This window comes from Aestuariivivens insulae (assembly GCF_022662195.1).
GTDB lineage: Bacteria > Bacteroidota > Bacteroidia > Flavobacteriales > Flavobacteriaceae > Aestuariivivens > Aestuariivivens insulae.
Map to the genome: position 1 here is coordinate 1 of NZ_JAKMCS010000004.1, position 57,671 is coordinate 57,671.

General features: G+C 36.4%; 56 protein-coding genes (1 of these 56 running past the window's edge). 27 read left to right on the top strand and 29 right to left on the bottom strand.

Going from position 1 to position 57,671, the window contains the following annotated elements:
- Window positions 1–99: 99 nt before the first annotated feature.
- Window positions 100–558, bottom strand: a complete 459-nt coding sequence (locus MR062_RS05950) for a reverse transcriptase domain-containing protein (RefSeq protein WP_242203176.1) — start codon at window positions 556–558, stop codon at window positions 100–102.
- 640 nt (window positions 559–1,198) lie between these two features.
- On the opposite strand from MR062_RS05950, the gene MR062_RS05955 reads away from it, so the two are divergent.
- From MR062_RS05955 to MR062_RS05990, 8 genes are all read left to right on the top strand, one after another.
- Window positions 1,199–1,759, top strand: a complete 561-nt coding sequence (locus tag MR062_RS05955; RefSeq protein WP_242203177.1) for a GNAT family N-acetyltransferase — start codon at window positions 1,199–1,201, stop codon at window positions 1,757–1,759.
- A gap of 124 nt (window positions 1,760–1,883) precedes the next feature.
- Window positions 1,884–2,267 carry a hypothetical protein gene (locus tag MR062_RS05960; RefSeq protein ID WP_242203178.1) on the top strand — a complete coding sequence of 128 codons (384 nt, stop codon included), beginning with the start codon at window positions 1,884–1,886 and terminating at the stop codon, window positions 2,265–2,267.
- A gap of 71 nt (window positions 2,268–2,338) precedes the next feature.
- A complete protein-coding gene (locus MR062_RS05965) occupies window positions 2,339–3,244 on the top strand; it encodes a hypothetical protein (protein ID WP_242203179.1) in 906 nt (301 codons plus the stop codon).
- 281 nt (window positions 3,245–3,525) lie between these two features.
- Entirely contained in the window at window positions 3,526–5,901 is a 2,376-nt protein-coding gene (locus MR062_RS05970; RefSeq protein WP_242203180.1) for an outer membrane beta-barrel family protein, read from the top strand.
- Between the two features lie 68 nt (window positions 5,902–5,969).
- Window positions 5,970–6,536, top strand: coding sequence for a Crp/Fnr family transcriptional regulator (locus MR062_RS05975; RefSeq protein WP_242203181.1), 567 nt, complete (start codon window positions 5,970–5,972; stop codon window positions 6,534–6,536).
- A 64-nt stretch (window positions 6,537–6,600) separates the two neighbouring features.
- Window positions 6,601–7,053 carry a DoxX family protein gene (locus MR062_RS05980; RefSeq protein ID WP_242203182.1) on the top strand — a complete coding sequence of 151 codons (453 nt, stop codon included), beginning with the start codon at window positions 6,601–6,603 and terminating at the stop codon, window positions 7,051–7,053.
- A 103-nt stretch (window positions 7,054–7,156) separates the two neighbouring features.
- Window positions 7,157–7,516 carry a nuclear transport factor 2 family protein gene (locus tag MR062_RS05985; RefSeq protein WP_242203183.1) on the top strand — a complete coding sequence of 120 codons (360 nt, stop codon included), beginning with the start codon at window positions 7,157–7,159 and terminating at the stop codon, window positions 7,514–7,516.
- 176 nt (window positions 7,517–7,692) lie between these two features.
- Entirely contained in the window at window positions 7,693–9,453 is a 1,761-nt protein-coding gene (locus tag MR062_RS05990) for an arylsulfatase (RefSeq protein WP_242203184.1), read from the top strand.
- Window positions 9,454–9,518: 65 nt separating this feature from the next.
- Here MR062_RS05990 and MR062_RS05995 read toward each other — a convergent pair whose 3' ends face one another.
- Entirely contained in the window at window positions 9,519–10,313 is a 795-nt protein-coding gene (locus MR062_RS05995; protein WP_242203185.1) for a universal stress protein, read from the bottom strand.
- A gap of 491 nt (window positions 10,314–10,804) precedes the next feature.
- Here MR062_RS05995 and MR062_RS06000 point away from each other — a divergent pair, with 491 nt between their 5' ends.
- The 3 genes from MR062_RS06000 to MR062_RS06010 are packed head-to-tail and all read left to right on the top strand — an operon-like array spanning window position 10,805 to window position 12,837.
- Window positions 10,805–11,305 (top strand): GNAT family N-acetyltransferase, encoded by a 501-nt coding sequence (locus MR062_RS06000; RefSeq protein ID WP_242203186.1) that lies wholly within the window; start codon window positions 10,805–10,807, stop codon window positions 11,303–11,305.
- Window positions 11,302–12,636, top strand: coding sequence for an MATE family efflux transporter (locus MR062_RS06005; RefSeq protein ID WP_242203187.1), 1,335 nt, complete (start codon window positions 11,302–11,304; stop codon window positions 12,634–12,636). Before MR062_RS06000 ends, MR062_RS06005 begins: the two co-directional genes overlap by 4 nt.
- Window positions 12,637–12,660: 24 nt before the next feature.
- Complete coding sequence (locus tag MR062_RS06010) at window positions 12,661–12,837, top strand: hypothetical protein (RefSeq protein WP_242203188.1); 177 nt, start codon at window positions 12,661–12,663, stop codon at window positions 12,835–12,837.
- A 101-nt stretch (window positions 12,838–12,938) separates the two neighbouring features.
- On the opposite strand, the gene MR062_RS06015 is transcribed toward MR062_RS06010, so the two are convergent.
- Together MR062_RS06015 and MR062_RS06020 are read right to left on the bottom strand one after the other, a co-directional pair.
- Window positions 12,939–13,568: a 2OG-Fe(II) oxygenase gene (locus MR062_RS06015; RefSeq protein WP_242203189.1), complete on the bottom strand. Its 630-nt coding sequence runs from the start codon at window positions 13,566–13,568 to the stop codon at window positions 12,939–12,941.
- A 284-nt stretch (window positions 13,569–13,852) separates the two neighbouring features.
- The gene (locus tag MR062_RS06020; protein ID WP_242203190.1) at window positions 13,853–14,026 is read right to left on the bottom strand and encodes a hypothetical protein; all 174 of its coding nucleotides are present in this window, start codon (window positions 14,024–14,026) and stop codon (window positions 13,853–13,855) included.
- 29 nt (window positions 14,027–14,055) lie between these two features.
- Here MR062_RS06020 and MR062_RS06025 point away from each other — a divergent pair, with 29 nt between their 5' ends.
- Entirely contained in the window at window positions 14,056–14,508 is a 453-nt protein-coding gene (locus MR062_RS06025) for a 6-pyruvoyl trahydropterin synthase family protein (RefSeq protein ID WP_242203191.1), read from the top strand.
- Between the two features lie 200 nt (window positions 14,509–14,708).
- The gene (locus tag MR062_RS06030) at window positions 14,709–15,461 is read left to right on the top strand and encodes a UDP-2,3-diacylglucosamine diphosphatase (protein WP_242203192.1); all 753 of its coding nucleotides are present in this window, start codon (window positions 14,709–14,711) and stop codon (window positions 15,459–15,461) included.
- Here MR062_RS06030 and MR062_RS06035 read toward each other — a convergent pair.
- The 5 genes from MR062_RS06035 to MR062_RS06055 all read right to left on the bottom strand — a co-directional run bounded on the left by MR062_RS06035 (window position 15,458) and on the right by MR062_RS06055 (window position 22,037).
- Entirely contained in the window at window positions 15,458–16,729 is a 1,272-nt protein-coding gene (locus MR062_RS06035; RefSeq protein ID WP_242203193.1) for an MFS transporter, read from the bottom strand. The two genes, MR062_RS06030 and MR062_RS06035, sit on opposite strands and share 4 nt — an antisense overlap.
- A gap of 6 nt (window positions 16,730–16,735) precedes the next feature.
- Window positions 16,736–17,875: a Fic family protein gene (locus tag MR062_RS06040; protein WP_242203194.1), complete on the bottom strand. Its 1,140-nt coding sequence runs from the start codon at window positions 17,873–17,875 to the stop codon at window positions 16,736–16,738.
- Between the two features lie 124 nt (window positions 17,876–17,999).
- Window positions 18,000–19,700, bottom strand: coding sequence for a single-stranded-DNA-specific exonuclease RecJ (recJ, locus tag MR062_RS06045; protein WP_242203195.1), 1,701 nt, complete (start codon window positions 19,698–19,700; stop codon window positions 18,000–18,002).
- A 3-nt stretch (window positions 19,701–19,703) separates the two neighbouring features.
- Window positions 19,704–21,608, bottom strand: coding sequence for a peptide-N-glycosidase F-related protein (locus MR062_RS06050; protein WP_242203196.1), 1,905 nt, complete (start codon window positions 21,606–21,608; stop codon window positions 19,704–19,706).
- A gap of 9 nt (window positions 21,609–21,617) precedes the next feature.
- Window positions 21,618–22,037, bottom strand: a complete 420-nt coding sequence (locus tag MR062_RS06055; RefSeq protein ID WP_242203197.1) for an OsmC family protein — start codon at window positions 22,035–22,037, stop codon at window positions 21,618–21,620.
- A 59-nt stretch (window positions 22,038–22,096) separates the two neighbouring features.
- On the opposite strand from MR062_RS06055, the gene MR062_RS06060 reads away from it, so the two are divergent.
- On the top strand, window positions 22,097–22,687 hold the full coding sequence (locus tag MR062_RS06060) for a carboxymuconolactone decarboxylase family protein (RefSeq protein ID WP_242203198.1): 591 nt from the start codon (window positions 22,097–22,099) through the stop codon (window positions 22,685–22,687).
- Window positions 22,688–22,770: 83 nt separating this feature from the next.
- Here MR062_RS06060 and MR062_RS06065 read toward each other — a convergent pair whose 3' ends face one another.
- From MR062_RS06065 to MR062_RS06100, 8 genes are all read right to left on the bottom strand, one after another.
- Complete coding sequence (locus MR062_RS06065) at window positions 22,771–24,666, bottom strand: serine hydrolase domain-containing protein (protein ID WP_262916821.1); 1,896 nt, start codon at window positions 24,664–24,666, stop codon at window positions 22,771–22,773.
- 104 nt (window positions 24,667–24,770) lie between these two features.
- The gene (locus MR062_RS06070) at window positions 24,771–25,346 is read right to left on the bottom strand and encodes a uracil-DNA glycosylase family protein (RefSeq protein WP_242203200.1); all 576 of its coding nucleotides are present in this window, start codon (window positions 25,344–25,346) and stop codon (window positions 24,771–24,773) included.
- A 57-nt stretch (window positions 25,347–25,403) separates the two neighbouring features.
- Window positions 25,404–26,504, bottom strand: coding sequence for an alkaline phosphatase (locus MR062_RS06075; protein WP_242203201.1), 1,101 nt, complete (start codon window positions 26,502–26,504; stop codon window positions 25,404–25,406).
- A 14-nt stretch (window positions 26,505–26,518) separates the two neighbouring features.
- Window positions 26,519–26,872 carry a HopJ type III effector protein gene (locus MR062_RS06080; protein ID WP_242203202.1) on the bottom strand — a complete coding sequence of 118 codons (354 nt, stop codon included), beginning with the start codon at window positions 26,870–26,872 and terminating at the stop codon, window positions 26,519–26,521.
- Entirely contained in the window at window positions 26,869–27,831 is a 963-nt protein-coding gene (locus MR062_RS06085) for an alpha/beta hydrolase (protein WP_242203203.1), read from the bottom strand. The genes MR062_RS06080 and MR062_RS06085 overlap by 4 nt, the downstream gene beginning before the upstream one ends.
- Window positions 27,831–28,508, bottom strand: coding sequence for a 16S rRNA (cytidine(1402)-2'-O)-methyltransferase (gene rsmI, locus MR062_RS06090; RefSeq protein ID WP_242203204.1), 678 nt, complete (start codon window positions 28,506–28,508; stop codon window positions 27,831–27,833). Before rsmI ends, MR062_RS06085 begins: the two co-directional genes overlap by 1 nt.
- 4 nt (window positions 28,509–28,512) lie before the next feature.
- The gene (locus MR062_RS06095; RefSeq protein ID WP_242203205.1) at window positions 28,513–29,727 is read right to left on the bottom strand and encodes a DUF5009 domain-containing protein; all 1,215 of its coding nucleotides are present in this window, start codon (window positions 29,725–29,727) and stop codon (window positions 28,513–28,515) included.
- The gene (locus tag MR062_RS06100; RefSeq protein ID WP_242203206.1) at window positions 29,720–30,463 is read right to left on the bottom strand and encodes a hypothetical protein; all 744 of its coding nucleotides are present in this window, start codon (window positions 30,461–30,463) and stop codon (window positions 29,720–29,722) included. The genes MR062_RS06095 and MR062_RS06100 overlap by 8 nt, the downstream gene beginning before the upstream one ends.
- Window positions 30,464–30,570: 107 nt before the next feature.
- Here MR062_RS06100 and MR062_RS06105 point away from each other — a divergent pair, with 107 nt between their 5' ends.
- From MR062_RS06105 to MR062_RS06125, 5 genes are all read left to right on the top strand, one after another.
- Entirely contained in the window at window positions 30,571–31,218 is a 648-nt protein-coding gene (locus MR062_RS06105) for a thymidine kinase (protein WP_242203207.1), read from the top strand.
- Window positions 31,211–32,320 carry an alanine racemase gene (alr, locus tag MR062_RS06110; RefSeq protein WP_242203208.1) on the top strand — a complete coding sequence of 370 codons (1,110 nt, stop codon included), beginning with the start codon at window positions 31,211–31,213 and terminating at the stop codon, window positions 32,318–32,320. Before MR062_RS06105 ends, alr begins: the two co-directional genes overlap by 8 nt.
- Window positions 32,321–32,611: 291 nt before the next feature.
- Entirely contained in the window at window positions 32,612–33,016 is a 405-nt protein-coding gene (mscL, locus tag MR062_RS06115) for a large-conductance mechanosensitive channel protein MscL (RefSeq protein ID WP_242203209.1), read from the top strand.
- A gap of 132 nt (window positions 33,017–33,148) precedes the next feature.
- Window positions 33,149–34,138 (top strand): aspartate-semialdehyde dehydrogenase, encoded by a 990-nt coding sequence (locus MR062_RS06120; protein ID WP_242203210.1) that lies wholly within the window; start codon window positions 33,149–33,151, stop codon window positions 34,136–34,138.
- Between the two features lie 160 nt (window positions 34,139–34,298).
- Window positions 34,299–36,665: a TonB-dependent receptor plug domain-containing protein gene (locus tag MR062_RS06125; protein ID WP_242203211.1), complete on the top strand. Its 2,367-nt coding sequence runs from the start codon at window positions 34,299–34,301 to the stop codon at window positions 36,663–36,665.
- Between the two features lie 7 nt (window positions 36,666–36,672).
- On the opposite strand, the gene MR062_RS06130 is transcribed toward MR062_RS06125, so the two are convergent.
- Window positions 36,673–37,629: a M28 family metallopeptidase gene (locus tag MR062_RS06130; RefSeq protein ID WP_242203212.1), complete on the bottom strand. Its 957-nt coding sequence runs from the start codon at window positions 37,627–37,629 to the stop codon at window positions 36,673–36,675.
- Between the two features lie 156 nt (window positions 37,630–37,785).
- Here MR062_RS06130 and MR062_RS06135 point away from each other — a divergent pair, with 156 nt between their 5' ends.
- The 3 genes from MR062_RS06135 to MR062_RS06145 are packed head-to-tail and all read left to right on the top strand — an operon-like array spanning window position 37,786 to window position 41,345.
- Window positions 37,786–39,942 (top strand): prolyl oligopeptidase family serine peptidase, encoded by a 2,157-nt coding sequence (locus MR062_RS06135; RefSeq protein WP_242203213.1) that lies wholly within the window; start codon window positions 37,786–37,788, stop codon window positions 39,940–39,942.
- 46 nt (window positions 39,943–39,988) lie between these two features.
- Window positions 39,989–40,390: a DoxX family protein gene (locus tag MR062_RS06140; protein WP_242203214.1), complete on the top strand. Its 402-nt coding sequence runs from the start codon at window positions 39,989–39,991 to the stop codon at window positions 40,388–40,390.
- Window positions 40,391–40,418: 28 nt separating this feature from the next.
- The gene (locus tag MR062_RS06145) at window positions 40,419–41,345 is read left to right on the top strand and encodes an ABC transporter ATP-binding protein (RefSeq protein ID WP_242203215.1); all 927 of its coding nucleotides are present in this window, start codon (window positions 40,419–40,421) and stop codon (window positions 41,343–41,345) included.
- Here MR062_RS06145 and MR062_RS06150 read toward each other — a convergent pair.
- The 9 genes from MR062_RS06150 to pdxA form a co-directional block, all read right to left on the bottom strand.
- Entirely contained in the window at window positions 41,335–41,802 is a 468-nt protein-coding gene (locus MR062_RS06150) for a GreA/GreB family elongation factor (protein ID WP_242203216.1), read from the bottom strand. The genes MR062_RS06145 and MR062_RS06150 overlap by 11 nt on opposite strands.
- Window positions 41,789–42,475, bottom strand: coding sequence for a monofunctional biosynthetic peptidoglycan transglycosylase (mtgA, locus tag MR062_RS06155; RefSeq protein WP_242203217.1), 687 nt, complete (start codon window positions 42,473–42,475; stop codon window positions 41,789–41,791). Before mtgA ends, MR062_RS06150 begins: the two co-directional genes overlap by 14 nt.
- Window position 42,476: 1 nt before the next feature.
- Window positions 42,477–43,592, bottom strand: a complete 1,116-nt coding sequence (locus MR062_RS06160; protein ID WP_242203218.1) for an NAD(P)/FAD-dependent oxidoreductase — start codon at window positions 43,590–43,592, stop codon at window positions 42,477–42,479.
- Between the two features lie 210 nt (window positions 43,593–43,802).
- Complete coding sequence (gene accC / locus MR062_RS06165; protein ID WP_242203219.1) at window positions 43,803–45,155, bottom strand: acetyl-CoA carboxylase biotin carboxylase subunit; 1,353 nt, start codon at window positions 45,153–45,155, stop codon at window positions 43,803–43,805.
- Between the two features lie 91 nt (window positions 45,156–45,246).
- Window positions 45,247–45,738 carry an acetyl-CoA carboxylase biotin carboxyl carrier protein gene (gene accB, locus MR062_RS06170; RefSeq protein WP_242203220.1) on the bottom strand — a complete coding sequence of 164 codons (492 nt, stop codon included), beginning with the start codon at window positions 45,736–45,738 and terminating at the stop codon, window positions 45,247–45,249.
- A 30-nt stretch (window positions 45,739–45,768) separates the two neighbouring features.
- A complete protein-coding gene (locus tag MR062_RS06175) occupies window positions 45,769–46,761 on the bottom strand; it encodes a beta-ketoacyl-ACP synthase III (protein WP_242203221.1) in 993 nt (330 codons plus the stop codon).
- A 181-nt stretch (window positions 46,762–46,942) separates the two neighbouring features.
- Window positions 46,943–47,146 carry a 50S ribosomal protein L32 gene (rpmF, locus tag MR062_RS06180; RefSeq protein ID WP_103050696.1) on the bottom strand — a complete coding sequence of 68 codons (204 nt, stop codon included), beginning with the start codon at window positions 47,144–47,146 and terminating at the stop codon, window positions 46,943–46,945.
- A gap of 8 nt (window positions 47,147–47,154) precedes the next feature.
- Window positions 47,155–47,694: a YceD family protein gene (locus MR062_RS06185; RefSeq protein ID WP_242203222.1), complete on the bottom strand. Its 540-nt coding sequence runs from the start codon at window positions 47,692–47,694 to the stop codon at window positions 47,155–47,157.
- A 73-nt stretch (window positions 47,695–47,767) separates the two neighbouring features.
- Complete coding sequence (gene pdxA, locus MR062_RS06190; protein ID WP_242203223.1) at window positions 47,768–48,814, bottom strand: 4-hydroxythreonine-4-phosphate dehydrogenase PdxA; 1,047 nt, start codon at window positions 48,812–48,814, stop codon at window positions 47,768–47,770.
- Between the two features lie 182 nt (window positions 48,815–48,996).
- Here pdxA and MR062_RS06195 point away from each other — a divergent pair, with 182 nt between their 5' ends.
- The 3 genes from MR062_RS06195 to MR062_RS06205 all read left to right on the top strand — a co-directional run bounded on the left by MR062_RS06195 (window position 48,997) and on the right by MR062_RS06205 (window position 50,342).
- Complete coding sequence (locus MR062_RS06195; protein WP_242203224.1) at window positions 48,997–49,590, top strand: riboflavin synthase; 594 nt, start codon at window positions 48,997–48,999, stop codon at window positions 49,588–49,590.
- A 76-nt stretch (window positions 49,591–49,666) separates the two neighbouring features.
- On the top strand, window positions 49,667–49,810 hold the full coding sequence (locus MR062_RS06200) for a hypothetical protein (RefSeq protein WP_242203225.1): 144 nt from the start codon (window positions 49,667–49,669) through the stop codon (window positions 49,808–49,810).
- A 202-nt stretch (window positions 49,811–50,012) separates the two neighbouring features.
- The gene (locus MR062_RS06205) at window positions 50,013–50,342 is read left to right on the top strand and encodes a PD-(D/E)XK nuclease domain-containing protein (protein WP_242203226.1); all 330 of its coding nucleotides are present in this window, start codon (window positions 50,013–50,015) and stop codon (window positions 50,340–50,342) included.
- 797 nt (window positions 50,343–51,139) lie between these two features.
- Here the strand turns inward: MR062_RS06205 and MR062_RS06210 are convergent.
- Window positions 51,140–53,698 carry a DUF7619 domain-containing protein gene (locus MR062_RS06210; protein ID WP_242203227.1) on the bottom strand — a complete coding sequence of 853 codons (2,559 nt, stop codon included), beginning with the start codon at window positions 53,696–53,698 and terminating at the stop codon, window positions 51,140–51,142.
- A gap of 232 nt (window positions 53,699–53,930) precedes the next feature.
- On the opposite strand from MR062_RS06210, the gene MR062_RS06215 reads away from it, so the two are divergent.
- A complete protein-coding gene (locus MR062_RS06215) occupies window positions 53,931–54,743 on the top strand; it encodes a hypothetical protein (protein WP_242203228.1) in 813 nt (270 codons plus the stop codon).
- A gap of 810 nt (window positions 54,744–55,553) precedes the next feature.
- On the top strand, window positions 55,554–57,311 hold the full coding sequence (locus MR062_RS06220; protein WP_242203229.1) for a trypsin-like peptidase domain-containing protein: 1,758 nt from the start codon (window positions 55,554–55,556) through the stop codon (window positions 57,309–57,311).
- Window positions 57,312–57,377: 66 nt separating this feature from the next.
- Here the strand turns inward: MR062_RS06220 and MR062_RS06225 are convergent, their stop codons facing one another.
- On the bottom strand, window positions 57,378–57,671 hold the 3' portion of the coding sequence (locus MR062_RS06225) for a hypothetical protein (RefSeq protein WP_242203230.1). Its footprint extends 273 nt past the window's final position; 294 of the gene's 567 nt are visible here — the last part of the coding sequence; the start codon falls outside the window, past its right edge; it ends in the stop codon at window positions 57,378–57,380.

Sequence of the window (57,671 nt, forward strand, 5' to 3'; positions counted from 1 at the left end):
CTCAACTCCACTGCCTTTTGTTTAAATTCTAAAGTGTAATGTTTGGGTTTACTTCTCATAATTGCTAAGTTAATAACTAGCAAGCATATTCTCTCATCTTTATGTCCAGTCTAATATAGGAAGTCCAACATTGTCGAAAAACGATTCTAGGTCGATATCTACAATGTACTGATACCCTTGATTGATATTGGTTAAGGATTGACGCATGGCTTGGTGGGCATTGCGCTTAGGACGAAAACCGTAACTGTGTGCTTGGAAATCTTGTTCGAATATGGGCTGCAGTACTTGCTGTATCGCTTGTTGAAATACCCTGTCTACAACTGTGGGAACACCCAGAAGACGTGTCTTTCCGTTGGATTTAGGTATTTCAATGCCCAGTATGGGAGCGGGCTGGTAATTTCCTTCTCGGATACCTTGAATGTACGCCTTTTGGTGCTTCTGTAAGTCTGGCAGTAAATCGTTTACCATTTTACCATCAACCCCTGATGCGCCTTTGTTGGCGTATACCCGTCGGTACGCTTGTTGTAGGTTTTCGTTCTTTAATACGTTTTCTATCATACTAATTTGTTAACTGTTCCGCTTGTGCTATGGCTACACAATGTCTAGGTGACTACCTTTAACAACACCTTGCTCCATAGCGCATTAAGAACCATTTTCGTTTGGCCCTTCGTACTGTTCCAGCAAATAGTACTACTATGACCGCTGCTGACTTCTCCACTATGCCAACCCGTGGCTGCGGAGACCTCCCCAGGTAAGAGCATCCTCTTTCTTCCGATTCCTGCCATATCTACTACTTCGGTGCTTATCTATAAAAGATATTTTGGACTTTGCAGTTATGTGCCTACTCATCCGACCTCATAGCCTCGGTATATGGTTCGTGTTCCTCAGTACCGAAATTTGCAGTCTCGCTTCCTTCTGTCCCAGTCTCACAACTGGCAACCTTGCGACTTGCTAATGGTTCAAGGCGTTACCCCTGCCCATAAGGGACTTGCACCCTCTAGAAAAATTCGTACATTAGCACGAATGAATGCCCATGCTGGGCACACACAACGTATAAAATTAATTGCTAGTACAAGCCTATTTACGAAAATCCTCGCGGATTTTCTATTCGGTCTGTATTTGCTAAATTAGGTGCTTAAACCACGCAACTAATCTTATACAAACACGTTGCCACACATTTGAGAAAATTACGCTGAAATTGAAAAAAGAATACATTTTTAAATCTGAAAGACTTGGATTTCGCAATTGGGACGAAACTGATTTGACCGAATTTGCGATAATAAATGCGGATTTGGAAGTGATGGAACATTTCCCAAAACCATTAACAGAAAAGGAAACAGTGGAATTTATCGACCGACTTAAAAAACACTATACAAAAAATGGATTCAATTACTTCGCAACGGAAATTTTAGAAAGCGGAGAATTAATCGGATTTATTGGTTTGGCATTTCAAGAATATAAAACTGACTTTACACCTGCTGTTGACATTGGTTGGCGATTAAAAAAAAGTGCTTGGGGAAAAGGGTATGCAACCGAAGGCGCAAAAAAATGTCTTGAATTTGCATTTAACGAACTGAATTTAGATAAAATCATTTCCACGTGTACAGAGAAAAATTCTAAATCGGAAAACGTGATGAAAAAAATCGGAATGGAAAAAATCGGAGAATTTAAACATCCGAAATTGAAAGAATATCCCGAATACGAAAAATGTATTTGTTACGAAATAAATAAAAACGTGTGGCAACAACGTGTCCTATAATTAATGGCTAGTAATCTCCTACTTACGAAAATCCTCGCGGATTTTCTATTCGGTTTGTATTTGCTAAATTAGGTGCTTAAACACGCCACTAATCATACACCAACCGTTGTGGTGCATTTAAGAAATGGAGAACTTAATAGAAAAATCTGTTGAACAAATAAAAGACCGAATTGAATTTTGGTTCTTAAAATATTTCAATAAAACCAAAACGGATTTTAATGGAAGTGAGATTTTTACACTATTCGAACTTCTAAATGCGGAATTACGAGCCGAACTTAAAAAACGACTGAATTTATACCCAAATGAAATTCCTGTTTTAGTTTTAAAAATTTCAAAATCGGAGTTTATAATTAATACAACCAAAAAGTTTGTCCGAATTAACTCAGATTCGACTGAAATAATTGATTACGCAGAGTTTGAATGGCATAATGGATATAAATCATTTGTTGTTGACAAGGAGAAAAAGATAATTACTAAACACGATGGACATTTTGCGGAATTTGTGTAGCCTATCCCATTTTTAGGGAAGGCTACAGTAAGACCAAACAAGCATAACCTATAATCATTATTTTAAACTAAATGAACCAGAGCAACACCCATACCATCATTTTAATAGCATTATTGCTTATCCAAACTCTGCCCATGTTTGCCCACCCAACAGGAAACATGATAACGGTTGGAGATCATGTTCTTTGGTCGTATATAAACCCCATAGACGACCCAAACCATAAGGCTTGTATAATGATTTGGGACAAGGGTTCGAAACCCAAAGTATTTATCCAGTCTACATATTCGGCAAGCGATTTCATGCTATACAACAACCAAAACGAAATCTATATTGTAGAAAGAAGGTACTTGCAAGCAACACAAAGTTTTGAAGTTCGGGTTTTAAAAACAACGGTCGACACAACACCTAAAGTAATCTGGAATTGGTTTAAGGATGAATGGCGAATTGGTGAGGGTGGATTTTTTATGCTTTCCGACAATCAAATGGTCTTTGGCAAGTACCCCGACATATATACCCTAAAAAAAGGCGAAAAGCCGATAACATATTTTGAATTCGACCATCCCATTAAAAGAATAAGGCCTGTCCAAAACAATCAAATCCTTCTATTGGGCGACAATGGCTGTTATTTAGTCCAACAAAATGGAACCCTTTTAAAACAATGGCCCAAGTTGATAGATACTAATGTGAAAAATGCACCCTTAAACAGAAACCAAATATTCGATGCCGATTATAAAAACGGCAAATTACTTTTTGCCTATTGGGGCAAGGGTTCTTTCGAACTTGTGGATGAAAATGGAAACCACCAAACTGTATTAAAGCAAGAAAAGCCTCTTACTCCACATTGGGTTGCTTTTCTAGATAATGACATGCTATTGTTCTCGTCTAAACTGGTTTTTAACGGAAGCACTCCAAAACCTTATTTGGTCTTACTAAACACGAAAAATCATAAAAAGATATTGTGGAGCACACCTTTGTAGCCTTCCCTAAAAGCATGTCCGACTAAACAACTAAAATTTATCGAGAGTCTAATAATGGCTTACTGAAGCAGACAAAACTGTTAATTAAAAGGCCGAAACCGCATAAAACAATAAACTCAATTAAAACAAACACTACTTTTAACCAAATTTTAGGACGAGACATTTTGACAAAACAAAAGTTGTCCTTATTATTCGTTTTTTAATCCTATTAATTACTTGCACCTTTTATATAAAGGTTAGACAGCACTAACAAGAGACGGTATACCACGCTTAAAACGTATATGAAAACATATTTGCAACATCCATTTTTTGTCTTATTCTTAATAGCAACAACCCATATTGCCGTTGCGCAAGTACAAAACATTGAAATTATTGGTACTTTGGAAGAAGAAGAAACCGCCCAACCCATCCCTTATGCCACTGTTGCCGTCTATAACACAACCACCAAAGAGCTCATTACAGGAAATACTACAGGCGATCGCGGTAAGTTTAGAATAACAATAGCCAAAGCAGATTTCTACCTGGAAATTAGTTTTATGGGCTATAAAACAAAAACCATTACCAAGTATTCGGTCTTCAATGGCAAGGTAGATTTAGGCTCAATACAGCTCTCTCCAGACCGCCAGGCCCTTGACGAAGTGGTTGTAACTGGCGAGGTTTCCAAAACCGTTTTTAAGCTGGATAAGCGCGTATTTAATGTAGGCACAGATATAAGCAGTACAGGCGTAAGTGCCCTTGAAGTCCTAAACAATGTGCCATCGGTAAATGTTAGTATAGAAGGAGATATAACTTTACGCGGCAGTGGGGGTGTGCAAATCCTTATCAATGGGAAACCTTCGGTACTGGCAGACCAATCGGGTAATGCCCTGGGTACCATTACCGCCGATATGATAGAAAGCATAGAAGTTATCACCAATCCCTCAGCCAAATATGAAGCATCCGGTACATCGGGCATTCTGAATATTATTTTAAAGAAAGAAGAAAAAGAAGGTTGGAACGGTTCTATTTCCATTAACACCGGAACGCCAGACAACCATAGCATTGGTGGTAGCTTAAACCGTAGGACCGAACATTTTAACCTGTTCACACAGTTTGGTGCAGGATACCGTTCATTGCCAAGGGATACCAAGGCCATTAACCGAAACCTAACCAATGATGAAACTGTTTTTAGCAATGGTGAGGAGTTTAGAAACGAAGCTTTTTTTAACATTACCCTTGGAACAGACTACCACTTAAACCAATACAATGTGTTTACGCTGTCGGGGAACTTTGCCTATGAGATCGAAGATCAACCCTCTAAAACCAATTTCAGTTTTTTTAATGGCAACGATTTGGTTTCCCGCTGGGTAAGGAATGAAACCACCGATGCCTACAATCCTAAATGGCAATATGAATTTAATTGGAAAAAAACCTTTCAGAATAATGAAGACCACACCTTTCAACTAAGTGCTTTGGGAAGCTTTTTCGGAAAGGATCAATCCTCCTTATTCACCGACACCACACTAGAAGGTGATAATGTAGATAGCAATCAGCGTACCGCCACAAATTTTCAACAGGCCGATTATACCTTTAAAGCCGATTACGTCAATCCGCTTACCAAAGAATACACTATCGAAACAGGAGCTCAATACGTTATTAACGATGTTGGTAACGATTTTGAAGTCCGGGATTTTATAAATGGCGATTATGTTACCAATGAAGACTTAACCAACAATTTTGAGTGGAACCAAAAAGTATTGGGCCTCTATGCTACAGGAGCTTACGAGAATGATATCTGGGGCGTAAAACTGGGGCTGCGCATAGAAAACACAGACCTTAGCACACTGTTAACGAATACCAACGAAGCAAACTCACAAAATTTCACCAATTTATTTCCCACGTTACACACATCGTATAAAGTGAGTGAAAACGTTTCGTTTCAAGCAGGTTATTCAAAGCGTATTTTTAGACCACGCCTGTGGGACTTAAACCCCTTCTTTAATATTAGGAACAATTTTAACGTTAGGGTTGGCAACCCCGATTTACAACCAGAATTTACAGACTCTTATGAGCTAACAAGCATTTATAAAATTGGCAAGGCCTCCATGAGCTCTAGCCTATACCATCGCTACACCACCGATGTTGTTGAGCGCGTCTCCTCTTTTGAAAATAACGTCACCCTAACCACACCCCAAAATATTGGCACCAGTGCATCCTTAGGCTTTGAGACCAATGGCAAATACAATCCTACCAAATGGCTTACGCTAACAGGTGATTTTAACTTCAACTATTTTGACCGCAAAGGAACTTTCGAAAACCAAACTTTTGACTTTACCGGTAGCCGATGGTCTTCCCGCTTAGGCTCAAAAATTGGATTGCCCGCCGATATCGATCTGGAATTAACAGGAAACTACAGTTCAGGGTTTGAAACCATACAGGGCGAACAACGTGGTTTTACCTCTTTGGATTTCGGGATTAGAAAAAAAATATTAAAAGGAAAAATAGTGGCCAATCTAGGCATTAGGGATGTCTTTGCCTCAAGAAAGCAAGAACGTTTTGTAAACCAACCTACTTTTGAAACTTACGATTATGGGCTTCGCGGACGCTTCGTTACTTTTGGTATAAGCTATGGGTTTGGTAAAGGTGAAGCCATGACCTATTCCGGAAGAAGGCGATAATATTATATTAAAGGCTATTAAAAACCAAATAAACTTCTAGCATGTTGAAGCTATAAAACACTGTTCTAATGAACGAACTAAGAAAGTTTATTGAAACCATTGCGCCAATGGACGATTCCGATTGGCAATTTTTTGCTTCAAAACTTCAGAAGGTAACACTTAAAAAACACGACATCCTGTTAAAAGTTGGAGAAACAGAAAACCACTTGTCCTTTATATCGAAAGGCATTGTTAGGTTCTATATTCCAAAAGTTGAAAACGATCTAACCTTTGGGTTTCTGTTCGAAAATGAATTCGTTACAGCTTACGATTCGTTTATAACGCGAATGCCTTCAGCATATCAAATTGAAGCCCTAACAGAAACCACCTTATGGAAAATTTCGCATGCAGACTTACAACAAGTCTATAAAAAAACAACCAGTGGTAATATTATAGGCCGAAAAATGGCCGAAAAGATGTTTTTAATTAAATCGGAAAGAGAACTTTCCCTATTAAGCAAAACAGCCGAAGAACGCTATTTGGATTTATTCGCTAACAGGCCCAAACTGCTACAACACATTCCACTAAAATATATAGCCTCTTATATTGGTGTAACACCACAGGCCTTAAGTAGAATAAGAAAGCGCATTAGTTAACCTGGGTTCATTGTTTTTATTTTGGTGTTTTCTAACCTTTGTATTTCAGTAATTAGAAAGCCACATGAAACCATTAATTGTTCTTTTATTAAGCTTCACATGTTCCATTTTTATAATTAAACAGGTAAAGAAAGCATACGATTTTGCCCTATCGGCAAGAATAGCCATGGCCATAATGTTAGTGTTTACAGCAATAGGCCATTTTGCTTTTACCAAAGGCATGGCCATGATGGTTCCTAAAGGCATTCCTTTTAAAGAACCTATTGTATACCTAACGGGATTATTTGAAATCTTACTGGCCATTGGACTTCTTATACCCCGATTAAAAGTAATAACAGGATCGGCACTCATTATATTTCTATTGCTCATGCTACCCGCTAATATTTATGCGACCATAAACCATGTGAATTATCAAAAAGGTACTTTTAACGGCCCTGGAATTGCCTATTTATGGTTTAGAATCCCATTACAAATATTTTTTATTATTTGGGCTTATCTCTGTACTTTCCGAGTTTAACCGCATACCTCATTATTTCCTTAAGCACACCCGCCAATTATAAGGAGCAAGAAAAGGCGAAATATTTGTATATTATTCCATAAAAATTATACAGCAACTAAATATGAGCAGTAAACAATTAGTGGAGCAGTGGTTTGAAAAATGGCGCCAAGGGGATTATCTTAATTTACCTATTTCTAAAAGTTTTAAGCACATCAGTCCGTTTGGAACTATTAATGGCAAAAAGGCTTATCTAGATTTGGTTGAACAAAATCAAGACAAATTTTTAGGCTACGTTTTCGTGATTCATGATGGCTTGTACAGCACCAATAAAGCCTGCGTAAGGTATACAGCCAAACAGGGTGAAAATTTTAACTTGGATGTAAGCGAATGGTATTATATTAAGAACCATTTAATTGAGGAGATTTACGCTTATTACCATATAGGCGACATTCAAGAAGAACGAAAACTGTTAAAAAAATAAAAAACCGCTGTGCCTTTTCGATGAAACAAGGCCCCAAATGTCAGTTCGAGTGTCCGTCTTTGGCGGGACGTATCGAGAACTATTTCAATCGTAAAATCAACTCGAACCGACGGAGTTTTATCAAAGTGAACAATAGATAAAAAAAGCATACACTATTAATAACCTAGCTTAATAAAATGAAACTTAAATCCATTCCCTTTATAATTTATTGTTGCTTATCATTATCGGCCATAACTAGTTTGGCACAAGACAAACAGCACCCAAACGTTATAGTAATTATAACCGACGACCAAGGGTATGGAGATCTGGGCGCAACAGGAAACCCTCACGTAAAAACGCCTGTAATAGATCGGTTTTCCCGCGAAAATATTCGTTTTAATAATTTTTATGTCTCCCCAGTTTGTGCCCCTACCCGTTCAAGTCTCATGACCGGTCGATATTCCTTGCGAACAGGAATACGAGACACATACAATGGTGGAGCAATAATGGCTTCGAACGAGGTTACCATTGCCGAAATGTTAAAGCAAGTGAACTATAAAACCGGAGTTTTTGGCAAGTGGCATTTGGGCGATAATTACCCCAGCAGGCCAAGCGACCAAGGCTTTGATGAATCACTGATTCACCTTTCGGGAGGCATGGGGCAAGTTGGTGATATTACAACCTATTTTAAGGGAAACACAAGTTATTTCGATCCCGTCCTTTGGCACAATAACGAAAAAAAACAATTTAAAGGCTATTGTTCCGATATCTTTGCAGATCAAGCCATTCAGTTTATTGAAAGTAACAAAGACGCTCCCTTTTTCTGCTACCTCGCCTTTAACGCGCCACATACGCCTTTACAGGTTCCTGAAACTTACTACCAACAATATAAAGACATTAATCCAGAATCTGGTTTTGATAATGATAACAAGCCCTTTCCAAAAATGACGGAAAAAGATAAAGAAGGTGCTAGAAAAGTATATGCTATGGTAAGCAACATTGACGATAATATTGGCAAGCTTCTAAAAAAATTGGACGCCCTAGCTATTGCCGATAATACCCTTATTATTTTTATGACCGACAACGGCCCCCAACAAACCAGATACGTTGGTGGTATGAGGGGGCTTAAAGGCAATGTTTATCAAGGGGGTGTTCGCGTACCATTTTATATTAAACTCCCTGACACACTCAATAGAAATAAAGATATTGAAACCACTTCGGCCCACATAGACATTATGCCCACAATTGCCGAGTTATGCCATGTTGAATTGCCCAAAAACAAAAAAATTGATGGCAAAAGCCTGCTTCCACTTATGTTGGACGAAAACGTGGATTGGGCTAACAGATCCTTGTTTTTTTATTGGACAAGGCGGTACCCAGAATTATACAACAACATAGCCCTGTTAAAAGGACACCACAAGCTAGTGGGGCATACAAATTATAATGCCTCGGTATTTGACTTTGAATTGTTCGATCTTAAAAAAGATCCTTACGAACAAAACAATATTGTTTTGGACCATAAAATTATTGCTACCAACCTCAAAAAGGAAATCGACAAAACCTATAACGAATTAATAACTTCTGAAAACCTTATAAACCAACCCCGTATTATCGTTGGAAGCAAAAGCGAAAACCCCGTTTACCTAAATAGAAATGATGCCGGAGGACAACGCGGTATTTGGGCCCAGGAAGACATCTATGGCAAATGGAAAGTCACCATTAAAAAAGGACATTACAACATTAAGTTTAAATTCATTAAGCCCGTTAAACCAAATGGAAAAATGTATTTAGAAACAAACACATTAGTAAAACAAATGCTTAACGTAAAGGAAGAAACCGATGTTATTGAAATGAAAAATGTTTTTTTGCCCGATATGGATTGCGATCTGATTCCGTTCTATGCCCATGGCTCAAAAAACAGCTTACCCTTTTGGGTTGAAATGAAAAAAATGGATTAGCCCCTACTTGGAATTAAGTCAATCCAATTATCACCTTAAACAAAGCCACTAAAAGCTATCTGTTTTTATTTCAGACCACTTAGTACCAGTACAGGAATACTACTATGGAAATCCCTTTTTAAAATGGTGTTTTTTTCCCATTTCTTAACAAAAAAGCCCCTTTTTCGTCTTACCACACAAAGCATATCTGGGTTGTGGGACTGAAAATGCTCCAATACCCCTTGAAAGGTTGTGGCATTTTCGGTTTTGGTAACCTTACTAATAACAGTATTCAAATCTTTGGACACATCAAAATCGCCATCATTATAATAAGGCGTCTTTACCAATAACAAATCTACCGTAGCATTAAACCGCGCTTTAATAGCTTCTAAAGGATTAAGCACATTGTCCTTTCTTATGATTGCCGATTTAATGGCCATTAAAATGTTAGAAGGTTTAGAGAATTTGTATCCTTCGGGCACAATAAGGGCAGGCACATCCATTTGTTTGATGATTTTTCCTGACGTTTTGCCCAAATACACCTCATCCTTAATAGAATTGGTTCGTGGCTCAATTAAAACCAAATCAACATCGGCTGCCTTACAGGCCAATTCCAATGTGTCGATTAATTTTCCTTTTAAGGTTTTAACCACAACATCAACCCCTTTGATATCGATTTGAGATACCAAATCATTCAAAAACTCCAAACTTTCACGCTCAATAATATGGTCCACCTTAATCATGGTACCAGCCTTGGTATAAACATTATAGACTTGTACGACAAAAAGTTTGGCCCCAAATGCTTCGGCAAAATCTACAGCATATTGCAAATGGCTTAATGCGTTTTTAGAAGACCCTACAGGAACTAAAATGTTTTTCATGAGCTTTAATTTAGTGTTTTTGGACATTTCGCCATAAATCATTTAAAACGCCATATTTACCGAAATGCAATACAAAAGTACATGAAATTTTTCATTCGGCTTCTGTGAATTTTTAAATCGAAAAATTATATGGACTAACAAGGAAGTTACTTAACATCCCAAAACAAACCCTTCCCTTGTATAGAGAAGGTGGGTTTAATTTCGTTAGGAAGATCAAAGACGGAAGGTTAAAAACCAAAACTTGTCATTAACTAAAATATTGTTTTCTAAAGTACAATAATAACAAACCATAATGTGCCTTAATAAACCTCCTCGTCTTCATCCCATTAAATTGTGATGAATCCACTCCTCCTTAAAAAGGAGGAGAATTATTATTGGAAAACCATTCCTTCCCTTAGCTAATGAGCATTGGAAATACGATTACTGTAGATAAAACTAAATTTTGTAATTTTTAATTCAAAAATTTAGTTCTTTACAGTAAATAAATTAAAATGATTCGCAAGGGAACAGCTCAAGATATCGATAACATCCTATTGCTCACAAAAGCCTGCGCAAAGGACATGATGTCGAAAAACATTTTTCAGTGGAATGACGTATATCCAAACAAATGGGCTTTTCTAAAAGATGTAGAACGTAACGAACTATTCGTTTTGGAAACCGAAGAAAGTATCGTTGGATGCATTACCATTTCAACTTATATGGATGAAGAATACAACCCGATCTCTTGGTTAACACCCAATAAAAATAATATTTACATACACCGCCTAGCTGTTCACCCCAACCATCAAGGCAATGGCTATGCACAGCAACTTATGGATTATGCCGAAGCCCATGCCATAAAAAATAACTATAGCTCTATAAGATTAGACACGTTTTCACAAAACCCTAGAAACCTAAAATTTTACGAACTTCGCGGCTATAAAAAATTAGGGGAAATTTACTTTCCTAGGCAAAGTGAATACCCCTTTTATTGTTACGAATTAATCCTGTGAGCACGACCATAAGTTTTAAACATATCAATAAACTGGCCATACCCGCTTTAATTTCTGGGGTGTCGGAACCCATTTTATCATTAACCGATGCCGCCATTGTGGGAAACATTAGCGTTAATGCCACAGAATCGCTTGCAGCTGTTGGTATTGTAACAACATTTATCTCTATGCTTATATGGGTGCTCGGACAAACACGAAGTGCCATTTCATCCATTGTCTCACAATATGTAGGAGCCAATAAACTGGAAGAGATTAAAAATCTACCGGCCCAAGCAATCTTTATTATCACTTCCTTGAGCTTCATTTTAATTGCCACGACCTACCCAATGGCAAGGACTATTTTTAAGCTGTATAATGCCTCTAACCTTATTCTGGACTATTCGGTTGTATATTATAAAATTCGTGTGCTTGGGTTTCCATTTACCCTATTCACCATTGCCATTTTTGGAGCTTTCCGTGGGCTGCAAAACACCTATTACCCTATGCTCATTGCCCTTATTGGCACCATAACCAATATTATATTGGATATCATTCTGGTCTATGGTATAGAAGGATACATCCCTGCCATGCAAATACAGGGCGCTGCATATGCCAGTGTTATTGCCCAAATTGCAATGGCTGTTTTCTCAGCTTACTATTTGTTGAAAAAAACAGATATTCCTTTAAAACCCAGTTTTCCGTTTAATAAAGAAATAAAACGTTTTATGCTTATGATTCTTAACCTATTTGTTAGGACCATAGCATTAAATGTAACACTTTACTATGCCAGTGCCTTTGCTACCAGTTATGGGGCTGCATATATAGCGGCTTACACCATAGCCATAAACCTATGGTTTTTAGGTGCTTTTATTGTTGATGGTTATGCTAGTGCCGGCAACATCTTATCGGGTAAATTATTGGGCGCAAAGCAATACCATTTACTTATCCAATTAAGCAACAAGCTCATTAAGTATGGCATTATTATAGGCCTATTGCTGGGGTTTTTAGGTGCTTTGCTCTATTATCCTATTGGAAAAATATTCACTAAAGAACCCGAAGTATTATCCACCTTTTACAATGTTTTCTGGATCGTGTTGCTTATGCAACCCTTCTGTACATTGGCCTTTATTTTTGATGGTATTTTTAAAGGCCTGGGCAAAATGAAGTATTTACGTAACGTGTTACTGTTTTCTACCTTTGTGGTGTTTGTGCCCATTTTGTTTTGGCTGGATAGTTTAGACTATAAATTATATGCCATTTTTATTGCCATAACCTTATGGATAATTGCTAGGGGCGTTCCCCTAATCATAAAATTTAGAAAAACCTTTATCCCGCTATTGCAAAACGGTTAACTTTGTACCATCAAACAAAATGTTATGGGTACCCTATTTACTTTACTTCAACAGGTGAATATTGAAGAAAAAATTAAAAACGCTCCCAACAAGGGTTACGAAATAGGTGTATTTATAGGCTCTATGCTTCCTTTTGTGGTATTGGTAGTCTTGGCCTATGTATTGTACAGATATAACAAAAAGAAAATTAATAAAGAATAATTATGGATATCCTATCTTTTTTTAGCGGTAACGGCCTGTTTCTTTTATTGGCTTTGGTCTTAATCATTATTTATATCGTAAACCGAAATAGGCGCCGGTAATTACCTCGTTTTTAACCATCCCGTAATACTTAACCGTTTTTTGTTAACTGGTTTTACTTCGTGTTCAATAACCTGGCTTTCAAAAATAACCACCCTGCCAGGCAATGGGTAAATACGTTTTTCGCCTTCGTTTAAATACAACACCAACTCGCCACCATATGCTGGTTCCCAGCCTTCTTCATTTAAATAACACACAAAGGATAGTTTACGCCTGTCGTCGTTTTGAAACGTATCTATGTGTTTTTTATAAAATGTCCCTTTAGGGTAAATGGCGTAATGAAACTCTTTGTGGAGAATACCCAAAAAACAGGTCTTGTTCAAATAGGCAATAAAGTCGTTTATCTTATTAAAAAATAAGGCTTCGTCATCAGTGGCTTTGGCTTCATCCATCCAAAAAATAATATCGCCCCGTATAGACCGCTCAAGAGTTTCATTTAATCTGTTGCCTATAGCGGCCTTTTTAAAGGCTTCTTTTTCAAAAGCTTTCAATAGGCCTTCCCTTAACAGGTGCACTTCTTCATTTGTAAAAAAATGGTCAACAATACAATATTGCTGGTTGGCTATATCCGAAATAATCCTTTCATATAACGGATTCTCCTCAAAGTCAATAGACTCAAATAAATGATCCATATAAACACCCCCATAGATCCTTTACGGGGAAAAGTGAGCAAATGTAATCTAAAAACACATCCGTTAAACAAAATCAATGCTTTTCTTCCATAAGAATTTCTCCCTTAACGTTATGGGGTTGAAAAAGCAAACTGGAGGTTGGTGGCTGGAGGCTGGAGGTTAGAGGTTAGAGGTTAGAGGTTAGAGGTTAGAGGTTAGAGGTTAGAGGTTAGTACAAAAATAGAAGATTGATAATTAACAATCCATTATAGGTGTTTGTTTTGTCCTGCATATCCCTACAACGACTAAACTACCGCAAAAGCGATTGGAGCGGCAGCTTTTTTAAAATTTTTGAATTTTAAAAAACTATAGCGTAAAGCGCGGTGGCTTGCCATTTGCCCTAAAAAAACCTCTGCAAAAGCTAATGCTTGTCGTATCCCTAATCTTTGCGGCACCACCTTACAAATGAAAAAATTCATGTACTTTTGTGGTACTAATTTAACAACCAATGAGTGCTATTCGCATTACCAAACAATTCTCTTTCGAAACCGGACACGCCCTTTATGGCTACGATGGTAAATGTAAAAATGTTCATGGGCACAGTTATAAGCTCTCTGTAACCGTTATAGGCAAACCCATTACCGATAGTACCCATGTAAAATATGGTATGGTTATCGATTTTGGGGATTTAAAAAAAATCGTAAAAGAGGAAATTGTAACTATTTTTGATCATGCCACCGTATTCAACAAAAACACGCCCCACGTTGAACTGGCAAAAGAATTGGAAGTTCGCGGCCATAATATTCTATTGGTAGATTACCAGCCCACAAGCGAAATGATGGTGATCGATTTTGCGAAAAAAATAAAACGTCGCTTACCAAGCCATATCAAGCTACATTCTTTAAAGCTTCAGGAAACCGAAAGTTCTTATGCCGAGTGGTTTGATTACGATAATATTTAGGGCGTTACCCTGCCGATAGCCGTCAGGGTCGGGCTTTCCGCGCTACACGGTAGCTTGCTCCAATCCCTAACGCAGACAGTTAAAACCCAAAAACTTTAGTCGGCCACAGTTAAACCAGGCTTTTCTGCTGTTTACTAAGACAATGGCTGTTTGTTTTTTTCAAACTTCGTACTTCTAACTTCTTTACTTATATTTACCGCATGCAAATTCCAGAAGGAAAAAAAATATACTTTGCTTCCGATAACCATTTGGGAGCACCTACCAGAGCGGCTTCCTTGCCACGTGAAAAAAAATTTGTAGCTTGGTTAGATACCGTTAAAAAAGATGCTGCAGCTATTTTTCTTCTTGGCGATTTGTTCGATTTTTGGATGGAATACAAAAAAGTAGTCCCCAAAGGGTTTACCAGAACACTTGGCAAACTGGCAGAAATTAGCGATTCTGGAATCCCCATTTACTATTTTGTGGGCAATCACGACCTGTGGATGAATGGCTATTTCGAGGAAGAATTAAACATTCCCGTTTACCATAAACCCAAAGAATTTACCTTTAACGACAAAACCTTTTTTATTGGCCATGGCGACGGCCTAGGCCCTGGCGACAAAGGTTACAAACGCATGAAAAAAGTGTTTACCAATCCGTTTTGCAAATGGCTTTTCCGTTGGTTGCACCCCGATTTAGGCGTACGTATGGCACAGTACCTTTCGGTAAAAAACAAATTGATTTCGGGCGAAGAAGACGTTACCTTTCTAGGGGAAGAAAACGAATGGCTTGTACAGTATTGCAAACGCAAACTAGAGGACAAACACCGCGATTATTTTGTGTTTGGGCATAGACATTTACCCCTAAATATAGACCTCAACCCTAACTCCAAATACATAAACCTAGGCGACTGGATTAGCTACTACACCTATGGTGTTTTTGATGGAAAAACCCTTGAACTCAAAGAATTTTAGACCTCTTCTTTTTCGTGTTCTTCTATATCTTTTCTTAAATCTAAATGTCTAAGCGTTGGATTTTTTATTCCAATGGTAACTACGGTAACCAAGGTCATAACCCCTCCAAAAACCACAGCGGTTACGGGACCTAATAGTTTAGCGGCCAAACCACTTTCAAAGGCACCCAATTCATTTGAAGAGCCCACAAACATCGAGTTTACAGACGATACGCGTCCGCGCATCTCATCGGGGGTTTTTAACTGTAAAATCGTTTGCCTAATCACCATAGAAATGCCATCGGCAGCACCGCTTAAAAACAATGCCAGAACACTTACCCAAAATATGGATGATAGTCCAAACCCAATAATACAAAGCCCGAAAACAAAAATGGCCACCAACAGTTTAATGCCTGTATTTTTACTAACGGGAATATAAGTTGTTAAAAACATGGTTAGAATACTGCCCAAAGAAATAGAAGCATTTAAAATACCGAAGCCTTTAGAACCCACATGCAATATATCTTGTGCAAAAACCGAAAGCAGGGCTACGGTTCCACCAAATAAAACGGCAATCATATCTAAGGACAGGGCGCCTAAAATAGCTTTGTTACTAAACACAAACTTAACACCAGCTTTTAAACTTTCTTTTACGGACTCTTCTGTTTTTGTATTTAAAATAGGTTTTTTCTTAATTCTAAAAGTCAAAACAAAAGACATACAAACAAGGGCAAACACCAATCCCAAGGTTTTATCGACTCCCATCCAATGGATTGAAAAACCTCCAAACAAAGCTCCCAAAACCGCTGCCGTTTTCCAAGTACTCGTACTCCATGTAGCGGCATTAGGGTATATTTTTTTGGGCACAATCAATGCGACCAAAGAAAATATAGTTGGTCCAAAAAAGGAACGCAAAAATCCTCCAAAAAACACCAAAGCATAAATGCCCAACAGAATACTTTTGGTAGACCAATTGGCTACGACCTTATCCCATGTAAGCAAAAACAACCCAAGACTAATTAATGAAAAGGCGGCGATGCATAAGGCCAAAAGGTTCCGCTTTTCATTTCTATCTACAATATGCCCTGCAAACAATGCCATGGAAAAAGCGGGAATAATTTCCATTAAACCTATTAAACCGAGGCTTAACGGATCTTTGGTTAAGCTATACACTTCCCATTCTATAACAATAAATTGCATAGACCAACCAAATACCAATAGTAAACGCATGAACAAAAAAATGTTGAATTCTTTTATTCTCAACGCTGCATACGGATCGTTTTTTGCCATAACAAACTATAGGTTTGGTTCATTTTTCGTAAATAAATTTAAATAGTCGGTAAATGCATAAAGCCTCCCTCGTTCAAAACCTGTAACCTCTTCTATTATCTTCAAATGTTCCAAATCCCTTAATAATTTATATACAGAAGCAGGTGATTTATCAATAACTTCAGTAACTGAAGCCGCATTTATAATCGGTTTAGTGTATAAATAATCTATAAGTAACTTAGCACTAGCACTTCTTCCTTTTAATGTTTTGATCTTTTCATCTATAGCTTTTTGTAATTGCAAAATGCCATCAAATGTTTTAACACCTTTTTGCGCAGTCTCTATAATGCCTGTTAAAAAAAACTTTAACCATTGTGATAAATCGTTATGCGTTCTTACCCGCATTAAATTGTCATAATAAAGCATTCTGTTTCTTTCAAAAAAATCTGATAAATATAAAATGGGTTGTTTTAAAATACCTTTACTTACTAAATATAGCATTATTAATAATCTTCCAACTCTACCGTTTCCGTCCAAAAAAGGATGAATCGTTTCAAATTGATAGTGTATTATGGCTATTTTAAGTAAATCGGGCAATTGGTTTAACTCATCATTCGCAAATTTTTCAATATCAGACATTAAATCATTTATTGCATTATGATTTGGAGGAATAAATACGGCATCATTTATCGATGCTCCTCCAATCCAATTTTGACTTGTTCTATAAGCTCCGGGTAATTTATGTTCACCCCTTACTCCCTGTAAAAGAATTTTATGTGTTTGTTTGATAAGCCTTGATGAAAAAGGTAAAGTATGTAGCATTTTTACGGCTTGATTCATTGCAGCTATGTAATTTTGTACTTCTTCCCAATCATCCCTTTTTTCGTATGCCACATCTTCTTTGCTTAAAAAAGCATCTTCCATATTGGTTTGTGTACCTTCAATTTTAGACGATTGTGTTGCTTCTTTAGCTATATGCATACTTACATATAGGTCTAAATTCACATACTCCGAATACATATCCAATCTTCCCAAATGCCTATCCGCCTTACTTAATAATGCAAAAACCTGCATATCTGTAATATGCCAATCTCTATTAATTAAATTGGGCTGAAAGCTTTTATAATACCCTTGGTTTATAATTTTACCAGCTTCAAAACTATTCATAAAACTAAAAATGAATGGAGTTATATTTTACAAAAATAGAAAAAACTAAAATAAGAATGCTTTTTATTTTAGTTTTTTGTTAAAAACTAAAATAACCTAAAAATTATTTTAGTTTTTAAGGATTCTATTTGATATCCCTTAATTTCAATTGTAAGCTTACATTACCCTGCCATTCGTTCTCATCGATGGAATAGACTGCACTAAAAGTCTTTCTATTGGAAACCAAGTCTAATTTATCTCCCATACCAAAGCCTATGGCTGTAAGCTTTTGACCTCTCGACTGCGTTCGGGGCGACTGTACCGTAATTCTTAAATGGGTCTGGTCCTCACCAACACATTTGCCATAACCTGTATCAACCAAGCCATCTGTCATAAAAATGGGCGTCATATTACCCGGCCCAAAAGGAGCAAACTGCTTGATAATACGCCAAAGCCTAAAATCGATTTGCTCTAAATCGATCTTAGCATCCACTTTAATTTCGGGCGTTAAAAGATTTCTGTCTATGGTTTTGGACACCTCATCTTCAAAAGCCTGCTTAAAAGCTTCATAATTTTCTTCCTTCAAGGTTAAACCAGCAGCATATTTATGTCCGCCAAACTGTTCAATATGGTCGCTACAGGCTTCAAGAGCGTTATATACATCGAATCCCGACACCGATCGTGCCGATGCGGCCAGCTTCTCACCACTTTTGGTAAAGACCAGCGTGGGCCTGTAATAGGTTTCTGTTAATCGAGAAGCCACAATACCAATAACGCCTTTATGCCAAGTTTCATCATAAACAACAGTAGTAAACCTTTCTTGTTCGCTTTTGGTTTCAATTTGAGCCAAAGCTTCTTCCGTAATTCGCTTATCGGCATCACGTCTATCGGTATTAAAAATTTCTATTTCTGCAGCATACTGTTCCGCTAAAGCTTCATCTGTTTCCGTTAATAAGGTTACAGCATGATTGCCATGTTTCATACGTCCTGCGGCATTAATTCGTGGCGCTATAATAAACACCACATCGGTTATAGTAAGTTCATTTTTCTTGACTTGCGCTATAAGTGCCTGTATGCCTATTCTTGGTGAACTATTAATAACCTGAAGCCCAAAATAAGCCAAAACCCTATTTTCGCCAGTAATGGGCACTATATCTGCTCCAATGGCGATTGCTACTAAATCTAAATATGCCGTTAAATCCTCAATGGTTTTACCTTCTTGCACAGCTAAAGCCTGCACCAATTTAAACCCTACCCCACAGCCACAAAGTTCTTTATACGGATAATTACAATCCACTTGTTTGGGATCCAGCACTGCAATGGCCTCTGGAACATAATCTCCCGGTCTATGGTGGTCGCAAATAATAAAATCTATCCCCTTTTCTTTAGCATAAGCTACTTTCTCTACTGCTTTGATACCACAGTCTAAGGCAATAATTAATGAAAAATCGTTATCGTGGGCAAAATCGATGCCTTGAAATGAAACGCCATAACCTTCTTCATATCGGTCTGGTATATAGGTCGCCACGGCATTTGTTCTGGTCTTTAAATAAGAAGCCATGAGAGCCACCGAAGTTGTTCCGTCGACATCGTAATCGCCATAAACCAAAATGTTCTCGTTGTTCGCTATAGCTTGCTCTACCCGGGCCACAGCCTTATCCATATCCTTCATTAAGAAAGGATCGTGTAAATCGTCTAAACCAGGCCTAAAAAACTTTTTGGCTTGGTCGTAGGTTTCAATCCCTCTTTGAACCAATAGTTTGGCAACTATGGCATCAACTTGAAGCGCTTTTTGTAAGGCTTCTACCTTCTGGGATTCGGGTTTGGGTTTAAGCGTCCAACGCATGTATTATTTTTTTAGTCTAATTCTATTTTTATAGACTTCTTTCCCTTCCACATAAACCTTTATATAGTAACGTTGTTTAGGAAGATAGGATAAGTTATAGTCTAAGGGGCCTTTTCTAAAATTATGATAGGTATGTTCTTCTAAAACTTTAGATTCATCCTCTTGATCAACAATAAGGACTTTCACATTGACCGATGTATTGGAAAAATAATCCAAGGTTATTGGGCCATTGGTTCTTGCTGGAAAAACCCCAATAGAGGGTTGGTTATCCAGTTCGTAAGGCATATCGGTGCGCACTGCAAAATTGTAATTGATGTGGCTGCCAAAATCTGATTTAAATTGTTTTATGGCCCTTCCTAACGAATCTAATAATTTCACTTCGCCGCGGCCATCCTTAGCTTTAAACCAAAACTCCAAACCATCGCCTTCTCTATCACTAAATTTAAAATTATAATTTCCTGGTTTGAGTTTTAAGGTGTCTTGATACACTGTACTCGGTTTCATGTTAATACTATCTTTTTCAAAAGCAATATCTCCAAAACTGTTTTGGATGCGATAGGTATTTTGACCAGGTTTATTATTGGTCTTATAATATACAATAATGGTCTCTGGCAACACATCCGGTCGTTCGTAAGTAGATTGTAATGCATTATCTGCATTAAAAGCATCCTTTTTTCCATTAGGTCGCTTTAAAACCACATGAAATGTAGCCGTTTCTTTTTTGCTGAAAACTTCGGTTGGCAAGGCTATCAATGCCTCTTCGCCAAAAGCAATATGGCCTGTCCATTGGTGTTTTTGAGGTTTTTCACCCTCTAAAAAATAGGCAATAGTCATTTTCTTTAAGGGAGCACTGCCATTATTCTTCACACGAATTACCGGCAAACCTCCAAAGGGATTTTTTCTACTGTTTGTAATACGTGTTGACGGTTGGACGATATCCACCAAGGTTACATCGTGTTGTGCATTTGGTTTTTCATACTCTATAACAAAAGCACTTATAAGCTCATTGGCACTGGGTTTTTCGGTCTCATACGGTTCCATGTTCATCTCTACCGTAAAAGGCTTTCCAGAAACCGTATTAAGCATCACCTCATCGGGCTGTACCAAATAGCCAGGACACCAATTGGCACGATCGAAAATCCAAGTGCCTGCTTGCGGAAACAAAGGGTTGTCCCCACATTCCATCCACAAATCCTTATGGTCTACAATTTCCCCATTAAAAACAATATCGCGGTATTTGCTACAAAACTCCCCACAGCCATTGGCATCCATGCCATGCCCTGTTTGGTGGATCTTAATTTTTGAAAAATTGGTTTTGGGACTCGCATCGATGGTTACCGGAACCAAGTGATTTTCAATAGGGTCGTCTTTATAACCATATTTATAACTACCATCGTAAATTTTGTGCACGGCCACCGGATTTGCCACAGGCGCACCATAAGTGATTTCAAAATCCACGGTCACTTTCCAACCTCGTGTTTTATTGTCCTCGTAACCCGTATGGATATAATCAATTTCGACTTCATCCCTTAAAATAAGACTGAAATCGGTAACATCGACCCGCCATTCGAAACCCCAATCCTTTTGAAAAAAACCACCATAAGGCGTTAGCATACGGGCAATCTCATAAATAGTCGAATCGTTTTTTTGGCGTGCCTTTATATGATCGACATAATCCCAATCGGCACAACGCATGCTATCGGGGCATTGAAATTTTAGGTTTAAAATAATGCTGCGAATATCTTTGGGTTTTTGAGGAAAAACAGCCCAACGTTTATAACTATTACTTCCTTTTGAGGGATCGGTTACGATGGTTTCCCCATCATGTGAAATCACATGGATTTTTTCTTGTGAGTATCCAAATCCAGTAATGAATATGCAAAAAAATAAGAGGCTAAGTTGCTTCATTCTAAACTACTATTTATTAAAAAAGGTGTTAACTTTAACATCAGCAAATTGACGGAACATTTCCATAACGCCACAATATTTTTCAACCGAAAGATCAACCGCTTTTTGAAGTTTTTTTTCGTTTAATGCTGGCCCAAAAAAATGAAAGTCCATCGTGACCTTGTGATAATATTTAGGATGTTCTTCGGTAAGTTCGGCATCAATTTCAATAGTAAAATCGTCTACTTCAAGTTTCATCTTTTTTATAAGTCCACCAACATCTATACCCGAACAACCTGCCAATGCCGATAGCATTAATGCCTTGGGGCGATAGCCCTCGCCATTACCGCCACCTGCTTCTCCTGCATCGATAAACAGATTATGCCCAGACGGATTATTACTTTCAAACTTCGTGTTACCCAACCACTTTGTTGTTATGTGATTTGTCATTTTTTCTGAATTATTTTTTGTTACTTGTCTGTTCAAAAATACTACTAAAAAATATAATTATGCCTTTAGTATCACCTTTATCTGCCGACCATGATATAGAAACCAAAGCACTTGCAAAATTCTTTAACGAAACTTTAGGATTTTGCCCAAATTCGGTGCTTACCATGCAACATCGCCCCGCCATAAGTAAGGCGTTTATTAATTTAAATAAAGCGGTGATGGTCAATGAAGGCCGCGTAACCTCTGCTTTAAAGCGCATGATCGCATGGGTTAGCAGTAACGCCACGGGCTGCAGATATTGCCAAGCACATGCCATTCGTGCTGCGGAGCGCTATGGAGCAGAGCAGGAACAGTTGGACCATATTTGGGACTACCGTACACACTCTGCTTTTTCTGAAGCTGAACGTGCTGCGCTAGACTTTAGTTTAGCGGCCTCACAAATACCCAATGCGGTTGATGAGAATATCAAACGCCGTTTATATGAACACTGGAACGAAGGTGAAATTGTGGAAATGCTAGGGGTGATTTCTCTGTTTGGTTACCTCAACCGTTGGAACGACAGCATGGCTACCTCTATTGAAGATGGGGCCGTTGAAAGTGGTGAAAAGTATTTAGGGAAACATGGCTGGAGCCAAGGGAAACATGTTTAGGCCGCTTTGTTTTTAGATTTTTAAAGATTTAGCTTTTAAATTGCTTTATTGATTAGAGCTTATATGGTTAATCCTTTCTGAGGCTAGTAATTCCAAAACTGCAATCCTACAAAACCATTCTGTATCATAAAAACACTTAGATAGACCATTGCATATGCTGTAATAAAATAGAAACTTTTTGAAACAATTGAACGTGTTCTTAACACTCTTTTCATTCCAAAAAACAAAAAGAAAGCAGTAGCTAAGGGGAAAGTCAAACTGGCTAAATAAAAACTAATGGTTCTTAGGTTTTTATCTCCCATTGCAATTTGGTCTATCGGGTTTAAAGATATTCCAGTCCAAAGCATTACCATGACACCTATTGAAGCTATTAAAATAAAAACATTGGGTATGCTTACTTTTAGTTTGCGTCGAAAGAGTTTAATTATGGCATTTATAACAATAATTAAAAGACCAATGACCAAAACAAAAAAGCTTGCAAAAAAAGAAACTTTTTTAAAATAATATAAAAACTTAGAAGTCTTTTTAAAATAAACCATAGAGGTTCCAGAATCCCATACAACCATGGGTTCATTATCAACATCGTACATTAGCCCTGCAGATGCAAAATTCATCTGTCTTTCAAATTCCTTATCAACTCTCTTTAATGGTATAACGTGCTCCTTTATCTTTTTAAAGGCTTTATATTTTCTCATTTTTAGCCCGCCATCAAAAAAAACAGTGTCGTTATCTATTTTTAAGCTTCCTGCAAATCTAATCTTGTCAAAGAAGAGCAACAACCCATTTCTTGAATTTTGAGCCACGTAAAATCCTTCAAAAGGTTTAGCTATTTTGGCTTCTGTACATTTTCTAACTTCTTTAACACTATAATCCTGAAGAAGAAATGCATTTAATAGCTTTCTAATTCGGGGAATGGCATAACTGCAATTTGTTGCCACATAATAACCAATTCCTTCGTCTCTATTATACATAAAAAAAGAACTGTTCCAAGCTATACCATTATGACCAAAAAGCCTTACTTCTCTCAAACCAGGTTTATTGCCTAAACCATATCTGCCTTCTAACTGTAGTTGAGATTCATAGCTAGTCACACCATTTTCCATGCGGTCTATAGATTCTTTTTTCACTATTGGATATTCCTTTTTGTTTACCGATAAATAAAAATCCAGATACTTTAGCATATCATTGGATGAGGTTATAACAAAGGATGCCGGTCGTTGCAAAAAATTCTTGCCAATACCTCCATTTGGGAAAAGAGGTATGCTTTTCTGTTTTTCAAAATCATATGTATAGGGAACTGTTATGTTAGGATATTTTGTGGTAAACCCTCGTAATTTAGTTTGTGTCATTTCCATGGGATCCAATATGCTTTGTTTGATATAGTCCTCAAAAGGCATTCCTGTAATTTTTTCAATGATATAGCCGGCAACTGTGTAATTGATGTTTGAATATGAAAACATGGTACCTGGCCTCCATCTGCTTTGAAGTGCATTAGGGTATTTGTTTAATAGCTCCTTTAGTGTGTAATGGTCATTTTCATCTCCTATAAAGTTATTATATCGCGTTTCATCAAATCCTGTAGTATGTTCAAGCACCATTTCTAATGTAATAGGGGACTCATCACTCCACTCATTTTTGAATTTAATTTCTGGAATTACTTCTTTTATAGGGGTCGTTAACCTTATCTTATTGTCTTCAACTAGTTTCAAAATACCCAGTGCAATAAAGTTCTTACTTGTAGAAGCAATAAACATAATTGAGTTTTTAGTTAATGGTGTACTATTTTCAATATCAGAAAAACCCAATCCGCCTGCCCAATAAAGCGAATCCTTTTTATTAATAACAGCAAGGGAAATTCCAGGAATATCTTCCTCTTGCATAATTGTGTTTATAGAGTCTCTTACTTGGTTAAATGATAATTTTTGACCAAATAAAGTTGAACAAACAAATGTGAAAACCACAAAAAAACTAAACTTCATAACTAAGTAATAAGAATTATACTTTCACTATGACTATTTAATTTGATTAAAGGTTACAAATACAGATAAATGATTTTGAATATTTTAAGTTGGTGAAGTGTCATTTAAACATATGCTATATTAGCAACAAGTCTTCTTAACTCCGGCAATACCTCTGTTTCAAACCAAGGGTTTTTGCTTAGCCAAAACCTATTTCGGGGCGAGGGGTGTGGTAAGGGCAAATACTTGGGCAAATACTCTTTGTAGTTTTTTACGGTTTCGGTTAGTGTTTTCTTGGCCTCTGATTTCAAGTAATAATTTTGGGCATACGTCCCTATTAAAAGCACCAATTCTACTTGCTTTAAGTTCTCCAATAAAGGTTCATGCCATTGTGGTGCACATTCTGGGCGAGGTGGCAAATCGCCCGATGTTCCCCTTCCGGGATAGCAAAACCCCATAGGAATGATGGCAAATTTTGTGGCATCGTAAAAATCTTCATCTGTAACCCCTAGCCATTTCCGCAACTGCTTGCCACTAGGGTCATCCCACGGCACACCTGATGCGTGCACTTTGGTTCCTGGCGCCTGCCCAATAATAACAATTTTAGATTCAGGATGTGCCGACATAACGGGTCGTGGTCCCAATGGCAAATGATCTTTGCAAATGGTACATTGTCTTATTTCTTCTAGTAAAGCATCCATTAAAGCCAAAATTTTCCTTTTAAGACTTTCCTCATTAAGTCCAACCCATAAGCTTAGCTACTTACCCCATTGGGTCAAATCAATAATTTTATGATAAATGGCATTATTTTCATAGATCCCTTGAAAGCTTTCAGCTCCTGGGCCATAAGCAAATACCGGAATTAAAGTCGCTGAATGTCCTCCTGTTGAAAAGCTCCCTTTAATTTTATTATAGTCTCCATTCTCTGAAGCAAGCGTAAACCCTCCCGTTTCATGATCGGCCGTCACAACAACCAGTGTGTTTCCTTCCTTCTCAGCATAATCAAGAGCTTCTCCAATAACTTTACTAAAATCCTTTACTTCTTCAACAATATAGTTAGAATCATTGGCATGGCCTCCCCAATCTATTTGGGAACCTTCTACCATTAGAAAAAAACCGGCCTTGTTTTTAGAGAGGTAATTAACTCCCAAGCGAGTTGCCTCACTTAAAAAGTCACCACGGCCTTCACTCATTTTAGGCATACTCTTTGGGGCCAATAAAAACCCATATTTTTTATTGACATCTAAGCTTTGGGAAGTGTTAAGCGCAACCGTATCGACAACAAATCCATTCTTAGTAAAAGCAATGCTCAAATCGACACTATCCTTACGGTTAAAAAAGAAATCCTTACCCGCCCCCGCAAAGAAATCTATGGGCGACTCAGGTAATTGTGCTGCAATGGCTTCTTCCATGCTTCTACGCTTAACATGGGCGAAAAAAGACGCTGGTGTAGCATGTGTAACCGAAGAGGTGCTAATCACTCCCGTTGCCACTTTATTTTCTGAAGCCTTATCGGTTATTAGCGGTACCGCCAATGTGTCCTGATCCATCCCAATAGCGCCATTATAGGTTTTTATACCCGCTGAAAAAGCTGTCGCTCCTGCTGCCGAATCGGTAATCAAATCACTTTGGGAAGATGTTTTTATAAATCCTATTTGCTTGAATCGCTCAAAACTGGAAGTTTCATTCCCAAAATAAAAGCTACTTGAGACCTGCGAGACCCCCATTCCGTCTCCTATTAATAGAATGACATTTTTAGGCTTTTTTGGAGTCTCCTCTTTTGTTGCTTCTTTAGATTTACATGCCGATATTAAAACAAAGGCACTGAGTAGTATTGGTGATAATTTACAGGATATCATGGTATTCTTTATTTTTAATTAGATATTTTTTTTGTTAATGGGTCACCTTTAAAAAGCAAGCCTTCGAAACCGGTTTTCATAAAGTTTCTAATATTTTGGTGTCCTGTACCATTAGGGTCTTTCAATACGTCTTCATAATAGTAGGTCCCAAAACACGCCAAGGTTTCTTCCTTAGTAAATTCTTGCAGTTTTGCAAAAGCAAACAGTTTGCAAGAGCCTGAGTTTTCCCCAGCTTCATTCTGTAAAGTCCCATTTTTAAAAGCCGTAGGTGTAAACTCGTAAATAGCATCAATTAGCTGTATGGTTTCCGAAAAGGCTATTGCTTCTGGTGACTGTTTAAGCTTATTTTTAAATGTATCTAAAGTCATTTTGTTTCTATTTTGTTATCCATATTTAAAATCCAGTCATATAATAAGCTTATCCATGTACGGAGGTGTTGGTCCTCTAAAGACATACCAAAGCCATGACCTCCTGTTTCGTATATTTGTATTTCTGCAGGAACACCTGCTTTTTTCAATTGCTTATAAAACACCTGGCTATTTTCTATAGGGACTCCTTTGTCATCTTGGGCATGTGCCAAAAATGTGGGCGGAGTTGAACTATCAATATGTAATTCATTGGAATAATAATCCAAGAGCCCCTGTTTTGGGTCTTTTCCCAACAGATTATTTACAGATCCCTTATGGGCATAGGCTGCATTCATATTGATAACAGGATACAATAAAGCCATAAAATCGGGTCTTGCGCTTAATGAATCTTCTGGAGCCGATGGCAAATAAGTTTCTTCATCGTAATGCACCCCTAATGTCGATGCCAAATGGCCACCGGCAGAAAACCCCAGCACTCCAATATCGGTTGTGGATATCCCCCATTGTGCCGCATTTTGACGCACCAACCTTATCGCTTTTTGGGCATCTTGAAGCGGGGCCTTATGGGGTACAATCAATGAGTTTGATGTCGGTAAACGATATTTCAAGACAAAAGCTGCAATGCCTCTTTTTTGAAACCACTCTGCTACGCTTGTCCCTTCCTTTTCATAGGCTAGAATACTATAACCTCCTCCTGGACATATAATTACGGCTTTGTGGGTGTTAACCGAATTGGAAGGCAAATAACAAGCTAAGGTTGGGTTTTGAACGTTTCCAATGCGTAATATATCTGTTCTTATGGCTTCCTCTTTTTCTAAGCTAACTCTCTGATTGGGAACACCGTCTCCCCACAAGGGAAGGATGCAATTTTGAGCCTGACACATATTAACTGCAATTATGGCTTTAATACTTAAAAAAAACGAAAAATGGCATTTTACAATGCTTCTAACAATATTCATTAAGGTTTACTTTTTCCTCCTACCACAATAACAATTTCTCCCTTGGGAGGCTTTTGGGTATAGTGTTCTAAAACTTCTTTAGCCGTTCCCCTAACGGTTTCCTCATATAGCTTAGTAAGTTCCCGCGACACGGAAACAGGCCTATCTTCACCAAAATACTCACAAAAGTGCGTTAAGGTTTTAAGTAGTTTATGTGGTGACTCATAAAAAATCATGGTTCGGGTTTCCTCGGCCAACATGAGCAGTCTGGTTTGCCTTCCTTTTTTAACTGGTAAAAAGCCTTCAAACACAAATTTGTCGTTAGGCAGGCCAGAGTTAACCAAGGCAGGCACAAAAGCAGTAGCTCCTGGCAAACACTCTACTTCAATCCCATGTTCTATGGCTGCCCTCGTGAGCAAAAACCCAGGGTCTGAAATGGCCGGCGTACCAGCATCGCTTATCAAAGCAATGGATTGTCCCGATTTTAATTTTTGCAAAACACTTTCAACCGTTTTGTGCTCGTTGTGCATATGGTGGGATTGCATATGCGTTGTAATCTCGAAATGTTTTAAGAGTTTTCCAGATGTACGGGTATCTTCGGCTAAAATTAAATCGACTTGTTTTAAGACGTCTATAGCTCTAAACGTCATATCCCTTAAATTGCCAATAGGTGTTGGTACCAAGTAAAGTTTACTCACTAAATTATATTTTTAGTTTAATTTTTATTTTATTCAACATAGCTACAATGGCAATTATTGCAAACGAAAACAATAACGATTTTAAGAGCCCCACGTTACCATCTGAAAGTCCTTCAAATAAACTAAAACCTCCGGTCATTACCAAAATTGGATAGACAAAATAAGGCATCACATAACAGGTAAGGGTATTAGTCCCCGCAATTTTAAAAGGACGTGCCCATAAGCTAAACTTTAACTTATCAACAATAATGTATATCATCAAAAAACTCATGGCGCTTATACCTATGCAGACCGAAGTCCAAGAAGGCGTTGCCCTAATTTTTGAAAACCCGCCCCAATACGGTCTCATTAAGAATCCATAAATAAGGGATGCTGCCGCCAAAATAAGCAAGGCCATTATAAAAACAGGTTCTTTGTTCAATCTTTGATACTTTAAAAGCAAGCTTCCTGCAACCATACCCGCACAAACCGAAGCATGCATAGAAGCACTAACAACCAGTTTGAAGGTTGGGATTTGGGTAAATGACGTAAATTCTTGAATATTCAATAATTGAAAGATTATAAAAGCCATAATGAGAAAAACAATCCGTTTCCCCAGGTAAATATAAATAACTGTATTAAACAAATAAGCCCAACCTATTAAGCCCAAGATACCCCACCAATGGGTTTTCATCCATTCCATATGACCTGTTGAACCGCCTTTGTAAATCGCAGCCAAAAAAACAAACAATGCCACTCCTATGGTTTGCAGTAGCAAAATTTTATGCTTTCCTGTATGCTCAAACGGCCTGTAATACAACCAAACCAAAAAGATAGCGATAACCATAATGATTTCCCATAGATGCTTGCTTATGATTAATGCTTGAGCATTGATATTTTCAAAATTAACCATAAAAATACCCATGACAATCAATGCCAATGTCCTTTTAAAAACATGTTTTAAAATTGTTGTATTGTTTTGTTGCTTGTCTCTTCTGGATTTAATGGCATAAGGAATAGATAAACCAACAATAAAAAGAAATGCAGGGAAAATAACATCTGAAAAACCAATCCCATCTACATTGGCCGCTTTATGCCCTAACCATTCCGGAACATTGGTCAAGGTCCAAAAGTCGTTCACAAATATCATTAAAAACATAGTTATGGCTCTAAAAACATCAACCGAAGCGATTCTTTTAGAGCCAAAGGGCGTTGTATTTGCGATGTTGCTTTTACTCAAATTTACTTTCAATAATTTCCATAAATCGAGTTTCAAACTCCTCTTTGTCGTTCCAATTATTATAGTCTGGCTTCACCATATCCTCTATAAACCGTTTGGCTTCATCAAAAGAGGCTTTAGTGTTTAACTGCGAAACGACACGATCGTAATCTTCATTCTTACCATCGAACAGGTGTTTAGTAAAGGCTATTTTATCGTTAAGGCCAATGTTTAGCCTACCCGTCTTTATTTTATCGTTTAGTGATTTTTTATCTTTAGATACGCCATTTTGATTTTTTAACACGGGCTCAAAAATAGGGGTATCTTCAAAACCGGCCGTGATATCCTCTAAGTTACCCTTATGGGGCTTTTTTTCGGGTATGGCTTCTTCAAAAACGGTATCAATCTCTTGAACCTCATCTGGCATCTGGGAGACCATATCCTTAATCTTGTTCATTACCGGCTCCATAATATCATCCTCTTCAACTTCATCAAGGTTGATGTATATTTTATCTTCAACTTCAATATTATCGCTTACTTTATTATTGAAGGCAGTATCAAGCATGCCAAAAAATGAGGAGTCACTACCTATGGTTGGCATGTCACCCTCAAAATTTTCATGGGCAAACTTTAACACCGATAGTTTTTCATACAACGCAGTAACCTCGGCATGCATCTTAATAACATCTTCTTTCCCTCTTAGCTTTAAAATGCGATGCGCTATGCTTACTAACTCAGACTCAAGCTTCTTCTTCATTATTTTTTATTTTAAAATTAATGCCTTTTAGGCTTTTGATTTTTAATAAATTTACGCCACCTTTATACAAACGAAAAACGGCTAGGTTTTAGTGTTAAATTTACAAAATGTTTCTTGAAAATACGGTAAATCATAAAGAACAATTTGGTTGGATAGAAGTCATCTGTGGTTCTATGTTTTCTGGAAAAACAGAAGAACTTATCCGAAGGCTTAAGCGTGCCCAAATTGCAAGGCAGAAAGTGGAGATTTTTAAACCTGTCCTCGATGTGCGTTATGATGAAGAGAAGGTGGTCTCGCACGACGCCAACGAAATTCGCTCGACACCCGTTCCTGCAGCAGCAAACATTCCTATTTTGGCCGATGGCTGTGATGTGGTAGGCATAGACGAAGCCCAATTTTTCGATGACGAAATAGTTCGTGTGTGTAACGATCTGGCCAACAAAGGTATTCGTGTTATCGTAGCCGGATTGGATATGGATTTTAAGGGAAACCCCTTTGGCCCCATGCCCAACCTAATGGCGACTGCCGAGTATGTTACAAAGGTACATGCCGTTTGTACCAGAACGGGCAATTTGGCACAATACAGCTACCGAAAAGCCAAAAGCGATAACCTTGTTCTCCTTGGTGAGGTTGAAGAATACGAACCTTTAAGCCGAGCTGCTTACCATAAGGCTACCATGCGCGATAAGGTTCGTAATATGAAAGTGAACGATGCCGAAGAAATTACCCCTAAAACTAAAGAACCCGATGCCTAAAGCGCAAGAAACCCTACTGGAAATAGATTTAAATGCGCTCAAACACAATTTTGAACACCTTAAATCGAAACTATTAAAAAACACTAAGTTTTTAGCTGTCGTCAAGGCCTTTGCCTATGGCAACGATGCTTGTGAAATTGCAAAGTATTTACAGGACCTTCAGGCAGACTATTTTGCAGTGGCCTATGCAAATGAAGGTGCCGCCTTAAGAAATGCAGGTATAACAACACCTATTTTAGTTTTGCATCCCCAAATTACAAACTTTAAAACCATAATTGCACATCAATTAGAGCCGAGTTTGTACAGCGCTAAAATTTTAAATGAATTTATTGCTTTAGCTTCGGCAGAAAACCTAAAGGACTATCCCGTCCATATAAAATTCAATACCGGTTTAAATCGTTTGGGCTTTTGGGAAAATGAAGTGGATGATATCATCTCCAAATTAAAAGAAACGCCTTCGGTTCATGTCGCTTCACTGTTTTCACATTTAGCGGCCAGCGAAGATGAAAAAGAAAAAGCGTTTAACCTACAACAAATAAATACATTTAAAAATATTGCCCAAAGGTTCATTCAAAAGATAGGCTATAAACCTATGCTGCATCTCTGCAATACTTCAGGCATTTTAAATTATCCCGAAGCACATCTGGATATGGTTAGAAGTGGTATAGGGCTATATGGCTTTGGAAACGCTAAAACCGAAAGCGCCCTTTTAAAGCCCATAGCTACTTTAAAGACAATCATTTCACAAATTCATACCATAGAGCAAGGTGAAAGTGTTGGGTATAATAGAGCGTTTAAGTCGGAGACCATTACAAGAACCGCCACCTTACCCATTGGGCATGCCGATGGTATCTCAAGAATTTATGGTAAGAACAAGGGCTATGTTACCATAAATGGACAAAAAGCGCCAATTATAGGCAACGTGTGTATGGACATGATTATGGTAAACATTACAAACATCGATTGTCAAGAGGGCGATGAAGTTATTGTTTTTGGTGCACATTCTACTTCTGCCGAGGACTTAGCCGAAGCCGCCAACACCATTTCATACGAATTAATAACTGGTATATCCCAACGGGTTAAACGTGTCTTAATTAGGTAACCCTTCTTAACCAACAAAAAGGGCACACAACACATATTGCCTCTATAGTTTTTTTAGGGCAAATGGCAAGCCACCGTGCTATACGCTATAGTTTTTTAAAATTTTTGGATTTTAAAAAAGCTGCCGCTCCTATCACTTTTGCAGTATGTTAAGCATTTGAAGTTAGGGGCTAATAAAAAATAATTTTCCATGCGCAGGTTCTTGGTTCTTAATCTAACTTCCAACATCCAGCATAGATATTTTGCTTTTTTTTCCTACTTTAGTAATTCACTAACATAAATTTAATTAATCATGCTAAAAGAATTTAAAGAGTTTGCAATAAAGGGCAACCTTGTAGACATTGCAATAGGTTTCGTTATGGGTGCCGCTTTTAAACAAGTAGTAACCTCATTTACAGGAGGTATTGTCTCACCACTAATTGGGTTGATCTTTAAAGCAGACTTTAAAGATTTAAAGCTAGAACTAAAAGAAGCCGTTGTAGATGCAACAGGCCAAGTAACTACAGATGCCGTGTTTTTGGAGTACGGTACATTTTTAACCCATGTGATAGACTTTTTAATTGTAGCATTTGTTATGTTTATGGTGGTTAAGGGCGTGAATAAAATGAAGAAAAAAGAAGAACCTGCCCCAGAAGCTCCAAAAGGACCAAGCCAAGAAGAGTTACTTGCAGAAATAAGAGATTTATTGAAAAAATAACAATGTGTTAAATAAATAACTTTGTGTTATTTGTTGTTAAAAAGCCTTAGTTCTCAGAAAACAAAGGCTTTTTTTGTGCGCTACATTTTAAATATTATATAATTTTGTGACTCAAATTTTAAATGAAAGCACATGAAAGTAGCTGTTGTTGGCGCCACAGGTATGGTTGGCGAAGTGATGTTAAAAGTATTAGAGGAACGAAATTTTCCTATTACAGAGTTAATCCCTGTAGCTTCAGAGCGTTCTGTTGGTAAAACCATTACGTATAAAGGAACCGATTATAAGGTAGTTGGGTTAGAAACGGCTGTTTCTATGCGCCCAGATATTGCTTTATTTTCGGCAGGAGGTGGCACCTCATTAGAATGGGCGCCCAAATTTGCAGAAGTTGGAACAACCGTAGTCGATAATTCTTCGGCATGGCGAATGGATCCTACCAAAAAATTGGTGGTTCCAGAAATAAATGCAAACGTATTGACCAAAGCCGATAAAATTATTGCTAATCCAAACTGCTCAACCATTCAAATGGTAATGGCTTTGGCTCCGCTTCATAATGCCTATAAAATGAAACGTGTTGTAGTTTCTACCTATCAATCGGTTTCAGGAACAGGTGTTAAAGCTGTAAGACAATTGGAAAACGAAATTGCTGGTATTGAAGGCGAAATGGCCTACCCTTACCCAATTGGTAGAAATGCCCTTCCTCATTGCGATGTATTTGAGGAGAATGGTTATACAAAAGAAGAAATGAAGTTGGCTAAAGAGCCTCAAAAAATAATGGACGACAACACCTTTTCTGTATCGGCTACTGCAGTTAGAATACCAACTGCTGGCGGACACAGCGAATCGGTTAACGTGGAGTTTGAAAATGATTTCAACCTAGCGGACGTCCGTAAGTTGTTAAGTGAAACCCCAGGTGTCGTGGTTCAGGATAACACAGACACCAACACGTACCCTATGCCTATTTATGCGCACGATAAAGACGAAGTGTTTGTGGGTAGAATTAGACGCGATGAAACACAACCCAATACGTTAAATATGTGGATTGTTGCAGATAATTTACGTAAAGGTGCTGCGACAAACACCATTCAAATTGCAGAGTACTTAGTTGAAAATAATTTAGTGTAGTATAAGCTTTTTTACGGCTTATTTAAAAACTCCTAGTGTTTGCTAGGAGTTTTTTTGTGAAATCATTATTCTAATTATAGAAAAATTGCTCTTGAATATAAAAAAGGCTAAAAAGGTATAGTTTTTGTGATATAAATACCACAACCAAAAATGTCTTTAAATGAAACCGACCTCTACTAATTTGTTTTCAGCATTAATCCTTTTTGTTTTTATTTTCTTACCACACCCCTTAATTTCAAACAACTCCTCACCCCTAGAGAAGAAAACAGGCTCTAAAGAGAAAATATATATTCATTTTGATAAATCTTTTTATAGTTCGGGTGAAAACATATGGTATAAAGTCTATCTGGTCGATGCTATAAATCATAAACCTAACACTTTAAGCTCTGTTGTTTATATTGATTTAATTGATCCAAACAATACTATAATCGATAGCAAAACTATTAAGATCAATAACGGTTCGGGAAATGGTGACTTTAATTTACCTTTCAATTTATTAAAAGGTGAGTACACCGTAAGAGCTTATACTAATTTTATGAGGAACTTTGATTCGGCTTGCTTTTTTAGAAAAACAATCCCCATCAATTATATCGCTCGCAAAGAAATTGCTAACACAAAAAATGACTTGAGCCTTAGTTTTTTCCCTGAAGGTGGAAATCTAGTAAATGGGTTTGTAAATAGCATAGGGTTTAAAGCAATAAACGAAGAAGGCAAGGGCGTAAATGTTTCAGGTTCAATTTTAGATGAAACAGGCAAAACTATACGAACTTTTAAATCTTCAAAGTTTGGACTAGGAATGTTTCAATTTGTTCCTCGAAAAGGGAAACACTATAAGGCGACTATTTTATATAAAGACCAGAATTTAACTTATAAATTACCCTCAATTACAGATCAGGGTATTTTAATGCGAGTATTCGATTCCAATGATTCTTTTAGGGTAATTATTTATTCCTCTTTACCCAATAATGAGAATAACCTAAAATTAATTGGTCTTCAAAAAGGAGAAATTGTTTGCCAAACTGAATTTAATGGAAACAAATCTGAAGTGGCTATTAAAGTTCCAAAATCAAATTTAAAACTGGGTATTATAGAGTTTAGACTTTTAGACAAAAATGATACTGTTTTAAGTAAAGAATTAGCCTTTTCAGGTTCAAATAGCTTAATGCTAAATGCTACTATTGAAACCTCTAAACATATTTACAAGATGAACGAGGTGGTTGAAGTTGATATTAACTTGACCGAGTTAATACAAAAAAACGAAACAGTTAACATGTCCATTTCAGTCACTGAAATACCTCCATTAAAAACAGCTACTTACGCTTCAGGCATAAAATCATATCTGTTTTTGAACTCTGAAGTAAAAGAAGACATTGAACAATCTGGTTACTACTTTAATTCAAACGATTTGCAAAAGAAAAATGAGTTAACCCTATTATTAAGATCTCTAAATGTAAATCATGATCTATTCAAAGATATCCCCAAGAACACTCCCCTAGAATTTTCACCTGAATCCAACTTTAGTTTAAAAGGAACAATTAAAGAAAAAAACAATGAAAAGCCAGTAAAAGCAAACGTAACGATTTTTTATAAAAACAATAAAGAACTTGGATATGACAAAACGATAACCGATAGCTTAGGACGCTTTCTTTTCAAGGATCTTTATTTTGATGAAAGAACTCATGTCTCTATAAAAGCAAACCCCTTAAAAGCCAGATATGACAATAGAACTCTTACTATTGCATTAGACACCTTTATTCCTCCCTTGATAAACTCAAAACTTGCTGATAATCATCTGGACAAAACTAATACACTTTTGCCCCCTAAAGTAAGATATCATAGAAATATTGATTTTGCTCCCCAAGAAGGTGAGATTAAATTAGATGAAGTAAAACTCAATGCCACTAAAAAGGCCTTAGATAGATATAATGAAAAAAGAAAATTAGCATTATATAGAGAACCTTCACATTCCTTAGATTTCAAAAATATACGCTTAGCGCCTCCAATGAATCCTTTATTAGCTTTGCAAGGTAAATTTGCAGGAGTAACGGTGTATGGAGAAACAATAAATATTAGGGGGTCTGTATATTTATACGAGGGTGGAGGCGAACCATTATTTTTAATTGATGGCATTACTGTTAGTAAAGAAGATTTTATAACCACCCCAATCTCAGATATTGATTTCATAGACATTCTTAAAGGCTCTCGAGCAGCTATATATGGAATGAGGGCGGGCAATGGTGTTGTGGCTCTTTACACCTTAACTGGTAGAGAAAAAATTGAAGAACAAAATAATTTAGGTGTTATTAAGTTTTATCACTCTGGGTTTTATAAGACAAAAGTATTTGATCAAACAAAAAATAATTCATCAGTACTTTATTGGAACCCTGATATAAAATTACATCAATCTAATAAGGCAAAAATATCATTTAACACGGTTAACAAATCTGCAACCTATAAGATTCTATTAGAAGGTATTACATCCAATGGAATTCCTTTTAAATCTGAAGTATATTTCGATGTTAAATAATCTAATTTTAATCCTGATAAATAAAGTACATAGCCTCCTCTGAGGTTGCTTTCTTTAATATCACCTGGCTTATATACTCGCAAACCTGTTGTTGTCCGTCGAAATTTATTAAATCTATAGTATCCTCTGGCGTATGGTACTGTGGGTGTCCACCGGTATGCATCCCTAAAACCGAAATGTTCTTTTTATAAAACGACACATGGTCTGATCCGCCAACACCTCCTGCATGAACAATAGGCGTTAAACCAATAGACTTGCCTAATTTTTTCATAAAATCAACACCGTCTGGAAAGGTTCCTGCCCCACCCATATACACATGCTTCTCGGCATTCATCCGGCCTACCATGTCCATATTGATCATCAACTTAATTTTAGATAAACGGACCGGTGCATGGTTTACAAAATATTTACTCCCTAACAGGCCTTGCTCTTCGGCTCCAAAAGCTACAAAAATAACACTTCGTTTGAGCTTATCTTTTTGTGATACGATGTATTCTGCTATTTCCAATAGAGCCGATGTCCCACTGGCATTATCATCGGCACCATGATAAACCACGCCGCGTTTATCCGATTTTGATGATGGACCACCTAAGCCCAAATGGTCATAATGGGCGCCCAATACAATAAATTCCTTTTTTAACACGGGATCTTTCCCTTCTACAAAACCAATAACATTCCAGGTCTTAGCCTCCTTTTCAGACACCCCTTCGTCTACCCTTAATGACGCCATGAATTTTTGTTTATACCCTTTTTTAAAATCCTTAAGCCCCAAAGCTTTAAATTCATTTTTAATATACCGTACCACCTGCCTGTTAGCCCTCCCCCCTGGAGCACGTCCCACATTATCCGGCGAAGTTAAAAAAGCAATATGGGCTTTGAGTTCTTCAACAGTAACTTCAGATTGGGAAAATAGGTTAAGACACAGCACGTGTGCCAATACCACTAACAACATTTTTTTTGCCATTTTCAATAGATATCAATTCTTCCCAAAGATATAGAATATGTCCTTTTAATTTTACTTTAAGTTTTTATTATAAATTCTTCAAAATCATTTGTGTATTTTTGAAGCTATTTTAAACCAGTTTTTCAAAACTTTTTTGTTTGAACAAAAAGAAACTAGATGAAAAAATTAATCATGGGTCTTTTGGTGTTAGGCACCTTAGTGTCTTGCAAAAAGGACCAAACAGAAAAAACAGCAATGGTTGTGAGCTACCCTGAAACTAAACCGGTAGATACCGTAGACACCTATTTTGGGATTGATGTAAAAGACCCTTACCGTTGGTTAGAGGACGATAGAAGTGCAGAAACAGAAGCTTGGGTTAAAACTCAAAACAAAGTAACGCATAGCTATTTAGAAACCATTCCATTTCGGAAAGAATTAAAGGAACGCCTATCGAGTTTATGGAATTACGAAAAAGTAGGAGCCCCTTTTACCGAAGGTGACTACACCTACTTCTCTAAAAATGATGGCTTACAAAACCAAAGTGTTTATTATAGAAAAAAAGGAGAAGAGGGTGAAATGGAGCTATTTTTAGACCCCAATACATTTTCTGAAGATGGCACCACATCGCTTGGTGGCATGAGCTTTTCAAAAAACGGAAAAATACTGGCTTATTCCATATCTGAAGGCGGGAGCGATTGGCGAAAAATTTTGGTCATGGATGTGGAAACCAAAACACTCGTTGAAGATACACTTGTTGATGTGAAATTTACACAACTATCATGGTATAAAAACGAAGGGTTTTACTATTCCAGTTACGACAAGCCCAAAGGCAGTGAGCTATCGGCAAAAACAGACCAGCATAAAGTGTACTACCACAAACTAGGCACACCACAAAGCCAAGACCAATTAATTTTTGGTGGCACCCCAGAAGAAAAACACCGTTATATCTATGCAACAGTTACCGAAGATGATAAATACCTCGTTATTACGCCACGTATTTCTACCTCTGGAAATAAACTGTTCATAAAGGATCTCTCCGTTCCCAACAGTAAATTTGTTACTATTTTAAATCATACCGATAGTGACACTTATTTATTGGACAATCAAGGCAACACTTTGTTTTTAGTGACCAATTTAAATGCCCCCAATAAAAGAATAGTTACTGTAGACGCTTCAAACCCTACCCCCGAAAATTGGGTAGATCTAATACCAGAAACCGATAATGTACTAACACCTTCAATAGGGGGTGGTTATATTTTTGCCCATTATATGGTCGATGCCATTTCACAGGTTAAACAATACAACTATAATGGCACATTGGTAAGGGATATTGAACTTCCAGGGCTTGGAACTGCTAGTGGTTTTGGTGGTAAAAAAGATGAAAAAACAGATTACTTCTACTTTACCAACTATAAAACGCCTGCTAGTATTTTCCAATTAGATGTTGAAACTGGAGCAATAGCACTCTATTGGAAACCCTCTATCGCCTTTAACAGTGATGATTACGAGAGCAAACAGGTATTTTACACCTCTAAGGACGGCACCAAAGTCCCTATGATGATTACCCATAAAAAAGGACTGGAGCTAAACGGAAAAAACCCAACTATACTTTATGGTTATGGCGGATTTAACATTAGCCTTACCCCGTCATTTAGTATTGGTAATGCCGTATGGATGGAACAAGGTGGTATTTACGCCGTACCTAACCTACGCGGTGGTGGCGAATATGGTAAAGCTTGGCACATTGCCGGAACAAAAATGCAAAAACAAAATGTATTTGATGATTTTATTGCTGCTGGAGAATATCTAATCGCCAATAACTATACCTCATCAGAGTATTTGGCCTTAAGAGGTGGGTCTAATGGCGGTTTACTGGTTGGCGCTGTTATGACCCAACGCCCGGATTTAGCTAAAGTAGCCTTGCCTGCTGTAGGCGTACTGGATATGTTGCGCTATCACACCTTTACTGCAGGAGCGGGATGGGCGTATGACTATGGTACGGCAGAAGACAGTAAAGATATGTTTGAATACCTTAAAGGCTATTCGCCCGTGCATAATGTAAAAGAAGGTGTGCAATATCCCGCAACCCTGGTTACCACTGGCGATCATGACGACAGGGTGGTTCCTGCCCATAGCTTTAAATTTGCTGCCGAATTACAAAGTAAGCAATCGGGAAATAACCCTACCTTAATTCGTATTGAAACCGATGCAGGCCATGGTGCCGGAACCCCAGTAAGTAAAACCATAGAGCAGTATGCCGATATTTTTGGCTTCACTCTATACAATATGGGCTTTAGGGTGTTACCAAGTAAAACAGAACATTTTAAAGGTTAGTATAGTTATAGCGCCTACTAAAGAATGAACTTATTAAACAAAAAATATGAATCAGCTATCTATTAAGCTCTTTTTACGATTAGCAATTTCTTTCGGATTTCTATCTGCTGTAGCAGACAGATTCGGGATTTGGGGCAAAGAAGTATCTGCCTGGGGAAATTGGGACAGTTTCTTAAACTATACGCAATTAATAAATCCGTGGATTCCAGATGCCTTAATCCCTACAGTTGGCATTATAGCAACAGCTGCCGAAATTGTTTTTGCTGTTTTCTTGTTAATTGGGTTTAAAACGGAACTGTTCGCAAAAATGAGCGGATTTCTATTACTTATATTTGCTTTAGCAATGACCTTTTCAACCGGCATAAAAGGAGCATTCGATTATTCTGTTTTTACCGCTTCAGCCGCAGCCTTTGCTTTAAGTCTTATGAAAGGAAACAAACAGCTTTAATGTGCTGAATGTGAATTGTACATAACCTATGCTAACTGTAACCAATCTTTCTTTCTCCTATAAAAAAGCAGATGTTTTAAAGGACATTTCGTTTCAATTAAAACCAGGTGAAAACCTTGCCGTTATTGGTGAAAGTGGTTCTGGAAAAAGCACCTTGCTTAAATTATTATATGGTGAATACGACCTAGACACAGGCCAAATTACTTGGAAAGATCATGAAATTCTAGGTCCAAAATTCAATCTGGTTACAGGGCCAGGTTTTATGAAATACGTTGCCCAGGAATTCGATTTAATGCCCTACACATCGGTTTCTGAAAACATAGGCACCTTCCTTTCTAATTTTTATCCTGAAGCAAAGCAACAGCGTATCACAGAATTACTGGAAGTGGTTGAGCTTACCGAATTGGCCCATACCAAGGTAAAACTGTTGAGTGGCGGACAAAAACAACGTGTGGCGCTAGCCAGGGCCCTAGCAAAACAGCCCGAAATATTATTGTTGGACGAACCCTTTAGCCATATCGATAATTTTAAAAAACAATCCCTTCGCCGAAGCCTGTTCCGGTATTTAAAAGAGAAAAACATTACCTGTATTGTGGCAACACACGATAAAGACGATGTGATCTCCTATGCCAATACCATGATTGTATTACATGAGGCTAAAATAGTGGCCAACGATACTCCAGAGGCTCTGTACACTAAACCCAACAATAAATTGATTGCCTCTTTTTTTGGAGAGTATAACGATATTGATGGTGAATTGGTTTATGCCAACCAACTTAAAGTTGTAGAAAGGTCAAACTTAAAAGCCACTGTTAAACAATCGTACTACAACGGGAAGCATTATTTAATTGAAGCCGAATTAAACGGAAAAACAATTTTTTTTGAATACAGCAATAAAATTAAACCTCAAACAGAACTACATCTTTCTATTGAAAGGAAACACGCTACACTATAGTTGTGATTCGTAGCTGTTGCTCCCTAAAAACAACGACATCACCAACCGTCTTCCCGAGTAGTGATTGCCCAATAGGTGACAGGGGAGAAATAGCATAAAACATGGTATCATCAACCTTAACTTCTCCAACACTAATGGCTATAAAATAATTGGCCTTATTGGTATAAACTACACTCCCCAATCCAATAATATTGCCTGTCTTTTCAATATCTATTTTAGCTAAAACGGCATTGGTCTTTTGAACTTCAGCGAGTTGTTGCCCTACTTTTTCCCGTTCCAACTGTAGCATGGCACGCCCTGTTTCATGCTTGTCCCCTGCTGTACTTTTAGTTTCTGAATTCAAGGCTTGTTGCAACTCGGCTATGGTAGTCTTAATCGTGTTTAACTTAGCATCAACAAACGCTTGGCATTTACTAAAAAGCTCCTGTTTAATAGACATGGTTTTATTCTTCATCATTGTAACTTAAATGACCGTAATTCACTATTTGTTTTATAATCCAGGTTTTTCTGCTTTGTATATAACTTGAAGGCGGGCTGGCTTTATACTTTCTAGGATTGGGTAAAATAGCAGCTATTGCCGTGGCTTCATGCTGTGTTAACCTAGACGCTGGTTTCTTAAACCAATATTGAGACGCCGCTTCAATACCGTAAACACCATTACCCATTTCAATACTATTAAGGTAGACTTCCATAATACGCCTTTTGGACCAGCATAATTCTATTAAAGCCGTAAAATAGGTTTCCAATCCTTTTCGTAACCAACTACGCTGTGGCCATAAAAATACATTTTTGGCGGTTTGCTGACTTATGGTACTGGCCCCTCTAATGCGTTTTCCTGCTTTATTTTCATCTATTGCTTTCTCAATTGCTTTAATATCGAAACCATGATGGTTTACAAAGTTTTGGTCTTCGCTGCAAATTACAGCTAATTGTATGTGTTTAGACATGTTTTCAAGTGCAACCCAATCATGTTTCCATAGTGTTTGGGTTTCTTGCTTTTCAAAATAACGAATGGCCATAAGTGGCGTTATGGGTACTGGCACCCATTTATACAATAGCACCCAGAACACAGAAAGGATGACAAACCATATAACACCTTTAAACAAAAATCTAAACAGTCTTCTAAACATATTAATCTACTAAATCGGCCAATTCCTTTCCTGCCAAACTACCAATGGCTACACCCATCCCGCCAAGCCGCACACCACAGTACACATTGTTGCTTAATTGTTTTACAATTGTTTTTTTCTGTGCTCCAACTCCCATAATACCGCTCCAACGGTGCTCAATTTCAAAAGGTATTTCTGGTAGAACAGTGATTTTTAAAAGTTTTTCCAATTCATTTTGAATACGATCGGTTTGTTTCAATTCGGTGGTTTCTTCACCTTTAAAATCCAAGTGCCGTCCGCCTCCAAACAAAATCCTATCATCAATATTTCTAAAGTAATAGTATCCTCTATCTAAATGAAACGTGCCTTTAATATGAAGGTTTTTTATAGGTCTGGTTATTAAGACTTGGGCTCTAGCTGGTTTAACCCCTTTAATGTTCAAGGCCGAAGCAAAACCATTTGTGGCTATTAATAATTTTGAAGATGAAAACTCAAATGCATCGGTCTTAATCTTCACAGCATTAATATTTTCTAAAAAACTGGTTACCAACACATTATTCAAAACCTTAATCCCCTTGGATTGTGCCTTTCGCAATAAAGCCTCCATCATGCTTCCGGTATCGAGCTGCCCTTCAAAAGCATTAAAAATATATTGATAATTAATATTTTCAAAATGAAATACATTGGATTTTAAACTGAATACATCTTTCTTAAAAATGGGCTTCAGCAATGTATTAACCTCATCTTTTCTTGACATGCAGGTGTCGAACAACGCTCTATCTGTCTTGGAAAACAGTTCATAACCACCAAACTCCTGATAATTGATAGCTTTATCGCCTAAATTTTGTCGCAATAGCCCTAAGCCTTCAATACGCTTATTAACCAGCTCCAACACCTCTTGTTCGGTATGGGTTTTCAAGTCCTCTAAAATCTCACTTAAACTACCAAAACAAGCAAACCCAGCATTTTTAGTACTTGCTCCTTGAGGCAACATCCCTTTTTCCAATACAAGAATATTAGCCTTGGGAAACCTTTCTTTTAATGACAAAGCACAATTTAACCCCACAATACCACTACCTACAATGGTAAAATGGACGTTAGTTAGCCATGATTTAATTTCCCAATACGATAGATTCAAAATGCATATTTTAGCTAGAAGTAAAAGTAGTAAATTCCTTTGTTAAAGCTACCCTATCGAGTTGGACGGTGTGAAAGAAAACCCTTTTATTGATAACAATATTGGCGTATAAGAGAGTGTTCGATAAGCGCTGTGTATCACCTCAGACACCATATAAGAAAACCTCAAAAAAAAACTCCGAAAAAAAATTCCGGAGTTTAAATTGTATTCTTAGTCTTCCTCTTCTTTTTGCATAACGAAGTCTTCCATAAACTTGGTGGTATAATTTCCCGCCAAATAATCTGGATGTTCCATTAACTGCCTATGGAAAGGTATGGTCGTTTTTATTCCTTCTATAACAAACTCATCTAAAGCTCTCTTCATCTTACTTATGGCTTCTTCACGTGTTTGGGCCGTTGTGATTAGCTTGGCTATCATGGAATCGTAATTAGGCGGAATAGTATAGCCTGCATAAACATGGGTATCCAAACGTACACCGTGTCCTCCTGGCGCATGCAAGGTTGTTATCTTACCTGGCGAAGGCCTAAACCCATTATATGGGTCTTCGGCATTGATTCTACATTCTATAGAATGCAAATTAGGCGTATAGTTTTTACCAGAAATTGGCACGCCAGCAGCTACTAATATTTGTTCTCGAATTAAATCGAAATCTATAACTTGTTCTGTAATGGGATGCTCTACTTGAATACGGGTGTTCATTTCCATAAAGTAGAAATTTCTGTGCTTGTCCACTAAGAACTCTACTGTTCCTGCACCCTCATATTTAATGTACTCTGCCGCTCTTACAGCTGCTTCTCCCATTTTTTTACGTAGTGCGGAAGTCATAAATGGTGATGGTACCTCTTCGGTTAACTTCTGATGACGACGTTGAACGGAACAATCCCGCTCAGATAGATGACATGCTTTTCCTCGGGAATCTCCAACAATTTGAATTTCTATATGGCGTGGCTCTTCAATAAGCTTTTCCATATACATGTCGTCGTTGCCAAACGCCGCTTTACTTTCTTGTCGCGCAGAATCCCAGGCAGCCTTAAGGTCTTCTTCTTTCCAAACACCTCGCATACCTTTTCCCCCACCTCCGGCACTGGCCTTTAACATAACGGGGTATCCTGTTTCCTTGGCTATTTTTTTACAAGTTTCAAAATCTTCAATCACACCATCACTACCAGGCACACAAGGTACGCCTGCAGCCTTCATAGTAGCCTTTGCATTGGCTTTGTCTCCCATACGGTCGATCATTTCGGCTGAAGCTCCAATGAATTTTATCCCGTGATCTTCACAGATTTTTGAAAATTTGGCATTTTCAGATAAAAACCCGTAACCAGGGTGAATGGCATCTGCATTGGTAATTTCGGCAGCAGAAATGATATTGGACATCTTTAAGTAGGATTCACTACTTGGAGCAGGCCCTACACAAACTGCTTCGTCTGCGAATTTCACGTGTAAACTTTCTGCGTCGGCAGTAGAATAAACCGCTACGGTTTTAATGCCCATTTCTTTACAGGTTCTAATAACACGCAATGCTATTTCACCTCTATTGGCAATTAGTATTTTTTTAAACATATCTTTTGAGTTTAAGAGCTTTTGGTTTAGTCGTTTAAAATTTTAGCTATAGGAGCTTTAAACTTTAAACTTTAAACTTCTAAACTTAAAATTATGATGGATCTACTAAAAATAATGGTTGATCGAACTCAACAGGAGACGCATCATCTACCAATATCTTAACTACTTTTCCTGAAACTTCAGACTCTATTTCATTGAATAGTTTCATAGCTTCAATAATACATAGTACATCACCCTCTGCGATAGTTTGACCTACCTCAACAAATAATGGCTTGTCTGGTGAAGGTTTTCTGTAGAACGTTCCTATGATAGGTGATTTTATCGTGATGTATTTGGAGTCGTCTGATGCTGGTGCAGGAGCTGCGGCAGGTGCAGCTGGTTCGGCTGCAGCTGGTGCTTGTGCAGGAACGGCTACTTGTGGCACTTGCTGAACCGGTGCCGTTGGCATTTGGTGTACTATAGTAGTTTCTGATTCGGCTCCTGTTTTAATGGTGATCTTAATATCATCCATTTCTAATTTAACCTCACTTGCTCCAGATTTTGCAACGAACTTAATTAAGTTTTGAATCTCTTTAATATCCATAATATGAATTGGTAATTGGTTATCTGTTAATTAATTATATGCCCATTTTAAATAAATGGCTCCCCAGTTAAATCCGCCACCAAAGGCAGCAAAAATTAAATTATCGCCTTTTTTAAGTTGCGATTCATAATCGTTTAATAATAACGGTAATGTTGCCGATGTAGTATTGCCATACTTATGTATGTTGACCATTACTTTTTCCTCTTCTAAATCTATACGTTGCGCAGTAGCATCGATAATACGTTTGTTGGCTTGGTGGGGTACCAACCAATCTACATCTTCTTTAGTAAGGTTGTTACGCTCTAAAACTTTTACGGTAGCATCGGCCATATTGAAAACCGCATTTTTAAAAACGGTTCTTCCCTCTTGGAATGCATATTGTCCGCCTTCATCTATAGCTTCATGCGTTATAGGGTGTACAGAACCGCCATAGGTTGCCTGTAAAAACTCGCGTCCTGTACCGTCACTTCTTAAATATTCGTCCTGTAATCCTAAGTTTTCTTCATTAGGCTCAAATAAAACAGCTCCGGCACCATCTCCAAAAATGATACAGGTAGCCCTGTCTCTATAGTTAATAATAGAAGACATTTTATCGGCTCCTATTAACAACACATTTTTGTACCTGCCCGACTCTATATAGCTGGCCGCAACAGACATACCATATAAAAAACTAGAACATGCTGCATCCATATCAAATGTAAAAGCATTTGTCGCACCAATTTGAGAAGCTGTATAAGCTGCTGTTGAGGCTGCTTTCATATCTGGAGTTGCAGTAGCAACAATAACAAGTTCTATGGTTTTAGGATCTATTCCTTTTTTATCGATAAGGTCTTGGGCTGCTTTTATAGCCAGGTAAGATGTTCCTTTGCCTTCTTCTTTTAAAATTCGACGCTCTTTGATTCCAGTACGGGTGGTAATCCATTCGTCATTAGTATCAACCATGGTTTCAAGAATTTGATTGGTTAATACATAGTCTGGCACATAAGCACCAACAGCTGTAATTGCCGCAGAGATTTTACTCATAATTTTAGAGTTAATTTGACCAAAAAATTATAAAAATTGGACAAAAACATTTAAAATTTGTGAAAACTACTAAATTTTGGTTTAATAATACACAAAATTAAGTGTTTTTGTTAGTAGTTGAATACACTTCATAAAAAAAACGCTCAACAGGTGAGCGTTTTATTATATGTGCGCATAATACTTATGCTAAATTCTCTACTTCTTCAGAGTTATCTATTAATACTTGACCTCTGTAGTATAATTTTCCTTCATGCCAATGTGCTCTGTGGTACAAGTGCGCTTCACCAGTTGTAGGACATGTAGCAATCTGTGGCGCAGTTGCCTTATAATGGGTTCTTCTTTTATCTCTTCTTGTTTTCGAGATTTTTCTTTTAGGATGTGCCATTTTATGATTTATTTATCCGTTAATAATTTCTTTAATGTGTTCCATCGAGGATCTATATCCTCTTCTGTTTGCTTTTCTTTATTAAGCTTTGGGCTTAATTCCTCTAATTTTTTAAGTATGTCTGAACTTAAAGTGCCATCTTCTACTCCAGGGTGTATCCTCTTAATAGGCACTGCCAATACAATTAGTTCGTAAATGTATTGCTGAATATTAATTTCGTGTTCTCCATGGGGTATGATAAGGATATCTATATACTCATCATTAAATTCATCTCCAAACTTAACCACTAAATCAAACACATTGTTAATGGTTTGGTTATAAGGCTCATTAGTGAGATCACAATTAATATTAACTTCACCCGAAACTTCGAAATGTAATTCAAGTAATGTTGTCTTCTTATTTAAGGTAACATTAACCTGAACATTAGCATCATTGAAGTCTTCATACTCAAAATACTCAAAGAACTCTTGCTCAATCTTATACTCAAAAAGATGCGCTCCAACTTTTAACCCAACAAATGGTATTGTATACGCTTTCAAAGGCTTCATTATCACATCTATTTTGAGCCTGCAAATATATAAATTTTTATTTATGCCACCTTACTTATAAACATTTTTTTGTTTATATCTTTTTCGGCGCTTTTTTTAACGGATTTGAGTTAAGATCCTCATAGTCACGTCTATTTCTATAAATTTTAATTGCTGTAAATACTGCTTCTTTAAAAGACCCAGCATCGGCAACTCCTTTCCCTGCTATTTCATAAGCAGTGCCATGATCTGGTGAGGTCCGAATTCGGTTTAGCCCACCCGTAAAATTCACCCCTTGGCCAAAGGACAAGGTTTTAAATGGTATTAGGCCTTGATCGTGGTAGGCAGCAATAATAGCATCGAAATTTTTGTAATTATCCGACCCAAAAAAGCTATCGGCCGCATAAGGCCCAAAGACTAACTTACCCGATTCTTTAATCTTTGTAAGCGTAGGTCGCATTATCGCATCGTCTTCATTGCCGATAACACCATTATCTCCTGTATGCGGGTTAATGCCTAGAACAGCAACTTTGGGCATATTAATCCTAAAGTCTTTTTTTAGTGAATCGTAAATAATATCTATCTTTTTTTCAATGAGCTCTGGAGTAATATGGTGGGCCACATCTTTAACCGGCACATGATCGGTTAACAAGCCAATCCTTAAGCCATTAGAAACCATAAACATTAGGCTTTCCCCTTTTAATTGTTGTGCCAAATAATCGGTGTGACCTGGAAAATTAAAGGTTTCAGATTGGATGTTATGTTTGTTTATAGGCGCGGTAACTAAAACATCGATGTTTTCGTCCTTAAGTGCTTTTGTGGCTACAGCAAGCGACTTTACGGCATAACTCCCAATTTTAACATCCTCTTGACCAAAATTAATGTTTACGGGTTCTTTCCAACAATTGAACACATTAACCTTTCCGTGCTTTATTTGATCAAAACTATTAATGTTATTAAAATGTATTTCCGAATCGAAATGTGTCTTTAAAAATCCCATCACTTTAGCTGAGGCAAAAATGACTGGCGTGCAAAATTCTAAGGTTCTCTCGTCTTCAAAAGCTTTTAAGACAATTTCGCCTCCTATACCATTTAAATCGCCAATAGATATTCCTACTATAATGTTTTCTTCGTTCTCCATTAAAATGATTGCGTTTTAGTTTTTTGATTTTTGTCCATTGAACTATTACAACGCCCTTTAGATCACTAATTTGTTTCTATATTGGTATTAACCGTTGCGTACAAATGCCCTTTATGGCTTTCAATAGAAAAAATTCATGTACTTTTGATGAAGCAAATTTAACCAAATAAACAGATAATATTATGTTTACCGGAATTATTGAAGCTATTGGAACGGTTACAGCATTGGATAATGAAAAAGGGAACCTTCATATTTCGATTGAAAGCAGCATAACACCTGAGCTAAAGATAGATCAAAGTGTTTCACATAACGGGGTATGTTTAACCGTTGTGGCTATTAACGATAACACTTATACGGTTACCGCCATTAATGAAACCCTTGAAAAGACAAACCTAAAACATTTAAAAATAGGCGATAAGGTTAATTTGGAACGCGCCATGAAACTAGGGGATCGCCTCGATGGCCATATTGTGCAGGGCCATGTGGACCAAACGGCTAAATGCACTAATATTGCATCGGCCAATGGCAGCTGGATATTTACCTTTAACTACGATGCCAAACTTAATAACATTACCATTGAAAAAGGCTCCATAACAATAAACGGTGTAAGTTTAACCGTTGTAAATTCCAAAGCCGACACTTTTAGTGTAGCCATTATACCCTACACTTTTGAGCATACCAATTTTAACTCCTTTAAAGTGGATGCTGTAGTTAATTTAGAATTTGATGTTTTAGGAAAATATGTATCGAAGCTTGTGTCTTTGAATAAAAACTAAAAAACTTTACTTTTTTTTAGACAATAAAATCCTTATACCGTAAAAAAGGCCACAAGCCAAAACCACCAAAGCATTAATGCCAACTGGAAACCCTGGTTGGTTTGTAGGCGGAGGCGGAGGCGGAACATCCTTTTGCGCCATACATACCATTCCTATTGACAAAAATAAGATTAAGGTTAGTATTTTATTGTTTAGTATCATGGGGGACCCTAAGGTATAAAAATCGCATTTAGTAAAACATTATGGCTAAACAATAAAAAACATCGGTGAAAAACAAATTTTATCGATAAACTACACAAATTTATAACTACAAACCAGTAAAAAATAATCCCTCGTTTTTTAAAGTAAGCCCAACAAAGATATGTAATTAAATGCTAAATCTATGAAATTAAGTACCATGTAGGGATTAAACATGTTTTACTTTGCCCATTAAATTTGACCTAAACAAAAGTACTACCAGAAATTTAGGAAAAGCACGTTTTGTTAAAAAATTCACTACTTATCATCCTGATATACTTGTACCTGAAATTAGCTCTGCTGTTGAATATAAATATATAAGAAAAGGAGCTGGCATTGAAACTTATCTTGACCAAATTAAAACTGATGCCGACAACTATGAAGGAGACCCTGAATATAAGTTCTTTTATGCAGTGATATATTTTGAAGATAAGTCAGTAATAAATCCAGCAGGATTCAAACAAGCTGTAATAGAGAAGAAATTTCCTGAAAATTGGACTTTAATACCATTATAAAAACGGTGTAGAACAATGGTAACCGTTGCACAAATCCATAATTTTAAAAACGAGTTAATCACTCCCCTTCAACCTATTAATTTCCTAATCAAATTCCCTATTATACTACAACAATAGAAATTTTTTGTTGTATTTATTGCTATCTCCCTCTAACTATTAGTTACTTTATAACTTATTATCTTTCATAAAAGGAAAAAACTTTTTCTTACGCTGAATTAACTCAATAGGAAAAACTTCTTCTACCTTATCAAATACAAGACATGAAATATTAATTGTTTGATCTTGCTTTGTGTATATTCTTGTAAAATGATATTTTCCAAAATATTGCCAATCTATTCTTTTATCATAACTTGGAGGTGTTAACCAAAGTTCTATTTCCTTTACATCATTTAAAGTAAACTGTAATGAGGTATTATCATTGACATATGTAAAAAATCTTTACTTTCTTCAAAGATCACATTTTTAGAATGCTTCCTATGATTGAAATAAAGAAGAACTAGTGGAAGTCCAAAAATAAGAAACCATGGTACCAGACCTCCTAAAACATAAATGTACCAATCTATTTCACTAATCTTTCTATAATATTTATATACAATTAGAGTAACTATAGTTAAACTTAAAGTTTGTAATAAAATTTTATAGAAATAGTTCCATCGTGAAGATTGATTAACCTTATAAACTTTAACCATGCGAGTACCTAATGCTAGTTACAATATTCTTGAACAAATTTAAGAATTATCTTATTAGGGAAGCTAACCACTTCCCTTTCAATCCTTAAAATCTGATAACTAGTCAAGTTATTTTTTTATAATCTTCTTAGTAACACTACCTTTATCAGAAACTATATTTAAGAAATACATGCCCTTTGGAAAACACTTTAAATCCACCTTATTCGTTATCTCTTTGTTTTGAAACAATAGTTTTCCAGAAATTGAATAAACCTCTACTTTTTCAATAATTGTTCCATTTTTGGAGGATAAGTAGATTATATCATTTGTTGGGTTTGGATATATCCTAAAAGAATCTATTAATTCCTTACCGCCTATTCCAAGTGAATTATCTACAATCTCAGTACTAACTATATTTGTAATAATTGGTTCATTGTAATCAAAATAAATATTTGCTTTTCCTGTTATAATATCTCCAACATCAACATTATTTTGAGGCTTTATTTTGAAAGCAACAAAACCATGTGAATTTGGTTCATCATGTTGCTCTGCTGGCAATTGAATATTATCAAAATTAAAATCCACTACATTACCATTGGAGATGGTTGTATAATAATCATGACTAGATGAAATTGGCAAAAAAGTATCCCAATCCAATTTATCCTCTAACACATCTCTTACTCTCACATTAATGGCACTTGCTGTTCCAGTATTTTGAAACCGTATTATATAATGAAGATATTCTCCAATTTCATCTATAGTAATTTCATTGCCTTGAACAACTTGTTTATCATTTGGATCAAATGAATTTACTACTAATTGATTAAGTTCAAATTCATTATTGTTTAAATTTGAATCTAAACCAGTCAAACTAATCGTTGCCTTTAAAAGTAAAATATCATCTGAATTTACAACAGGAGGAGCATTTGTTTTTAATATTACATCAATATATCTACTCTCAAAAGGCTGTAATTTACTGTAATTATAGGTCAAACTACTTGATGTCATTAAATCTGGAGTCTGTGTCCCTTCTACATATGCTTGTTGGATATCATCAAACTGGACTACAAGATTTCCATTCTCTATTTCTGTTCCCAAATTTTGATAATAAATCCTATATTTAGATTCAAAACCTGGTCGTGCTTGCTCAGCTGGAATTAAATCAACAGAAACATCATTTATGATTTCATTATTAGAAACACAAAAATTTACAGTTCTTGTTTCTGTAAGACCATTAAAAATGACTTCCTCACTTACTGGAGAAACTATAAAACGTGGGTCATTTAATATTGGGCTGACAAAGAATGTTCCTTCTTGAACCAATGCTTTAGAAAGTCCACTGACACCAGTAAATGATATAATTTCGCCTGCGCCTTTGGTTATCTTTATTTTTATACTATTAGCTAGAACAGAAGACGATTGACAACCATTCCCTTGGGCATCAAATGATATGACGCTAAATAAAGTATTAAAATTTATATCAAATATTCTGACTTGACCCTGAGCATCCAGACCATTGGAATCATTTTTAATTGCTCCACCTATAAGTGTATTGCCATCAGCAGACAAAACGGCAGAAAACCCAAATTCTTCCCAAGCATTTTCTCCCAAGATATTAGAACCTAATTGTACCCAACTTTTACTTAATGAATCATAGTTATATAATTCAATCAAACCATATTTATCATTAAGACCCACACTATACAAAGGATCCCCAATAGCAATACGGGTTCCATTAGCAGATAATGAGACTGAATTACCATACTTGTGATTATATGAGCTCACATTTAAGCTAAATATTTTATTAGTCTGCCACTCTGTTCCAATAAAATCAAGTATCCTAACATGCCCTGCATTTGAATCAAGATTACGTGGTGCTCCATAGACAATACGGGTTCCATTATCTGACATACTCACAGATGTCCCGACTCTATCTCCTTGAGAGTTCCATTGAATATCATTCCCCATTTGAACCCAGTTAATATCAACAAATTGAAATGCTCTAGCCTTACCAATTCCTAATCCAGTGCCTGGGGCTCCAACTAATAAACGATTACCATCACCAGATAATGAAACAGAATAACCAAAAAATTCCACTGTGTTTGAACCCGTTGGTTCACCATTTATATCTTGACCTAATTGTATCCAATCACTACCATCATACTCATAAACCCTGACCTGACCGTTTCCAGTTTCACTGTTAGATGGCTTACCTAGAACAATACGTTTTCCGTTATTAGACAATGATACAGCTATTGGACCATAATCATTGGGTTTTCTTATAAAATCCTCCCCTAATTGCACCCAATTAGACCCATCGTACTCAAAAACTTGAACATGAGATGTGCTACGAGCCGCTCCTACAGCCAAAATTTTTCCATCAGCAGATAGTGATACGCAATTTCCAAAATAACCACCTTGGGTACTTCCATAAATATCGTTCCCCAATTGGATCCAGTTTCCATCAATCTTATTGAATACTCTTACCTTACCAGAGTCTGTACCATTACTATCATTTCTTTCTACCCCTACAGCAATAATAGAACCATCGTCTGAAATTGCTGTAGCACTTCCTAATAACTCCAATGATGCTTCTCCATTAATAGCATCTCCTATTTGGACTTGGGAATTTATACCAAAGCTATATATAAGAAAAATTACTAATAAAATTCTTGTTGTTATTCTCATAATTTTTAAAGTTAACAGCTTGTATAAGTTTCCAGAATTTATTGTTAAACCAAATGTAGGAAAAAGAATCGTATAATTTAGATGAGGCTTTTACCTTACAACTAAAATATATGCTCTTTGACAAATATTATCAAACCATGATTTTTAAAACCTTAAATTTGTAATCATTTTATTACCATTTTTATACCTGTTAATACTCTAGTTTTTTAAATAGAAACCTAAAATCAACTTAATGAACAAACTAAACAACTACAATCTTTTGATTGTTTGTATTTCAATTTTAACATTTTTTACTTGCACTAAAGGAGATGAAAATTTAAAACATGAGTTTGAATTACCAACCTTAAACACTATTGATGTCACAAACATCACATCAAATTCAGTCAAAAGCGGAGGAATAAATATAAATAATAAAGGTAGCGACATTATAGATAAGGGCTTATGTTGGAGTTTAAATCCTAACCCAACAATAGATGATTTCAAGCTAAGCAGTGGTAATGGTATTGTAGATTTTAACTTAGAAATAACCAACCTTGATGAAAATACTGATTATTATATTAGAGCATATGCTACCAATGATGCTGGAACAGGTTACGGTAATGAACTTATGTTTACAACCTATATTAATACACCTTGTTCTCCTCCAGATAATAGTATAATTTTTGATTCTTCATTGAAAGCTCTAGGTGGATCCACCTATAGCACCATTGGATTATTTTATGGTGACTATGGCGTAAAATCCAATAGTCTACAAGGTGATCTTAGTATTGAATTCTCATCACCGCCAGAAAATGGTGTTTATGATATTTCATCGGATCCTTTTCACATGACTTCTTCAGAATGTGCTGTGACTGGAGTATTTAAAATTTTTGGTGATTTTTCAAGTCATCGATATACAGCCAAGTCTGGGGCTAATGCGGTGGTCTATGTTGAAAAAATTGGGGAGAGTCAATATTCAATGACTTTTTGCGATTTGAATTTTTCTTCAGGTTCAATTTCATTTACTTTTAATGGCTCGAATGGAAATTTAACCACTACATTCTAATATTAGATTTTTTTAACAAATATTACCCCTACTAATAATCATACATTAAAAAGCCAATGAAAAAGAGTCTAACAATGTTTTTTATTTTATTATCAGTTTCTTTATTGGCTCAAGATACAAAGTTTGGAGTCAAGATAGGAACTACAAATTACATAGCTGATTTTTAGGGAAGGCTACAGTATGTTACGATTTTTTATGTAGATATTATAAATCAATGATAGCCAAAAAAAAGTGAGACAATAGAGTTATGCACCCAAAAATACTCAATCGATAGTTAAATTTAATAATAATTAAAAGTTTAAAACCTCCTATATCGCCTAACTAATTTTTTAATAACGTGTCATTAAAACTTCAGAATACTGCAGATTATCATTATTACTGCTTGAAAAGATATAATGAGTGAAACCATTTAATTTAATAGTTCTATTAGAAGCCAAATTATAAAAAAATGTTCGTTTAGTTGGATCGCGCGTATCCTTACACAAACAAAAAAGCCGCTTCATTACTGAAACGGCTTTTCCATTTTGTGGTCCCACCTGGGCTCGAACCAGGGCTTATATATAGTTAACTATCAATCTAATAACAACTACTCCTTTTGGTTTTCACCTTAATTGTTAGTGGTAATTCTACAAATCATCCTACCTAAAAATCAAGTTAACCTCGTAAATGAAGTTAAATTTGTTTTAAAAATCCTATGATAATTAACTTGTAGGAGTTATCTTTAAACTCTAACTGATAAACACCCCATTAAATTCATATATAATTAAGGATACTGAATAATTATGGTTCAATTTGCTAAAAATTAAAAATATGAAAAAGGTTGTAATACTACTTTTAACAATTATAACAATTGGTTGCAAAAAAAATCCTCCTGAACCAACTGAATTATACAATAAGTACAGAAATAGTGTTGCGTTAATTCAAAATTCATATTATTTCAAAACCTCATTAGATAACGATTTTGAATTCTTCTATACAATTGAGGACAATGAGCCTGTTTTTTATGAAACAGAAGAAGAAGCAATTGAAAATGCTGGAATAAGTTTTGGAACTGGTTTTTTTATTTCAGAAAATGGAGAATTAGCAACTAACAGACACGTAGTTTATCCTAGTAACGAAGACATATTAGTCGGAGAACAAATAAATGAGTACCTAAATGATTTAAAATACAAAATCAAAAAAGCAATTAATGAAAAACAAACTGAACAAAGCAAGTTAGTTGACCTTTGGAATGAGTATTATGAATATCTTGACTATGACAAGAAAACACAAATTAAAGATGAGTATTCCAATAAAAAGAATGATGTTTTAGAACTAGAGGAATTATTAGAAAAACTTGATTTTAATCCAAGTAATACTATAACAGAATTGAAAAGAGTTTTTCTTGGTATCGCATATGATAACACACATGTTACTTCTCTTAATGATTTTAAAGAATGTGTCGCAATTAAAAAAGCTGATGATGAAAAGGTTGATTTAGCAATAATTCAACTAAAAGATAAAACCACACCACAGCGAATTACAAACGTATTCTCTTTAAACAACCAAAAAGACACTGAAAAGCTTAAACTTAATGATAATGTTTATATGATTGGCTTCAATCAAGGGATTTATCTTGCCAAAACTGATAATGGGATTAAATCTCAATTCACTCAAGGTACAATTACTCAAGACCCAGATATGAATAGAATATTATATTCCATTCCTACTTTGCCTGGTTCAAGTGGAAGTCCAATTATAGATAAATGGGGAAATCTTGTAGCGATTAACTTTGCAAAAACTATTGATTATCAAGGTTTCAGTTTTGGAGTTCCTTCTATCCAGCTTACTTCTTTATACAACAATAATCCTATTAGAAACACTTATGTTAACCAAACTAATGAAGTAAATAATGTCAAGGAAAAAGAAAGAGAACTAGAAAAAAAAATAATCACAGCTAAATCCGACAGCTATTACGAAAATCAAATTAAAGAACTTCTAAAAGCAGAAGACGAACGAGATTTTAATACTGTTGCTAACTATTATGATTTAAATAACATCAAAAGATATTGGGACAATTCAAACCCATCATATGACGATCTAAGTAATGCCTATTACAAATCTTGGAAAGCTACGAGTAATTCAACGAACAAAGTAATATCAATAAATAAAGAATCGGAACGAATTTATGATGTAAACCTTGATTTTAAATTTTATCACAAAAGAAAAGAAGAGTGGAAAACAGTTAATAGTACTGTTAGATTTGTATTTGGACAAAATGACAAAATAATTGAAGTTTATGGAATTGAAAATAAAACACTCAATCAACCTGTAACTACTTCTAATAATTCATCAAGAGTAAATACAACTACAAATAACGTGAAATATTTGTATACAACTACTTTTGACAATCCACCTTTTGAATTGTCGTTATATGAGGAACCTAATGTAAATTCTACTATTCGATATAAGTGTCCAAAGAATACACAAGTAAAAGTCGTTGAAAAATATGATGATACTTTTTATAAAGTAATTGTGGATGGTTATTCAGGATATGTTTCAAAAAAATGGTTAAAAAGACAATTCTAAAAAACTACTAGTAACAACTGCTCCTTTTGAAAAGCACTATTCTTATACGAAAATTTAGGTGTAATTTTAGGCTAAATCACCGCTATCCCAAGTTTCAGAATTTGGATTATTGTCTTTATAAAACCTTACTTTTTGAACCATTTGTTCAACTTTATAAGCATATTTCATTGGAAGTGGTTTTCCGACTTCTTTAACGAAACCTATTTTAATATCAGAATGGAATTTATTTTCTATTGTAACTTCTTCTACAGTAACTTCGTTTGGAGAATAAACAATATCCGAATCTGATTCATAAATTTCTTTTACATCTATCACGCCTAATCCATAATAACCTCTTCCCTTATCTGGATTTGAAATAAA

Coding starts and splice junctions, on each gene's coding strand:
- MR062_RS05950 (WP_242203176.1), bottom strand. CDS start 558: ATGATAGAAAACGTATTAAAGAACGAAAACCTACAACAAGCGTACCGA.
- MR062_RS05960 (WP_242203178.1), top strand. CDS start 1,884: ATGGAGAACTTAATAGAAAAATCTGTTGAACAAATAAAAGACCGAATT.
- MR062_RS05965 (WP_242203179.1), top strand. CDS start 2,339: ATGAACCAGAGCAACACCCATACCATCATTTTAATAGCATTATTGCTT.
- MR062_RS05970 (WP_242203180.1), top strand. CDS start 3,526: ATGAAAACATATTTGCAACATCCATTTTTTGTCTTATTCTTAATAGCA.
- MR062_RS05975 (WP_242203181.1), top strand. CDS start 5,970: ATGAACGAACTAAGAAAGTTTATTGAAACCATTGCGCCAATGGACGAT.
- MR062_RS05980 (WP_242203182.1), top strand. CDS start 6,601: ATGAAACCATTAATTGTTCTTTTATTAAGCTTCACATGTTCCATTTTT.
- MR062_RS05985 (WP_242203183.1), top strand. CDS start 7,157: ATGAGCAGTAAACAATTAGTGGAGCAGTGGTTTGAAAAATGGCGCCAA.
- MR062_RS05990 (WP_242203184.1), top strand. CDS start 7,693: ATGAAACTTAAATCCATTCCCTTTATAATTTATTGTTGCTTATCATTA.
- MR062_RS05995 (WP_242203185.1), bottom strand. CDS start 10,313: ATGAAAAACATTTTAGTTCCTGTAGGGTCTTCTAAAAACGCATTAAGC.
- MR062_RS06000 (WP_242203186.1), top strand. CDS start 10,805: ATGATTCGCAAGGGAACAGCTCAAGATATCGATAACATCCTATTGCTC.
- MR062_RS06010 (WP_242203188.1), top strand. CDS start 12,661: ATGGGTACCCTATTTACTTTACTTCAACAGGTGAATATTGAAGAAAAA.
- MR062_RS06015 (WP_242203189.1), bottom strand. CDS start 13,568: ATGGATCATTTATTTGAGTCTATTGACTTTGAGGAGAATCCGTTATAT.
- MR062_RS06020 (WP_242203190.1), bottom strand. CDS start 14,026: ATGAATTTTTTCATTTGTAAGGTGGTGCCGCAAAGATTAGGGATACGA.
- MR062_RS06025 (WP_242203191.1), top strand. CDS start 14,056: ATGAGTGCTATTCGCATTACCAAACAATTCTCTTTCGAAACCGGACAC.
- MR062_RS06030 (WP_242203192.1), top strand. CDS start 14,709: ATGCAAATTCCAGAAGGAAAAAAAATATACTTTGCTTCCGATAACCAT.
- MR062_RS06035 (WP_242203193.1), bottom strand. CDS start 16,729: ATGGCAAAAAACGATCCGTATGCAGCGTTGAGAATAAAAGAATTCAAC.
- MR062_RS06040 (WP_242203194.1), bottom strand. CDS start 17,875: ATGAATAGTTTTGAAGCTGGTAAAATTATAAACCAAGGGTATTATAAA.
- recJ (WP_242203195.1), bottom strand. CDS start 19,700: ATGCGTTGGACGCTTAAACCCAAACCCGAATCCCAGAAGGTAGAAGCC.
- MR062_RS06050 (WP_242203196.1), bottom strand. CDS start 21,608: ATGAAGCAACTTAGCCTCTTATTTTTTTGCATATTCATTACTGGATTT.
- MR062_RS06055 (WP_242203197.1), bottom strand. CDS start 22,037: ATGACAAATCACATAACAACAAAGTGGTTGGGTAACACGAAGTTTGAA.
- MR062_RS06060 (WP_242203198.1), top strand. CDS start 22,097: ATGCCTTTAGTATCACCTTTATCTGCCGACCATGATATAGAAACCAAA.
- MR062_RS06065 (WP_262916821.1), bottom strand. CDS start 24,666: ATGAAGTTTAGTTTTTTTGTGGTTTTCACATTTGTTTGTTCAACTTTA.
- MR062_RS06070 (WP_242203200.1), bottom strand. CDS start 25,346: ATGGATGCTTTACTAGAAGAAATAAGACAATGTACCATTTGCAAAGAT.
- MR062_RS06075 (WP_242203201.1), bottom strand. CDS start 26,504: ATGATATCCTGTAAATTATCACCAATACTACTCAGTGCCTTTGTTTTA.
- MR062_RS06080 (WP_242203202.1), bottom strand. CDS start 26,872: ATGACTTTAGATACATTTAAAAATAAGCTTAAACAGTCACCAGAAGCA.
- MR062_RS06085 (WP_242203203.1), bottom strand. CDS start 27,831: ATGAATATTGTTAGAAGCATTGTAAAATGCCATTTTTCGTTTTTTTTA.
- MR062_RS06100 (WP_242203206.1), bottom strand. CDS start 30,463: ATGAAGAAGAAGCTTGAGTCTGAGTTAGTAAGCATAGCGCATCGCATT.
- MR062_RS06105 (WP_242203207.1), top strand. CDS start 30,571: ATGTTTCTTGAAAATACGGTAAATCATAAAGAACAATTTGGTTGGATA.
- alr (WP_242203208.1), top strand. CDS start 31,211: ATGCCTAAAGCGCAAGAAACCCTACTGGAAATAGATTTAAATGCGCTC.
- mscL (WP_242203209.1), top strand. CDS start 32,612: ATGCTAAAAGAATTTAAAGAGTTTGCAATAAAGGGCAACCTTGTAGAC.
- MR062_RS06120 (WP_242203210.1), top strand. CDS start 33,149: ATGAAAGTAGCTGTTGTTGGCGCCACAGGTATGGTTGGCGAAGTGATG.
- MR062_RS06125 (WP_242203211.1), top strand. CDS start 34,299: ATGAAACCGACCTCTACTAATTTGTTTTCAGCATTAATCCTTTTTGTT.
- MR062_RS06130 (WP_242203212.1), bottom strand. CDS start 37,629: ATGGCAAAAAAAATGTTGTTAGTGGTATTGGCACACGTGCTGTGTCTT.
- MR062_RS06135 (WP_242203213.1), top strand. CDS start 37,786: ATGAAAAAATTAATCATGGGTCTTTTGGTGTTAGGCACCTTAGTGTCT.
- MR062_RS06140 (WP_242203214.1), top strand. CDS start 39,989: ATGAATCAGCTATCTATTAAGCTCTTTTTACGATTAGCAATTTCTTTC.
- MR062_RS06145 (WP_242203215.1), top strand. CDS start 40,419: ATGCTAACTGTAACCAATCTTTCTTTCTCCTATAAAAAAGCAGATGTT.
- MR062_RS06150 (WP_242203216.1), bottom strand. CDS start 41,802: ATGATGAAGAATAAAACCATGTCTATTAAACAGGAGCTTTTTAGTAAA.
- mtgA (WP_242203217.1), bottom strand. CDS start 42,475: ATGTTTAGAAGACTGTTTAGATTTTTGTTTAAAGGTGTTATATGGTTT.
- accC (WP_242203219.1), bottom strand. CDS start 45,155: ATGTTTAAAAAAATACTAATTGCCAATAGAGGTGAAATAGCATTGCGT.
- accB (WP_242203220.1), bottom strand. CDS start 45,738: ATGGATATTAAAGAGATTCAAAACTTAATTAAGTTCGTTGCAAAATCT.
- MR062_RS06175 (WP_242203221.1), bottom strand. CDS start 46,761: ATGAGTAAAATCTCTGCGGCAATTACAGCTGTTGGTGCTTATGTGCCA.
- rpmF (WP_103050696.1), bottom strand. CDS start 47,146: ATGGCACATCCTAAAAGAAAAATCTCGAAAACAAGAAGAGATAAAAGA.
- MR062_RS06185 (WP_242203222.1), bottom strand. CDS start 47,694: ATGAAGCCTTTGAAAGCGTATACAATACCATTTGTTGGGTTAAAAGTT.
- pdxA (WP_242203223.1), bottom strand. CDS start 48,814: ATGGAGAACGAAGAAAACATTATAGTAGGAATATCTATTGGCGATTTA.
- MR062_RS06195 (WP_242203224.1), top strand. CDS start 48,997: ATGTTTACCGGAATTATTGAAGCTATTGGAACGGTTACAGCATTGGAT.
- MR062_RS06200 (WP_242203225.1), top strand. CDS start 49,667: ATGCCAACTGGAAACCCTGGTTGGTTTGTAGGCGGAGGCGGAGGCGGA.
- MR062_RS06210 (WP_242203227.1), bottom strand. CDS start 53,698: ATGAGAATAACAACAAGAATTTTATTAGTAATTTTTCTTATATATAGC.
- MR062_RS06215 (WP_242203228.1), top strand. CDS start 53,931: ATGAACAAACTAAACAACTACAATCTTTTGATTGTTTGTATTTCAATT.
- MR062_RS06220 (WP_242203229.1), top strand. CDS start 55,554: ATGAAAAAGGTTGTAATACTACTTTTAACAATTATAACAATTGGTTGC.